This window comes from Methanosarcina sp. DH1 (genome assembly GCF_020804205.1).
In the GTDB taxonomy this organism is placed as follows: Archaea; Halobacteriota; Methanosarcinia; order Methanosarcinales; family Methanosarcinaceae; genus Methanosarcina; species Methanosarcina vacuolata.
This window is the reverse complement of record NZ_WJBJ01000006.1, coordinates 126,380-183,077: the sequence shown is the minus strand read 5'-3', so window position 1 is coordinate 183,077 and position 56,698 is coordinate 126,380. Positions and strand designations below refer to the sequence as shown.

44 protein-coding genes, 2 tRNA genes and 2 pseudogenes are annotated in these 56,698 nt (G+C 40.9%); 12 read left to right on the top strand and 36 right to left on the bottom strand.

The features are described 5' to 3' along the window. Positions 1-143: 143 nt before the first annotated feature. The 3 genes and pseudogenes from FXW07_RS19210 to FXW07_RS19450 form a co-directional block, all read left to right on the top strand. Positions 144-356: pseudogene (locus tag FXW07_RS19210) on the top strand (YncE family protein); the annotation flags it as partial. A gap of 60 nt (positions 357-416) precedes the next feature. After that, positions 417-1,674, top strand: a pseudogene (locus FXW07_RS04405) (PKD domain-containing protein); the annotation flags it as partial. A 1,119-nt stretch (positions 1,675-2,793) separates the two neighbouring features. Further along, positions 2,794-4,647 (top strand): PKD domain-containing protein, encoded by a 1,854-nt coding sequence (locus FXW07_RS19450; RefSeq protein ID WP_346655624.1) that lies wholly within the window; start codon positions 2,794-2,796, stop codon positions 4,645-4,647. 284 nt (positions 4,648-4,931) lie between these two features. On the opposite strand, the gene FXW07_RS04385 is transcribed toward FXW07_RS19450, so the two are convergent. Further along, a complete protein-coding gene (locus FXW07_RS04385) occupies positions 4,932-7,256 on the bottom strand; it encodes an ATP-dependent DNA helicase (protein ID WP_229394235.1) in 2,325 nt (774 codons plus the stop codon). Positions 7,257-7,650: 394 nt separating this feature from the next. Beyond that, positions 7,651-8,019: a helix-turn-helix domain-containing protein gene (locus FXW07_RS04380; protein ID WP_229394233.1), complete on the bottom strand. Its 369-nt coding sequence runs from the start codon at positions 8,017-8,019 to the stop codon at positions 7,651-7,653. Between the two features lie 250 nt (positions 8,020-8,269). On the opposite strand from FXW07_RS04380, the gene FXW07_RS04375 reads away from it, so the two are divergent. The 4 genes from FXW07_RS04375 (at position 8,270) to FXW07_RS04360 (ending at position 10,144) form a co-directional block, all read left to right on the top strand. Continuing rightward, positions 8,270-8,827 (top strand): flavodoxin family protein, encoded by a 558-nt coding sequence (locus FXW07_RS04375; protein ID WP_229394231.1) that lies wholly within the window; start codon positions 8,270-8,272, stop codon positions 8,825-8,827. Between the two features lie 176 nt (positions 8,828-9,003). Continuing rightward, entirely contained in the window at positions 9,004-9,528 is a 525-nt protein-coding gene (locus FXW07_RS04370) for a nitroreductase family protein (RefSeq protein WP_229394229.1), read from the top strand. Between the two features lie 153 nt (positions 9,529-9,681). Further along, entirely contained in the window at positions 9,682-9,828 is a 147-nt protein-coding gene (locus tag FXW07_RS04365) for a hypothetical protein (protein WP_229394226.1), read from the top strand. Positions 9,829-9,853: 25 nt separating this feature from the next. Then, the gene (locus tag FXW07_RS04360; protein WP_048117737.1) at positions 9,854-10,144 is read left to right on the top strand and encodes a putative quinol monooxygenase; all 291 of its coding nucleotides are present in this window, start codon (positions 9,854-9,856) and stop codon (positions 10,142-10,144) included. A 303-nt stretch (positions 10,145-10,447) separates the two neighbouring features. Here FXW07_RS04360 and FXW07_RS04355 read toward each other — a convergent pair whose 3' ends face one another. Next, entirely contained in the window at positions 10,448-10,714 is a 267-nt protein-coding gene (locus tag FXW07_RS04355) for a hypothetical protein (protein ID WP_048117740.1), read from the bottom strand. Positions 10,715-10,731: 17 nt separating this feature from the next. After that, the gene (locus tag FXW07_RS04350) at positions 10,732-11,895 is read right to left on the bottom strand and encodes a chromosome segregation ATPase (protein ID WP_229394224.1); all 1,164 of its coding nucleotides are present in this window, start codon (positions 11,893-11,895) and stop codon (positions 10,732-10,734) included. Positions 11,896-12,230: 335 nt separating this feature from the next. On the opposite strand from FXW07_RS04350, the gene FXW07_RS04345 reads away from it, so the two are divergent. After that, entirely contained in the window at positions 12,231-12,806 is a 576-nt protein-coding gene (locus tag FXW07_RS04345; protein ID WP_229394215.1) for a flavodoxin family protein, read from the top strand. Positions 12,807-12,879: 73 nt separating this feature from the next. Here FXW07_RS04345 and fdhD read toward each other — a convergent pair whose 3' ends face one another. From fdhD to FXW07_RS04325, 4 genes are all read right to left on the bottom strand, one after another. Continuing rightward, on the bottom strand, positions 12,880-13,644 hold the full coding sequence (fdhD, locus tag FXW07_RS04340; protein ID WP_229394213.1) for a formate dehydrogenase accessory sulfurtransferase FdhD: 765 nt from the start codon (positions 13,642-13,644) through the stop codon (positions 12,880-12,882). Positions 13,645-13,712: 68 nt separating this feature from the next. Then, a complete protein-coding gene (locus FXW07_RS04335; protein WP_229394187.1) occupies positions 13,713-15,155 on the bottom strand; it encodes a hypothetical protein in 1,443 nt (480 codons plus the stop codon). A gap of 72 nt (positions 15,156-15,227) precedes the next feature. Then, entirely contained in the window at positions 15,228-16,304 is a 1,077-nt protein-coding gene (locus FXW07_RS04330) for a hypothetical protein (RefSeq protein WP_229394185.1), read from the bottom strand. A 23-nt stretch (positions 16,305-16,327) separates the two neighbouring features. After that, entirely contained in the window at positions 16,328-17,311 is a 984-nt protein-coding gene (locus tag FXW07_RS04325; protein WP_229394183.1) for a type IV pilin N-terminal domain-containing protein, read from the bottom strand. 300 nt (positions 17,312-17,611) lie between these two features. Between FXW07_RS04325 and FXW07_RS04320 the strand changes: the two genes are divergently transcribed. Then, a complete protein-coding gene (locus tag FXW07_RS04320) occupies positions 17,612-18,139 on the top strand; it encodes a type IV pilin (RefSeq protein ID WP_229394181.1) in 528 nt (175 codons plus the stop codon). Positions 18,140-18,344: 205 nt separating this feature from the next. Here the strand turns inward: FXW07_RS04320 and FXW07_RS04315 are convergent. The 5 genes from FXW07_RS04315 to FXW07_RS04295 form a co-directional block, all read right to left on the bottom strand. Beyond that, a tRNA-Thr gene (locus FXW07_RS04315) sits at positions 18,345-18,416 on the bottom strand. Positions 18,417-18,616: 200 nt separating this feature from the next. Continuing rightward, on the bottom strand, positions 18,617-19,627 hold the full coding sequence (locus FXW07_RS04310; RefSeq protein WP_229394179.1) for a class I SAM-dependent methyltransferase family protein: 1,011 nt from the start codon (positions 19,625-19,627) through the stop codon (positions 18,617-18,619). A 63-nt stretch (positions 19,628-19,690) separates the two neighbouring features. Beyond that, positions 19,691-20,347, bottom strand: coding sequence for a LysE family transporter (locus tag FXW07_RS04305; protein WP_229394169.1), 657 nt, complete (start codon positions 20,345-20,347; stop codon positions 19,691-19,693). Positions 20,348-20,663: 316 nt separating this feature from the next. Then, on the bottom strand, positions 20,664-21,677 hold the full coding sequence (locus tag FXW07_RS04300; protein ID WP_011306400.1) for a transcription initiation factor IIB: 1,014 nt from the start codon (positions 21,675-21,677) through the stop codon (positions 20,664-20,666). Between the two features lie 191 nt (positions 21,678-21,868). Further along, positions 21,869-22,129, bottom strand: coding sequence for a Gar1/Naf1 family protein (locus FXW07_RS04295; RefSeq protein ID WP_048153528.1), 261 nt, complete (start codon positions 22,127-22,129; stop codon positions 21,869-21,871). A gap of 328 nt (positions 22,130-22,457) precedes the next feature. Between FXW07_RS04295 and ppdK the strand changes: the two genes are divergently transcribed. Then, positions 22,458-25,103: a pyruvate, phosphate dikinase gene (ppdK, locus tag FXW07_RS04290; RefSeq protein ID WP_229394165.1), complete on the top strand. Its 2,646-nt coding sequence runs from the start codon at positions 22,458-22,460 to the stop codon at positions 25,101-25,103. A gap of 827 nt (positions 25,104-25,930) precedes the next feature. Here the strand turns inward: ppdK and FXW07_RS04285 are convergent. From FXW07_RS04285 to FXW07_RS04220, 14 genes are all read right to left on the bottom strand, one after another. Further along, a complete protein-coding gene (locus tag FXW07_RS04285; RefSeq protein ID WP_156150941.1) occupies positions 25,931-26,095 on the bottom strand; it encodes a hypothetical protein in 165 nt (54 codons plus the stop codon). A 799-nt stretch (positions 26,096-26,894) separates the two neighbouring features. Then, positions 26,895-27,860 carry a polyprenyl synthetase family protein gene (locus FXW07_RS04280; RefSeq protein WP_229394163.1) on the bottom strand — a complete coding sequence of 322 codons (966 nt, stop codon included), beginning with the start codon at positions 27,858-27,860 and terminating at the stop codon, positions 26,895-26,897. A 35-nt stretch (positions 27,861-27,895) separates the two neighbouring features. Continuing rightward, entirely contained in the window at positions 27,896-29,239 is a 1,344-nt protein-coding gene (locus tag FXW07_RS04275; protein ID WP_229394160.1) for an RNase J family beta-CASP ribonuclease, read from the bottom strand. 1,536 nt (positions 29,240-30,775) lie between these two features. Next, positions 30,776-31,873, bottom strand: coding sequence for a type 2 isopentenyl-diphosphate Delta-isomerase (gene fni, locus FXW07_RS04270; protein ID WP_048117797.1), 1,098 nt, complete (start codon positions 31,871-31,873; stop codon positions 30,776-30,778). 3 nt (positions 31,874-31,876) lie between these two features. Then, positions 31,877-32,659 carry an isopentenyl phosphate kinase gene (locus FXW07_RS04265; RefSeq protein WP_229394158.1) on the bottom strand — a complete coding sequence of 261 codons (783 nt, stop codon included), beginning with the start codon at positions 32,657-32,659 and terminating at the stop codon, positions 31,877-31,879. A gap of 96 nt (positions 32,660-32,755) precedes the next feature. Continuing rightward, a complete protein-coding gene (locus FXW07_RS04260) occupies positions 32,756-33,661 on the bottom strand; it encodes a mevalonate kinase (protein ID WP_229394140.1) in 906 nt (301 codons plus the stop codon). A 259-nt stretch (positions 33,662-33,920) separates the two neighbouring features. Next, the gene (locus tag FXW07_RS04255) at positions 33,921-34,718 is read right to left on the bottom strand and encodes an MEMO1 family protein (protein ID WP_229394130.1); all 798 of its coding nucleotides are present in this window, start codon (positions 34,716-34,718) and stop codon (positions 33,921-33,923) included. A 71-nt stretch (positions 34,719-34,789) separates the two neighbouring features. After that, a complete protein-coding gene (gene rpsB / locus FXW07_RS04250) occupies positions 34,790-35,533 on the bottom strand; it encodes a 30S ribosomal protein S2 (protein ID WP_052725315.1) in 744 nt (247 codons plus the stop codon). Positions 35,534-35,604: 71 nt separating this feature from the next. Next, positions 35,605-35,787, bottom strand: a complete 183-nt coding sequence (locus tag FXW07_RS04245; protein WP_048108139.1) for a DNA-directed RNA polymerase subunit K — start codon at positions 35,785-35,787, stop codon at positions 35,605-35,607. Positions 35,788-35,900: 113 nt separating this feature from the next. Beyond that, positions 35,901-35,975: transfer RNA gene (locus FXW07_RS04240), tRNA-Pro, on the bottom strand. Between the two features lies 1 nt (position 35,976). Continuing rightward, the gene (locus tag FXW07_RS04235) at positions 35,977-36,165 is read right to left on the bottom strand and encodes a DNA-directed RNA polymerase subunit N (protein WP_048117805.1); all 189 of its coding nucleotides are present in this window, start codon (positions 36,163-36,165) and stop codon (positions 35,977-35,979) included. A 4-nt stretch (positions 36,166-36,169) separates the two neighbouring features. Then, positions 36,170-36,574: a 30S ribosomal protein S9 gene (locus FXW07_RS04230; protein ID WP_048117809.1), complete on the bottom strand. Its 405-nt coding sequence runs from the start codon at positions 36,572-36,574 to the stop codon at positions 36,170-36,172. A gap of 13 nt (positions 36,575-36,587) precedes the next feature. Continuing rightward, positions 36,588-37,010, bottom strand: coding sequence for a 50S ribosomal protein L13 (locus FXW07_RS04225; RefSeq protein ID WP_229394337.1), 423 nt, complete (start codon positions 37,008-37,010; stop codon positions 36,588-36,590). Between the two features lie 10 nt (positions 37,011-37,020). Continuing rightward, positions 37,021-37,401 (bottom strand): 50S ribosomal protein L18e, encoded by a 381-nt coding sequence (locus FXW07_RS04220; protein ID WP_048123592.1) that lies wholly within the window; start codon positions 37,399-37,401, stop codon positions 37,021-37,023. Between the two features lie 676 nt (positions 37,402-38,077). Between FXW07_RS04220 and FXW07_RS04215 the strand changes: the two genes are divergently transcribed. Next, positions 38,078-39,706: an alpha-keto acid decarboxylase family protein gene (locus tag FXW07_RS04215; RefSeq protein ID WP_229394128.1), complete on the top strand. Its 1,629-nt coding sequence runs from the start codon at positions 38,078-38,080 to the stop codon at positions 39,704-39,706. A 352-nt stretch (positions 39,707-40,058) separates the two neighbouring features. Here FXW07_RS04215 and FXW07_RS04210 read toward each other — a convergent pair whose 3' ends face one another. The 4 genes from FXW07_RS04210 to FXW07_RS04195 form a co-directional block, all read right to left on the bottom strand. After that, a complete protein-coding gene (locus tag FXW07_RS04210) occupies positions 40,059-40,562 on the bottom strand; it encodes a DUF2240 family protein (RefSeq protein ID WP_229394117.1) in 504 nt (167 codons plus the stop codon). A 305-nt stretch (positions 40,563-40,867) separates the two neighbouring features. Next, complete coding sequence (gene serA, locus FXW07_RS04205; protein WP_229394108.1) at positions 40,868-42,439, bottom strand: phosphoglycerate dehydrogenase; 1,572 nt, start codon at positions 42,437-42,439, stop codon at positions 40,868-40,870. Positions 42,440-42,656: 217 nt separating this feature from the next. Further along, entirely contained in the window at positions 42,657-43,526 is an 870-nt protein-coding gene (locus tag FXW07_RS04200) for a DNA-binding protein (protein ID WP_229394106.1), read from the bottom strand. Next, positions 43,519-44,889 (bottom strand): Single-stranded DNA binding protein, encoded by a 1,371-nt coding sequence (locus tag FXW07_RS04195; protein ID WP_048117834.1) that lies wholly within the window; start codon positions 44,887-44,889, stop codon positions 43,519-43,521. The genes FXW07_RS04200 and FXW07_RS04195 overlap by 8 nt, the downstream gene beginning before the upstream one ends. Before the next feature lie 376 nt (positions 44,890-45,265). Between FXW07_RS04195 and FXW07_RS04190 the strand changes: the two genes are divergently transcribed. Beyond that, positions 45,266-46,393: a NosD domain-containing protein gene (locus FXW07_RS04190; RefSeq protein WP_229394104.1), complete on the top strand. Its 1,128-nt coding sequence runs from the start codon at positions 45,266-45,268 to the stop codon at positions 46,391-46,393. Positions 46,394-47,076: 683 nt separating this feature from the next. On the opposite strand, the gene FXW07_RS04185 is transcribed toward FXW07_RS04190, so the two are convergent. The 5 genes from FXW07_RS04185 to FXW07_RS04165 all read right to left on the bottom strand — a co-directional run. Next, positions 47,077-48,084 (bottom strand): YncE family protein, encoded by a 1,008-nt coding sequence (locus tag FXW07_RS04185; RefSeq protein ID WP_229394102.1) that lies wholly within the window; start codon positions 48,082-48,084, stop codon positions 47,077-47,079. A 1,345-nt stretch (positions 48,085-49,429) separates the two neighbouring features. Next, positions 49,430-51,049 (bottom strand): PKD domain-containing protein, encoded by a 1,620-nt coding sequence (locus FXW07_RS04180; protein WP_229394099.1) that lies wholly within the window; start codon positions 51,047-51,049, stop codon positions 49,430-49,432. A 520-nt stretch (positions 51,050-51,569) separates the two neighbouring features. Then, positions 51,570-53,195 (bottom strand): PKD domain-containing protein, encoded by a 1,626-nt coding sequence (locus tag FXW07_RS04175; RefSeq protein ID WP_229394075.1) that lies wholly within the window; start codon positions 53,193-53,195, stop codon positions 51,570-51,572. Between the two features lie 716 nt (positions 53,196-53,911). Next, positions 53,912-55,924: a PKD domain-containing protein gene (locus tag FXW07_RS04170; RefSeq protein ID WP_229394064.1), complete on the bottom strand. Its 2,013-nt coding sequence runs from the start codon at positions 55,922-55,924 to the stop codon at positions 53,912-53,914. Positions 55,925-56,384: 460 nt separating this feature from the next. Beyond that, positions 56,385-56,698 (bottom strand): PKD domain-containing protein (locus FXW07_RS04165; RefSeq protein WP_229394055.1); only part of this gene is annotated, 314 nt, incomplete at its 5' end.

Genomic DNA, 56,698 nt, shown 5'->3' with positions numbered 1-56,698 from the left:
TTGCAGTTAATCCGTCTTGAACAAGTGTATATGTGACGAATGATTACGATGTTTCTGTAATTGACAAATAAAAAAATAAGGTTACAGCAAGAGTAAAAGTAGGAAAGTACCCATGGGGAGTTGCGGTAAACCCGGCTGGAACAAAGGTATATGTGACAAACTATGGAGATGGTACTTTTTCTGTGATCAATACGGCCACAAACAAGGTTACAGCCACAGTGCATGTAGGAAGTTCCCCCTTAGGGATTGCTTTCAGTCCGGATGGGGCTAAGGCATATGTGGCAAAAGAAACAAGCGGAGCTGTCTCCGTAATTAACACAGCCACAAACAGGGTTACAGCTACAGTGAGGGTCAAAAAAGATCCCGTTGCATTCGGGCAGTTTATAGGTTCTGTCGAAGCACAAAACCCAAAGACTCCAGTTGCTGTATTTTATGCATCTCCAAAATTAGGAAAAGCGCCTTTAAGCGTTAAATTTACTGACAAAAGTACCGGCTCCCCAACTAAATGGAAATGGGATTTTGGAGACGGAAAGTCGTCAACAACCAGAAGTCCAACTCATGAGTATTCTAAAGCTGGAAAATATACTGTTAAACTTACAGTAACAAATGCTGCAGGCAGTAACACCGCAACAAAATCAAAATATATCATAGTGATAGTAAAACCGACTGCTGTATTTTATGCATCTCCAAAAGTAGGAAACGCACCTTTAAGCGTTAAATTTACTGACAAAAGTACCGGCTCCCCAACTAAATGGAAATGGGATTTTGGAGACGGAAMGTCGTCAACAACCAGAAGTCCAACTCATGAGTATTCTAAAGCTGGAAAATATACTGTTAAACTTACAGTAACAAATRTCTGCAGGCAGTAACACCGCAACAAAATCAAAATATATCATAGTAAAAGCTACTTCGAAAGCTCCTGTTGCAGATTTCGTGGGGTTGCCACTCTCAGGAAAAGCTCCACTAAAGGTAACATTTACTGACAAAAGTACAGGTTCCCCAACTAAATGGAAATGGGATTTTGGAGATGGTAAATCTTCAACAGAAAAGAGTCCAACACACACATATTCATCTGCAGGAACTTATACTGTTAAACTTACAGCAACAAATGCAGCAGGAAGTAATACAAAAACAAAATCAAAATATATCACAGTAACAGCTACTTCACAAGCTCCTGTTGCAGACTTCTGGGGCTGGCCACTCTCAGGAAATGCTCCACTAAAGGTAACATTTACTGAGACCAGTACGGGCTCCCCAACTTCCTGGAAATGGGATTTTGGTGATGGTACCTCTTCAACAGAACAGAGTCCAACACACACATATTCAGCTGCAGGAACTTATACTGTTAAACTTACAGCAACAAATGCAGCAGGAAGTAGTACAAAAACAAAATGGAATTATGTAAAAGTGTCTGGTGCTTCACAAGCTCCTGTTGCAGAYTTCTGGGGCTGGCCACTCTCAGGARAWGCTCCACTAAAGGTAACATTTACTGAGACCAGTACGGGCTCCCCAACTTCCTGGAAATGGGATTTTGGTGATGGTACCTCTTCAACAGAACAGAGTCCAACACACACATATTCAGCTGCAGGAACTTATACTGTTAAACTTACAGCAACAAATGCAGCAGGAAGTAGTACAAAATCAAAATGGAATTATGTAAAAGTGTCAAGGTGACAAAGGGCTAAAAGTGCTATAAAACTCAATTTTACTGGTTTAATAGCAGGTTCATCCAGCTCTGAAAAGTTAGCCACTTCGAAAAACGAATAAAAAAGGAATATAGAGGACTTACGCAGTTGAAACAAAAATCAACAGCATCAGACCATTAACTGTATAAAACGTGAGTGTAATCCACAGGCTTTGATGTAATTGATTTTGTTTCACAGGTGCGTAAGTCCTGAACTATTCAACCTGAATAAAACACATCAATAGCCATCTTTTATAGGATTACTAAAGATTTCGGCTCTTCATTATTTTGTGTGGCTACCCCATAATATCTTCATAAAAACAAATGCGGTCTTGATTGAAAACACACATGATTGAAAACGCACATGATATTCTTTGAATAACACGCGTAAACAATGAAAATGCTTGCATATGGCATTATTCTCATGCTAAATCATATGATCCATAGGGGATGGCGAAGAGCCCAAATCTCTCAGAATTAGCTTCCATTAGTCACTGACTATTGATTGCTTTTTTATTTTATCGGGTATTATACCGAAAACAGTTACTAAACATTTTATCTCTTTATATTAATTTTTATATCCAGTTTCTTCTCTTTTATTTTTTCCTACTTCCAATTCCAGATGATACCTTGAAATTAATGCTTGTTTTTGAGATTAACTTACTATCCATCCTGGAAATTGATCTGCAATTTCCAGGAAAAAAGTGCATGAATTAAACTAAAATTAAATATTTAATTGTACTATACAGGCTGAAATAGGATCTTAAATGTAAATTAAGGCTAATAAATTTTTTATCCTTAGTAATTCATATAAAAAATAATATATAATGAGAATATTTATATTTATTTATATTCATTTTCTTCAAGCTAAAGTAATTTTATCTAAAAAATTTTGCCCCCAGTAGATCAGTTCTTTGAATAAGAGTATACGCTACAATCATGTATTCAAATGAGCACTTCTACTAAATATCTATGAAGTTATCCTAAAAATCTCGTTCAAAACTGTTTTAACGGACGGAGGAATTGGAATAAAAACATTAAACACTTTGTTAATAACTTTTTTAATTTTATTATTTTTATCTGGTCTTGGAGCTGCGGCTGAGATTATAGTGCAGCCAGGAAGTTCTATTCAAAAAGCTGTGAATAATTCGTCTTCTGGCGATATAATTACTGTAAAGCCCGGAACTTATATTGAAAATATCATAGTAACTAAAAATGATCTTACCATCCGGTCAGAATCAGGAAACCCTGATAACACAGTAATTAAAGCCAAAAGTTCAGGGGCTAATGTGTTCCTCCTTCAGGGAGACAACATAAAGATATCTGGACTTAAGGCTATAGGAGCAACTCGATCCGGCTATTCAGGAATCTGTCTWTCTTCRTGCAGTAACTGCGTAATCGAGAATAACAAACTTTTGAGCAATTGTTATGGAATCTATCTCCTGCGTTCYAAAGGGGAYAARCTGTCAAAGAACACGGCTACAAATAATCTACAATATGGAATTGTACTTGGGACTGCTACAGACAATACCATTTCAGGAAATACGGCCCTTAATAATGGCCGCGGTATTCATATTGGCAACTCCGACGGCAACACACTCTCAGGCAATACCATTCAAGACAATAGTGTTTATGGGCTTTATGTATGTCCCAGAAGCGACACTAATCAGATTTACAACAATTACTTCAATGACACTAATATGACTATTAGAAATGGGATCGGAAATACCTATAATACCAAAAAAACCGCAGGCACTAATATTGTGGGCGGCCCTTACATAGGAGGCAATTTCTGGGGAAAACCTGATGGTACAGGATTTTCCAATACTGCAGTAGATAGCGATGGAGACGGAATTTCCGATTCTGCATATAAGAATATAACAGGCAGCATCTATTCTGACAACCTTCCTCTAGTAACTTCTAAATCCAATACGTTAAAGCCAATTGCTACGTTTTCGGCATCCCCTACATCAGGAAACGCGCCTTTGAGTGTAATATTTACTGACAGCAGTACAGGTTCGCCCACTTCATGGAAGTGGAGTTTCGGGGACGGAGCCACTTCAACCGAACAGAACCCGGCACACACTTATTCTACTCAAGGGAACTATACGGTGGCACTTACAGTAAGCAACTCTGCAGGCAATAATACTGTAACAAAAACTGGCTATATAACGGTAGGAACAACAGCGTCAAAGCCGGTTGTAAGTTTCTGGGGGTCTCCGAGAACAGGGAATGCGCCGCTGAGCGTGACTTTTAAGGATAGTACTTCAGGCTCTCCTACTGCCTGGAACTGGAGTTTCGGAGATGGGACCTTTTCAACAGTACAGAACCCGAAGCATACGTATTCGACAGCAGGAAATTACATAGTAAAGCTGACAGCGACCAATGCTGCAGGAAATTCCACATTATCAAAATGGAATTATATAATAGTAACAGGAACGTCTTCGCAGGCCCCGATTGCTGCGTTTTCGGCATCTCCAACTTCTGGAAGTACACCTCTGAGTGTAACCTTTACTGACAGCAGTACAGGTTCGCCAACAGCATGGAACTGGAATTTTGGAGACGGAACCAGTTCAACAGTCCAGAACCCTGTACATACATATTTGACAGCAGGAAGTTACGGTGTAACGCTTACAGTAAGTAACTCTGCAGGCAGTAATACGACAACGAAATCCAGTTACATAAAAGTGACAGCAAACAGTACAACAAATGCAACAATACCTGTTGTAAGTTTCTGGGGATCACGAACTTCAGGAACAGCTCCTCTTACTGTCACATTTACCGACGCAAGTACAAACACCCCTACTGCCTGGAACTGGAATTTTGGAGATGGAAACTATTCAACATTACAAAAACCAAGGCACACTTATTCAAAAGCAGGAAACTATTCAGTAACACTTAAGGCAAGTAACGCAGCCGGTACTGGTACGAAGACCAGAGTCAATTATATAAAAGTAACATAAGAAAAAGTAACATAAGAAAAAGTGACATAAGAAAAAATATCGTAAGTAAAAGTTTCATGAAAACAGGTTGGACAAAACCTGTTCACTAAGTAATTTAGTGCCTGAAGTTTAAATATAAACTACAGGCAACTCTTTTTTATTATATGGTATGGTTGGGTTCCAAATAGGTTTGACATATTAAACAGTTCAAACAGTTAATAGTTCAAACAGTTAATAGTTCAAACATTTAATAGTTCAAACAGTTACCTCTAACAGTTTAACTTTTATTAATAACTCATCGGATCTCAAAGCTTTTCAGCAAGGCTTCCAAAGTCCACACGATTTGAAGTCTGGGATTCCGACTCATTTTTTGTGAGATTATTTGGCGTGACGTGTGCAAAAAATTCTTCCACACTACTTCCCACATCCCTGGGCGCAATGTCAATAAACTCTCTTTTTTCTTCAGGTGGGAAATAATCAAAAACCGAAAATTTGCCGAGTTTACGTACCTGGGAGCCCTGGTAGCGGGAATCAAGGAGAATCCTTACTCCATAGTCGTCTGGAGAACGTACCACTCTTCCCATTGCCTGTCTAACTTTCCTGATTGTAGGCACCTGGACTGCAAACTCCCAGCCTTCCCCACAGCCGAAAACCGCATCATAAGCAGACTCTACAGCCTTAATTCTGTCGTTTAGGGCCGGATATCCGATTCCCACTATAATCACGGTCCTGCCCCTGGAATCTCTGAAATCAACACCTTCACTCAATGTTCCCCAGAGATAGGTTATAAGTAAGGCTTTTCCTCCCTGCTCTCCTATTTTGAAAAACTCCTTTCGGATTTCCTGGGCTGAAACCCCTGTTTCGTCAAGGAAAATAGGAATAGAAAGTTCAGGCTCAAGGAGTTTGGTATAGCGGAGTGCTTCAGCATAGCTCTGGAAGTAAATAATCACGTTCCCTGGCGATGCAACAGTAGCTGCAAGCAGAGCTTCTTTAATGTTTTCAAGCGTTTCCGGGCTGTCACGGTTCTTTGCAAAAAGCGGAGGGATGGAAACCGCAAGGGTAAGCCTCCTTTCCCTGGGAAATGTCGTGCCATAGGAAATTTCTTCCACTTCTCTTGAGATTCCAAGTGTGGATTTTATCATTTCGAAGGGCCGGAGTGTAGCCGACATGAGTACTGCCGCATAAATGGAATCAAACAGAGGCTGAGTCACATTTTTAGGGATGCATGTGAAAAGCTCAATCCTGCTGGCAATTCTATCGCTTTTGAAATCCCTGCGCACGTTCAGAATTGGATAATAGTTTTGCCTGTCCGAAAGCACGAGGTAAGAGGATAAAAAGTCTGCAACATACCTGATCTGGGAACGTTTTGGAACTGTAAGGAGCCCTTTTTTGTAATTTTCCGCATAGACCTCTTCCAGCCTTCCTCCAAACTCGCCAATCTCCCGCAGACGGGTAAGGACCTTTTCTTCATCCGCAAAACCTTCCTTTACTGCTTCCCGTAAAAAGCGAGCTTTCAGGATGTCAAAGCGTTCATAAGGGTCGCTGATCTGAATGTCCTGCCAGTGCTTTCCAAGCCTGTTCCTTTCCCCGAACTTCAATTTCGCATCATATGTGTCCCTGAGAGCGGCAAGGAGGCAGGTAAACAGCTTTTTCGCATATAGTCGAGCTGCGTAGTCCTGGTCAAGGGGAATGCCGCCCCCCGAACCAGTTTCTTTACCTAACATAAAAGAATTATCAGATTCGGGAGTCTCGCCTACTTCCGAAAGGGCTTTTTCAATAGTCAATTCCGAGAGCATTGTTGAAGAATGGGAACGAGCAGATGCCTCAATATTATGCGCCTCGTCAAAAATCAGGATAATATCTTCAGGGTCGCGTTCAAGCCATTTAAGCAGCATCATGAAAATTTCAGCACTGAGAACGTGATGAAAATTGCAAATTAAAAGTTCGGCGTTTTTGAGTTCTTTTTTCAGCAGTTCATACCCACACATATCCCGGTCTTCGGCATACTCAAGGATCTCTTCCGGGCTTCTTACATCGGAAAAAAGCCAGTTGGAAAATTCGCTACCTTCAAATTTCAGTACTTCATAAAGCTCCGGGCAGGAATTGCTCCTTAAAGCCCGAGTTTTTTTCTTAGTTTCTTCAAGTTCTTTTTCAAGCTCAGTTCTCAGGGAATAAAGAGCAGGGTCTTTTGTCCTTTTGTATTTTTCATAGGCATCCTTTAGCTCTTTTTCTTTTGAAGAAACTTCCCTTTCAAGGTCAAGGAGGTCATAGGTATTTTCCCCTTTGAGCCTGCATTCTTCGTAATCAAGATTTTCAGGGCACATTGAAGTCTTGCCCTTGAAAACGATTGTTTTTATTTCGTTGCCCCGGGAAATCTCTCTTGCCTCATTTATAAATTGAACCATCTGCTGATGGACGTTGGTGACTATAATAACGACTTTATTGAGTTTTTTCCCCACACTCAATGCAGGGGCAAGTGCACTTAAAGTCTTGCCTGTCCCGCATGCCCCTTCAAAGAGTACGATTTTTTCGCTCAGGAGAGACGAGTGGATTTTCTCCATGGCTTCTGCCTGGTTAGGGTAGCAACTCTGTTTCGTAAAATACCGCATATATCCGTTCTTTTGCGTCATACGTTTAACCTGGGATTTCCCGATTTACAATGATTCAGTGACTTTCTGATCTGCCGATGATTAATAAATTAACTTTCAAAAGTTCCAATGTTTCTGAAAATATTATTAAAGAAATATTATTTCCGATTTTAAATTTGCTCAGTGTCAGTCTATTCTAATGTTTTAGGTCTTCCTAATGCTTCAGGTCTTCCCTAATGCTTTAGATTTCCCCTAATACTTTAGATTTCCCCTAATACTTTAAGGTCTTCCTGATGCTTTAGATTTTCCGGATAAAAGCAGAATTCAATACTAACATTTAAAATTCAATACTAACATTAAGATGCAGGAAGAGGATTTACTTTTATTTGTTGCGTGAGCGTTGTTTGTAGACCTTTATCTGAACTTATTCTCTATGTCACGATCTATCACAAAGCGATTGATCATCCAGTAAGCACTCTCTTCCAAGATACTCAATTCCCCATTTGCAGAGAGCGTCTAGGACCGGAAGCACAGTCTTTCCGAATTCGGTCAGTGAATACTCAACTCTAGGTGGGATTTCAGGATAAATTTCCCTGAGAATAAGCCCGTCTTCTTCGAGTTCCCTGAGCTGTTTCGTAAGCATCTTGGGTGAAATACCCTGCATACTTTGCTGGAGCCCTGAAAAACGCAGTTTTTCTGTCCTCAACTGCCAGAGGATAATAGGCTTCCATTTGCCTCCAATTACCTCCAGAGTTGCTTCCACAGGACACTGGCAATGTTTGTTATTCCGGATTTGACTTACCATATACTCACATAGTATCCATTTTGTTAGTTAGTATCCGGATTGCATGTATAGTATATAAGTATAGTTATTGCAAATCAGATATCAATAAATACATTTTCTTAAAGAAAGAAAAATCTGGCATCAATTGAAAAATTAATCCAGTATAAATTCAAAGAAAATGAAACTCAGATTAGACCTAATTCGGGTTAGACCTAATTTCAGGTCATATCTAAGTTAAGCTTAGTTTAAAAAATTAAAAGGCGTGAATAGAATGAAAGTTATAGGTATTGTAGGAAGCCCCCGAAAGAACGGAAATACGAATATTCTTGTCCAGCAGGTCCTGGCAGGCGCAGCAGAAGCAGGTGCCGAAACCCGGACATTTATTCTCAATGAGATGAACTACAAAGGCTGCCAGGGCTGCGACTATTGTAAGGGCCATGACAAGTGCAAACTTGAAGATGACCTTACGGAAGTATTTGAGGAGCTTGCATCAGCAGATGGAGTCGTTTTTGGATCTCCAATTTACTTTGGGCAGTTTACAGGCCAGATGAGGCTTTTCCTTGACCGCTGCTACTCCCTTATAAATGCAGACTTCTCTCCCCGTCTCCCTGCCGGGAAAAAAGCCGTGATTGTAGGAACTCAGGGTGCTCCTGACCCGGCAGCTTTTAAAGGCGTCTACGAGGAGTTCAAAGGACAAGTTTCTGGCGTCATGCAGGCAGAAGTAAAGGATGTCCTCGTAGGAGTTGGCTATCACGCTCCGGGAGAGGTTAAGGATAATATCGAGCTTATGGAAAACGCGAAAAACGCAGGTCTTAACCTGTTCAAGTAAAAAGGTACAACAGAAAACAAAAACGAGAAATAAAGAAATAAGAAATAAGAAATAAGAAATAAAATTAAGCGGGAAGAAAAGTAAGATAAAGTGGGAAGAAAAATAAAATGGGGGGAGAACTCTGGAGTGAGATTTTCTCGCCCAGATCTTTCAGGAATGAATAGGAGGGGTCTCATATGGAAACTCTTGAAGCAATCCACACTCGTCAAAGCATTCGAAAATACACTGACAGGCCCGTTCCGAGGGAACTTGTTACCGAACTGCTAAGGGCCGCAATGAGTGCTCCGTCTGCAGTCAATGCCCAGCCCTGGATCTTTATTGTTATTGATGACCGGAAGCTCCTTGATGAAATTCCCACTTTCAGCCCCTTTGCAGGTATGTGCAGGGAAGCTCCTCTTGCAATTCTTGTCTGTGGGGATATAACGCTTGAAAAGGCTCCAGGATACTGGGTTCAGGACTGCTCGGCAGCTACCCAGAACCTCCTGCTTGCAGCTCACGACGCAGGGCTTGGAGCAGTCTGGACTGGAATCTATCCGATGAAGGATCGGATTGAAGGTTTCCGGAAAAATTTTGACCTGCCTGAAAACGTCATCCCTCTGGCTCTTGTGCCTGTAGGTTATCCTGGCCAGAAACCAGTCTCTCAGGACAGGTTTGATAAAACAAAAATCTACCGCAATAAGTACGGTCAGAGAAGAGAATGAAGCTGCGAGGAAAGCAGAATAAAATTAGACTTTATTAAATGAATAATAGCAAGATAAAGCTATTCAAAGGTTTGAATCTTTGAAAAGACTTTTAAAGAAGCTAAATTTGCCTGTTAATACCTTTTTGAAAAATAAATTGCGTTTCCGGATCTATTGGATGCGGAAAATACAAGATACTTTCCTAAACAAGGCCCCCAACAGAGATACTCAGGAAAGTACGAAAAGTATGGGAAGTACGGAAAGTACGAAATGTATGGGAAGTACGGAAAGTATGAGAAGTTGAAAATTCAGGAAAAATAATTGTTGCTAAGAAGCTGGTGATTTATTGACAATACGAGTGGTTGCAAAAAATTATGTCAAGCCTGAAAAGGTTCAGGAATTTCTGGGTTTGTGCAAAAGCCTTGTCGAAGCGTCATTAAAAGATGAAGGCTGCATAGATTATGGCCTGTATCAGGAACTGGAGAGTTCAGGAGTCCTGACTTTCTTAGAGGAGTGGAAAGATGAAAAAAGCCTTGATCAACATTTAAATTCCAGTCATTTTAAAGAAATATTTCCACTGCTTTCAGAATACCTTGAAAAAGAAACTGAGGTTAATGTCTACAGAAAAACGTTGTAATATCCAGGTATGTTTTTACCGATTTAATTCTTGAAACTCTGTTCTTGGACACGTTTTGGAAAATAAGTATTAAACCTGGTTCAATAGTGACTAAAATTGAAAGGGAGAAATTTTTATGGCAGAGAAAACCAAGATCAATAATTTGGTCTTATATTCCATGCCAGTAACTCCTTTTTGAGCAAACCCTGGGAGATATATCTTGAAAGTGATTTTACCCCCAAAAAATAGTAGATTAATAATATAAATCAATAAAGGATACGTTTGCTACTTTAAAGCAGAATTTTCACTTCTCCCCTTTTCATTTCATAGCTCTTCAATTACTATCTCTTCTTCAAGGCTTGCGTTCGTAAGCAAGTCCTCAAGGTCTTTTATCTCAGAATCAAGCTTCTGGATTTCAGCCTGTGTAGGCCCTATCTCAAGATCTTCAGCTGGCTCGCCATTCTGCACCTCAGCAACTTCTGGATTTGCTTTTGATTCTTTTACTTCAGATGTACTGTCCCCGACACAACCGGATCCTGCAAGACAGGCAATTAAAGCTGACAGTACGAGCAGGTGAACATATTTAACCATCTTCTGCCTCCCAAGTTCTATGATTTTTTAGTAAAGGTTCCAGCGCCATTCCCTGAACTATGACTTTTTCCATTTCCATAGGAAACATTCTTTCCGCTTTCAGGGCTGTCGGTAATAATACTCGAATTATTTGTGCCAGTCATATTTTCGGTATTATTAAGTGCAGTTTTCTGGTTGTCTTCGACTCCAGTTTCTTTACTATTTTCAGTCTCGTATTCTTTAAGCTCGTTGAGAATTTGTCTAATTACATTGTTTGCCGCATTGATATCACTGAGAGATTGACGAAGATAACCGTTTGCCTTCTCCATATCTTTCCTGGTGACATTCTCACCACTATAGATGGCATCTGCAGCTTCTTTATTCTCTTTCGCGGAATTTATATAGAAATTGTAACTGGCGAGTTTAGTATCAAGGTCGGTTGTGTTAACACCTGTTTCATTCAGGTCATCTACTTCTGTTCTAAGTTGTTTAGACAGATTTTCAGATTTTTCAATAAACTCTCCAATTCTCTCACTGACAGTCTGACCTGCACTCTCAATGCTGGTTTTCTCGGCATTATTCCATACTCCACTAACAGACCTGATCACAACAAGAAGCTCTTCCTGGCTTGATGCATTTGCAATTTCAGCCTTCTCAGCTTCGAGCAATTTTATCTTTTCAGCGACAGCGATAGCTTTTTCGTCGGTTCCATTTCCATTTGAGTAAGCCACATTGCTCTTTACGTTTGAAAGGTGAGCTATCATATAGTTAATACTGGAGTTAAGGTAGAGTTTCGTGGCATTCAGAGTCTCTTTGGAATTAGGGTCCAGTTTTCCTGCACGAACAAGATTCCTGATTTTGAGAAACTCTCCTTTTGCTTCTTTGTATTCTTGCTTATTAACCTGGAGCTCTTCTCTTAATTGATTTTTTTCTTGTTTTTGTTCTGAGGTCCTGTTCCTATCTTTTATACTGAAATTGTTCTGAAGCCTTTCTTTGTCCGCCGTAAAATTACCAGTGCCGCCTGTGTCACCAGTTTCATTATTAGATGAATTGCGGGCATCTTCGCGCATATATTTATCTTGATTACCTTTTCCGTCGTTAGAAGAATCTTTGGCAGCGAAAGAAACTTCCGGAATTATGCTAAGTAATATTAACATAATTGTAAGATAAACCAGAAATTGAATATTTTTTGATGTTTTCATCTAACCACCCCCATTAAAAATTTATTATACTGTTTATGGACTAAGGTAAATATAAACATTGTTTTCAAAGAGTTTATTGGTCATGAATCTCTGACGATGAAACCGATGTATCCTGATAAACAGAGGCAATTCTAGCGAATATTCACTAAAAAATATTTTTTATGTTGCAGATTTATTGCTGCATGGAAGATAGGGAAAAGCCCGAAAGGGAATCAATTAGAAAAAGAGAGATGAGAATAGAGATAATGAATAGAAAGTAGAGAGTAAAAAGTAGAGGGTAAAAAGTAGAAAGTAGAGAGTAGAAAGTAGATACAGTTTACTGGAGGCATAAAGAAATGAAAGTTGTCGCTTTTAACGGAAGCCCGAGAAAGGAAGGAAATACGTCTGCTCTTATAAAGCATGTCCTTGCAGAACTTGAAAAGGAAGGAATAGAAACTGAAATTGTGCAGATCGGGGGAAAGAGTATCCACGGCTGCATAGCCTGCGGGAAATGTTATGAAAATGCAGACAGAAAATGCGTAATTGACAAAGATATGGTCAACGAATGTATTGAAAAGATGTTCGAAGCCGACGGTATAATTCTGGCCTCGCCTACATATTTTGCGGACCTTACTCCCGAACTTAAAGCTCTGATTGATAGGGCAGGTTTTGTTGCTAAAGCCAACAACGAAATGTTCAGATATAAAGTAGGAGCAGCAGTTGTTGCAGTGAGAAGAGCAGGCTCGATTCACGTTTTTGACTCAATCAACCATTTCTTCACAATTTCCCAGATGATAATCCCGGGATCAAGTTACTGGAATATGGGAATAGGACTTGCCGAAGGGGATGTTGAAAAAGATGAAGAAGGCATTCAAACCATGCAGACTTTGGGCCAGAACATGGCATGGCTTTTGAAGAAGCTAAATGTGTAAATTATAGCCAGTTATCCTGGTCCTACAAGTCTTTTTTTGAAAAGGCTTGCAGGCAGCAGTTTTTAGACAATGATTAGAGTTTTACCCGCCATTCGCCGGCAAACACGAGCATTGATTCTTTTCTGAGCTGGCCTATGAGGCATACATTTGCTTTTTTTGCAGCTTCAACACCTGAGTCAAAGGGCATGGATTTGGTGGCGATAAGAGGGATCCCTGCCCGAGCTGCTTTTGTGACCATATAAGCGGGCTGCCGGCCTGTCGAGAGCATGTAATGTTGTGAGAGGTCAAGGCCTTTAAGAAAGGCAGCTCCTACGGCTTTATCTACAGCGTTATGCCGGCCGACGTCTACGATTTGTACAGCAAGTTTGCCGCTTCGGTCTATAAGGGCTGCCAGATGGGTTCCCCGGGTAAGTTTGTATGTATCGGATTCCAGGAATTCTGTGCCTGCAAAGATGGCTTGCGGCTCAAAAACTGAGTCCAAATCTACAAAGATTTCTTTGCTGGTCTCTTCTTCTTTTTCGGTTTTTCTTGCTTTTCCGATTTTTTCAGCGTCTTCGGTACTGATTTCCTGTTTTTCCTTTCGGGTAAGGATGTGAACAGCCCTACCGTCCACTTCTACGTTTTCAATTTCCCTGAAACTGATAACACCTTCTGTGATCAGGTGGCCTACCGCAAGCTCTTTGAGTTCGAGCGGGGAGGCAAAAAGTGTTGTAAAGAGTTTTCCGTTGAGAAATAGTTTAACAGGGCATTCCTTTGCGAGCAGCACTTTAACATCTTCGGCTCTGCCGTCGGAATGGATTCTTTTCGCAGGATAAGAAGTGGTGTATTTTTCGGGCATATGGATCGAGTTTCTCGCTATTTCAGTGTATGGCGAAGATATGTACCCATATGCCTTTTTCTTTTCCGTTAGCTCAGGTAGACTGCGAGGTAGTCTATGTCTACTTTTTTTCCGGTTTCCGCGTCAATTCTCAAATAAAAATCTAGATCTGAAGGGTCATTTATTGATGTTGCTGGTATGGTCCTTGTATATAAATACCATTTATTTCCATTGCCTTCAGTTAATGCTGGATTTAGTGAGTTGCCTGCAAAAGACATATATGAAGGATTATTTATATCGGGAAGCCGATAAATTATTAAAATTTTAGCTGAATTTGGCTGGGATTCAAATTCTGTAAAACTATCAAATCCGAATGTCGAGTCGAAAGGGTTATTTTTCAGGTCATGTGTGACGTAGCTACTTTCAGTGTATCCACTCAAAACCTGGTCTGTGATATTTTGTACCGAAAGGTTAACTGGTGAGCCACAGTCGCTTAGACGGTACAGTTCTATTGTAGGATCAGATGCGGTATCAAAAGAATACCATTGATTTAGTTTCATTACATTTCTATATCTAAGTGGTATGATTTCCGCACTTATTATCGATTCACTTACATAGAGCCTTTCCAGAGTTTTACTGCCATTAGGCAGGAAATAGAAGCGTACGGAGTTGGAATCTAATTTAACAGTATAATCTTTCTCGTATTCAAGCCCTTTCTCTTGTGCAGTTTCATTGAAATACACATACCAGGCTTCCGGGTTTTTTGTGGCAATTGTCAGATTAAAAGCGTTGATACTTACGTTGTCATTCATGCTATCGTATATGGGCATAGCTTCCCATCCTGTTACTCGGAGGGGAATAATGGTATTTGACGAAATGGAATTGGGTTCGCCTAAAATCCGGACTGCACGGATAGAAACTGTGCAATTGCCGTTCTTTGTTTCGTTTTCTTCGATAGCTAATACAGGAAACTGTTTCATTGTGGAACTTTTACTATCTGCAAGGATCAGGGCTCCGTTTTCATACCTGAAGACCTGGTCTGGATACTGCCTGTTACCCGAAAAACAGCTTATTCCACCGCATTCACGAAAATAGGAAGTTCCTGTTTGATTAGTAGAATTATACGGCGTTATGGTCAATTTACACCTTTCAGTGTTTAGCTCAAGTTTTCCGTTCGATTTTGAAGGTTCGAAAACTGGAATCTCCCCTCCCCCCGTATTAAAAGGTATGGTTGCTGAAAGACTATTTGTAGAATAATTGCTTGATTCCATCAGCCTGGATAGTATGTCGATCCTTACTTTTAACCCTGCCATGCTGTCCCATATTTCATAGGCCTGATTCTGTTCTGCGTCATTTTTCCACTCTGGGACGTATTCAAGCTTGATTATAGAGATCATCGTGAATACGAGTCCCAATAATAATATTGCGATAATAACTGTTGCAGCAGCGGACTCAGACTTTAAAAAACGGGAAAATAGTCCTGTTTTCTCTTTTTCGGTCTTTTTTCCTGCAGAGGAGGCATCCGGGAGCATTTTCTATATCCTTTATTTGTGACTTTTGATGTTCTGTTTTTTGACTTTTCATCACTTTTCTTTTAATCTGTTTCAATTCAAGCCAATTCCAGGTTCAGCCTTGACAACGGTTTCACTGATATACAGTCCTTTCAAACCCTTTGTACTTGTTTTTTCTTTTGGGAAGGTCAAACGCACGAAAGGCATTTTTTCTTCGCCACTGGAGGTGTGAAGATCCTGTTCCCCCTGTTCAATTTTACAGTCGTTGCTGGGGTTTATGTTTGCGTCTTTGATTGCTTTCAGGAAATATTGTTTCCAGGCGTCGGGATACTTTGTATAAATGGTTAGTTCCAGTCTCGTTAAGTTTTCTCCAGCTGTACTGCTGTCGTACAGAGGTCTATAGTTGATTCCTATAAGGCGAAGAGAACATCCTCTATTTGAGGAAATAACTTCTGCAGGAACATAGGGTTTCTGGAATACCCTCACAGCGTTTATAGAGACATTGTATTTCGCAACATCATATTCGGTATCTAGTGCCTTCGAAAAACGAATTGAAGGATAGAGCATCATTACTGATTGCTCTTCCTGGTCAGAAATTTGATTCTGGTCAAGAATTAAAGCTCCGTTTTGGTAACTGAATTTCTGATCCACATAATATCTGTTTTGAGAATTGTAAGTAATAGTGCCACAGTTGATTAATTGAGAATAATTAGTAGAACCTTCAGGACTCTTTACTACTATTACGCTCATTGTACAGTTTTCTTTGTTTACAGCAAGACTTCCGCTTGATTTTATGGGACCTATAATGGGGAGATCCCCACCTCCCATACGGATAGGTACAGTCATGATTAACTGAGGAACTGAGGAACTCGGGTTAAAAGAATTAATATTGGGGGAATTGGGGTTTGAAGCCAGGATGATTGACATCATATCTATTTTTGACTTAACTTCTGCCATATCCTCACATACATCACCCATATGAGAATATTCGGCATCGCTTTTCCATTCAGGGACATGTTCCACGTATACAAGGGTTAATACCGAAAATATGATTCCCAGCAATAGTACTGCCCCAATAGTAGTTGCTGTTGCAGATTCCGAAAGGGAAAAAAACTTTTTTTCGGACTCATTTTTATCTGGAATATCTTTTTGTATTTTTTCAGCTCCCATGCCTTGGTCTTTGGATTTTTATATTAAAATTCTACATGAATCCCTACGAAGTCAACGCAATAGTACTTATCACTGGCTGCATTTCCCGTGGCTGAAAACCTGACTACCAATTTTTCAAGTTTCTCAGTAGTATTGACATAATACGGCGCGGAACTTATATCAAAGACAGTCAAACCATCGGCTTCGCATTGTGTAAAATCATAATTCTCTTTCATAATGTAATTTATCTGCACCCAGTCAGAACCATTATATACAGACAGTGGGAACCCATCAGGGCTACAATCGTGTGAGCTATATATTATTTTTAATTGAACCAGGTTTAATGGATTGGAAATCCCCATTTCATCCGCATCTATCCCAAATTGGAACTCTTGATACACATATTGGTCTTTTAAAACTGGGGTTTTTGTATAAATACTATCATTGATGGCATCAACCAGCTCGGTGGGCTGCCATCCTCCACCATCTGTGGAATTACTATAAACACTACCATAAGGGTGCGGAGTAATCCACGTCGGTATTTCCCCAGAATATCTCTGTAATACCGCTTTCTGGATCACCTGTTCGGACGGTGTATCGACAAAGAATATGTCTATATCATCCCCTGCCTTAAGGTCCATGCTCGAAGTATCAATTTCTATGCAATCCCCAAGAGTGAAAACACCGTCACTGGAATAAGTTCCATCCGGATTTTTAACATTGAAGTCATCGCTGTCAAACTCACCTTTATTCTCCCCGTCGACACTAACCATTATTTTGATGTCTGACTCATCGATGGCTTCTCCTCCACTGTGGACGATCTGTATAGTTTTAGCACTTCTATTGAAATTTTCTTGCAGGTCAGTATGCGGAATGTGCTCCGGCTTCACAGTATTTTCATCGGAAAATACGGTTACGGCTATCGTAGAAAAAGCTATAACGACTATACCTATCATCAGCAATTGCCCATATACTTCTGAAACACCCCGACAGTCCTGGCAAAATGCCCAACGCTTTTTACCCTCCACGATAGAAACCACCTTCTAAAAATCTGATTATCAACTTTCTAAACTGTTTCTACTAGTTTATTAATTTGACTGTTTAAGAAAATTTATTAAACTAGAACTGCTAATAGATATCTTGCTGAACTAATTGGGTGGGTGGATCCAAATAACTCTTTATTACATTCAGCAAAAGTTTAAATATTTATAAAAAGTAAAATGGCATAAAGTTGAAATAAATTAGTATTGTTAACTCTATATTTCAGGTGTTAAAGGTATCTGGCGGGCTTTCCTGTCCGAATACGTTTAACCAGGAGGGAGAAACATATGGATTTCAAGAAATTGTTTAGAAAAGACGATAAAGCAGTTTCCCCGGTTATCGGTGTCATTTTGATGGTTGCAATAACCGTCATCCTCGCCGCCGCAATCGGATCTTCTGTATTCAGTAAGGGAACTACAGAATCTGCACCGCAGGCGAGCCTCGATATTAAAGGAGCTGGCGTTAGTAGTAGTGTAGCATCTATAAAAATTGAGCACCTTGGTGGAGATCCAATTCATTTTGAAGATGATGCAGTAACAAAAGTCACAGCATCTGTTAATGGTGGTGGATCTGTTGAGATTAATGCTGATGGTCTTGGAACCGATGATATTACTACTGACGACGATGGTCTTGGAAATATGAACGTTGGTGATGTAAAGATACTCAAATTGATAAAAGCTTCTGACGATACAACGGCACTTCAAGATAGCACAGGTGGAACAGATCATGCAATAGTTTCTGGTGATACTGTCAACATCAAAGTCATCGATGTTCAGACAAATCAACTTATCTGCGACAAGGAAGTACGGTTCTAAACACAAACTTAAGCACCTCAAAATGGTGCTTTTCTCTTTTTCTTTATTCAATTTGTTTTTATATTGAATCATTTCTTTCAAATTCTGTGGTATTTCTAGAAAACGATATATCATGGGAAACAGTAACTTTCAAATTAAGGATAAAAAAGTTCGAAAATATATCTGCCACGAATGCAGCAGAGTATTTTGTACCCAAAAAACAAAGAGCCGCCGGGGGGACTTGAACCCTCGACCTGCTGATTACGAATCAGCCGCTATACCGCTAAGCCACGACGGCAGATGCATAGAAAGAATAAGCAGACCTAATATATAGATCAAGAATTTAATTATTTCGCTCGGGCGGAGCTATTTGCTTTTGCAATGCTTTGCAACATCTGAATAATCTTGCCTGATATTATTTAAATAACGCGGACACCTTTTTAAGGTTTTAGCTTACTTTAATAATTCTGTCATCCCTTAAAATAATCCTATCATCCTTTAAACAATCCTGGCTTCTATACAGATATTATACTGGTGAGGGGCATACGATCTGACTACTCTTTTTTCCAGAACCTCTATTTTCCTACCTGCTTTTTCCGCAGCTTCCTTTATGAGTTTTATAGAGCTTTCGAATAGGTCGTCTTCAGGAGTAATTCCGTAATAATGGATAATTCCGCCGGGCTTTGTCAGGAGAACTGCAGAGTCAAGAAACTCAAAAGCACTATGAGGCAAATTCATAATCGCATGGTCGGCAGTGCCTGCAAACTTTTTTGCTTCTTCCCGCGCATCGCCTTCGATTGCTTCGATGTTTTTCGCGGAGTTAAGAATTATATTTTCCCTGAGATAACGCACAGCGTCCGGATTTTTGTCGATTGCCAGGACTTTTGAAGGCTTTTTGCTCTTTGCGATCAGGATGCTATAAGGGCCGACGCCTGCAAACATATCAACAATGGTGTCTCCTTCCTTAACCTGGAAAAGAATTCTTGAGCGCTCTGTCGAAAGTCGGGGAGTAAAATAAGCCCGTGAAAGGTCGACTTTGTAGCGGCAGCCGTATTCCCTGTGAATAGTTTCGGTCCTCGGCTCGCCTGCAACGACCTCAAATTCCCTTACCCGAAATTCCCCAATAACAGGCGTAAGAGGCTTGAGCACCGTTTTTATATTCGAATGAGTCTGAAGGAGGGCGTCGGCAATTCTTGAGGCTTTCTCTTTGTCAAGTTCAGGGTCTTCCAGCAGGGCGATATCTCCTATAACTTCATAAGCAGGGCTGAAACCAAGAAGGTCTTCTGGAACAGGTTTCTTTTCCTGGGGCTTGAAATCGAACTCAAGAAGCTCAATTTCGTTAGAAAAACTTTCCAGCTCGTCAGAAGCAGGTTCTCTGGTCAGGGGAAGATAAAGAAATGCCTCATCTGCGCTTATTTTCACGGAATTATCCAGAATTTCAAGCTCAAGGAGCCTTCTTCTTACAGGTTCTCCTTTCTTTTTAGGAACTTTTATGCACTGCCGTTTCATGGAAAATCGCCTTTTGGAAGCCTAAGGTTATCCTTTTGTTATTAAGCTATCCATAGCCCGTGTTCAGGATAAATGAATCGAATGATTGTAATTCAGCATGAAGTACAACCCAAAAACTACCAGGAATACCCCGCAGGTATAGAGAATATGTCTATGCATTTTTTGGGAAAAAAGAGTTTTACCACGTCCGAATGAGCCGGATATGGCAGTAAACCATCCCAGGTCTGCAGCCCAGTGCCCGAACATATAAGCCATTGCAATTATAATTCTCAGTTCATATTCCTTAAGTACGAGGGCACCGCCAGCGGTCAGCCACCAGATCCAGAAGTACGGGTTCGAAACTGAAGTAACCAGGCCTATCAAGATAGGGTTGGAAACCAGCTTCAAGCCTGAGGAGTCCTGAGAAATCAGAGCCGAAGAATCCGTAGCTTGTGCTTCCTTTAAGGTAAAAAGTCCAAATACCAGAAGTGAAAGCCCCCCTATAAGAAAAATTATGGAAATTATACCACTGTCGACGAACGAAGCAGCCCCTAAGAGGATCAGCACATAGAGCACAGCCTCCACGAGCATATGCCCGAATACTACCTGTGGGCCTGCAAGCCAGCCTTTCTTCAGCGAAATCTCTATAGTTGCAAAAAGCATCGGGCCTGGAACGAGCGCGCCTGTAAGGCCTACAGAGAAACCTAAAAGAAGAGCTTCAAAAACTTCAATTGTTAGCATTATGGATCAAAAATTTTAACGTTTAATAAGATTTCTTTTTGAAAATAAACCTTCGCAAGCGGAAAGATCCGGATAAATGACTTGAGTAAACAAAACCAGTAAAAAATAGGTCGTTTCTCTAAATAAAAGAGAAAAATTGCTGGCAAAAGAAAAATAAGGAAATTTAGAGATAATTTCAGTATCTCAAATCATCAAGCCATAACCGTTACTTCAGTTACGTCATTGCTTGGTTTTTCGGTCAAGCCTTTTTTCAAAAGGGTTGTGATCACGCCGTTTCTTGGGGTTTTCGCTCAAGCCTTTTTTGAAAAGGCTTGGTTTAGAGAATAATCTCTATATCCAGTTCTTCTGCAAGCTCTTTGTATCTGTTTCGGATAGTAACTTCTGTAACCCCGGCTACATCCGCAACTTCCCGCTGAGTTCTCCGCTCCCCACAGAGAATGGACGCAATATAAATTGCAGCTGCAGCAACTCCTGTGGGGCCCCTCCCGCTTGTGAGTTCCTTTTCGGAAGCCTGCCTCAGGATCTCAACGCTCTTGGACTGGACTTCCCCTTTAAGGTTAAGACCTGAACAGAACCTTGGGACATAGTCGATAGGAGATGTGGGCATGAGCTTTAATGCGAGTTCTCTGGAAATAAAGCGGTAGGTTCTTCCGATTTCTTTCCGGCTGACCCTGGACACCTCTTCTATTTCATCAAGAGTCCTTGGGACGCTGCACTGGCGGCAAGCAGCATAAAGAGCGGCTGCGGCAACACCTTCAATGCTTCTTCCACGGATAAGGTTCTTGTCCACAGCTTTTCTGTAGACGACAGCTGCGGTTTCCCGCACAGTTCTCGGAAGACCGAGAGCAGAAGCCATTCTGTCCAGTTCAGATAGTGCAAATGCAAGGTTTCTTTCAGTTGCGTTACTTACACGGATTCTACGCTGCCATTTTCTTAAACGATAGAGCTGAGCACGATTTTTAGAAGAGATTGACTTTCCATAGGAGTCGCGGTTCCTCCAGTCAATCATTGTGGAGAGCCCTTTGTCGTGGATTGTGTATGTCATGGGCGCACCCACACGGGAACGCTTCATACGTTGATCATGATCGAAAGCTCGCCATTCTGGGCCTTCATCCACAAAATCGGCATCAATGACAAGTCCGCAGTCCCCACACACGAGTTCGGCTCGCTCATAGTCGTGGACGAGGTTTCTGCTGCCGCATTCTGGACACACGGCCTTTTCCTTCTCAAAACTTTGCTCCTTTTGCTTCTCTTTGCGAGCTTTGATCATGGCACGTATTTTTTCTCTTTCAAGAGTGTCCGAATAGCGAACTCTTTCGACTTCTACCATATCATATCACCTTACAAACTAAAACAATCATATGTGTATATTTCCGGTATTTTTGGCTGCACCACTGAAATTACAGTAGATATCTAAAAGGCAGGATAAGAAAAATCACGGCTGTAACTAGCAAAAAATATATAATCTAGTTAATGTTTAACCATAATATAGAATTCAAGTGCATATTCATGTAAGAGCTTTCACCGAATATAGACTCTTTCATTAATAAGAGCTCGAAATTCTGAATCCGGAGTTCGTTTAAAACCCTTCACTAAAAAATATGGATGACCTACAGGTCCGAAAACACTTACGATCGTACCAATCCGATTCAGGGCCTTATCTACAACGACCGAATTCAATTTAGGAAAACCATCTGAGACATTCTCGGGTTTTACCTCATCCCCTCTAATTATCAGGTTTTTAACACCTGTTCTGTGCAGCACTTTACCGAGTCGTTTCATATCAGCCACGAATATTTAATAGCTATTTTCTCCAGCTCAGGGCAAAAATCTCCTGGCTTTGAGCATGTTTTTCTGTCAGCCATAAATACGGCTACATATTGTAAACTGAAAAGCATATGTAGTCTATGTTCATTATATATAAAGATATCGCAAGAACTATATTATATGTTGGTTTCAACTAATTTAATATAGTAGAATATAAGAACTAGGAGAGGGAAACCACAACCTTATATATTAAATGGACATTGTTGGCAGCAATCAGACCATAATTATGGTCATTATAGTCAACTAACTCCGATTAATGATCTCATTCTAAGGAGGAGACTCATTGTCCAAGTTCGTATATTTTTTTGGAAAGGATGTAACTGATGGCAAAGCTAGCATGAGAGACTTACTTGGAGGTAAGGGCGCAGGCCTGGCCGAAATGGCAAACCTCGGAATTCCCGTACCACCAGGTTTTACGATAACAACCGAAGTTTGTGTACTTTATCTGAAAGGTAAAAAATATTCTGACGAAGTACTCGAACAGGTTGAAGAAGCGATCGATAAGCTCGAGACCTTAAACAACAAAAAGCTGGGGGACCCAGAAGATCCACTGCTTGTTTCTGTAAGGTCCGGTGCCAGGGTGTCCATGCCGGGGATGATGGATACCGTTCTTAACCTTGGGCTCACGGACAAATCTGTTCTCGGACTCGCAAATAAGGTCAATGACGAAAGGTTCGCTTACGATTGTTACCGCAGATTTATCTCCATGTTTGGAGATGTAGTTCTGGGAATTGACTTCGACAAGTTCGAGTCTCTTATTGAGGACAAGAAAAAAGAACTTAAAGTCGAATCTGACACCGATCTCGATGCAAAAGCACTGAAAGATCTGGCTGAAAGGTTCAAGGGAGTAATTAAACTCGAAAAAGGATTTGATTTCCCCCAGGATCCGAAAGTCCAGCTCCAGATGGCAATTGATGCTGTTTTTGATTCCTGGAACAATCCAAGGGCTATCACTTACAGAAAGCTTAACGAAATCGATGACAGCTGGGGCACAGCGGTCAATGTACAGACCATGGTTTACGGGAACAGAGGCAATACCTCAGGCACAGGAGTTGCTTTTACAAGAAACCCGTCTACAGGAGAAAAGAAGTTCTTCGGAGAGTACCTTATCAACGCACAGGGCGAAGATGTTGTTGCAGGCATCCGAACTCCAGACTTTATTGATACTCTTGGGAATAAGATCCCTGAAGCCTACAATCAGCTTGTTGATATCTGTGGGAAGCTCGAAGACCACTTCAAAGACATGCAGGACATAGAGTTTACTATCCAGGAAGGAAAACTCTACATGCTGCAGACCAGGACTGGGAAACGTACAGCTGCCTCCGCCGTAAAGTTAGCAACTGACATGGTAGCAGAAGGGCTGATTGATAAGGAAACCGCAGTCACAAGGGTTAAAGCCGAACACATTGACCTGCTCCTTCACCCCAGAATTGACCCCAATGCAAAACTGGAAGTAATCGCAAAGGGACTTCCTGCATCACCCGGAGCTGCTGTTGGAAAAGTTGTATTTACTGCCGAAGCAGCCGAGGAAATGGCTGAGAAAGGAGAAAAGACAATTCTCGTCCGGACCGAAACTTCCCCTGAAGATATCGGAGGAATGGCAGCTGCCCAGGGTGTCCTTACAGTGCGCGGTGGAATGACCTCTCATGCCGCAGTCGTTGGAAGAGGCATGGGTAAGCCCTGTGTTGTAGGTTGTGGAGATATCTCTATTGATATAAAGAGCGGCCTCTTCATGGTAAATGGTCACACTATCAAGGAACATGACTATGTTACCATTGATGGAAGTACAGGCAGCGTAATCATCGGGAAAGTCGAGCTGATCGATGCTGAAATTAGTGATGATCTGAAGAAGATTCTTCTCTGGGCTGATGATATCAGGACTCTCGGAGTGAGAACAAACGCAGACAATCCGGCAGATGCAGGCCTTGCCCGTGAACTTGGGGCTGAAGGAATAGGACTTTGCAGAACTGAACATATGTTCTTCGGGGAAGATAGGATTCCTGCAGTAAGGGAAATGATCATGGCCGAAGACGAAAAGTCCAGGAAGAAAGCCCTCAAAAAATTACTTCCTATGCAGAAGGAAGACTTCCTTGGAATCTTCCGCAGCATGGAAGGCCTACCTGTTACTATCAGGCTGCTTGATCCACCTCTCCACGAGTTCCTTCCTGACAAGGAAGAGCTCGATACAAAGCTCAGGGAGCTCGAAGTTTCAGGAGACTGCGGAAAGATCGATGAGGTAAAGAAGGTCATCAAGCGTGTTGTTTCCCTCAAAGAACTCAACCCTATGCTTGGCCACAGGGGATGCAGGCTCGGAATAACCTATCCGGAAATCTATGATATGCAGGTCCGTGCAATCATGGAAGCAGCCTGTGAACTTACAAACGAGGGTATGCAGATCGTTCCTGAAATCATGATTCCGCTCGTGGGCCTTGTAAAAGAGCTTTCCATTACCAGGGAAGAAGTCTGCAAGATGGCAGAGACCGTCATGGCTGAGAAAGGCGTAAAGATCGATTACAAAGTAGGAACAATGATCGAACTGCCCAGAGCCGCAATTGTCGCAGACCAGATTGCCCAGGAAGCCGATTTCTTCTCCTTCGGGACAAACGACCTGACTCAGACAACCTTCGGGTTCAGCCGTGATGATGTGTCCAAATTCGTGCCTATCTACCAGAAAGCAGGAATTCTTGAGCACGATCCGTTTGCAGTCCTGGACCAGGAAGGCGTTGGCGAGATCATGAAAATCGGTATATCAAAAGGCCGCTCAGTCAAACCCGATCTCAAAATGGGTATCTGCGGAGAACATGGCGGAGAGCCAAGATCTATTCACTTCGCCCATGAAATAGGCCTTAACTATGTAAGCTGCTCTCCTTACAGAGTTCCGATTGCAAGACTCGTAGCTGCACAGAGCACAATTGAGTCAAGAAAGTAAAAGTTTTTACTTCAATGTTAATTTAAAAAGAGGCAGGATTCATCCTGTCTATATTACTCTTTTTTGTAAATCCTTTCTTGGAAATTTTAACTGCGTTTTCTATAATGTCTGAAAAATTCTTTACTGGCAATCCTTATTCTTAGAAGCATCTCATTAAAAAATATTACTGTGTAACCTTTTTTTGAGGGTTAATGCTGTCATTTTACGTCGAGCTTCATGTAAATTCCTCATCCAAAAATCATTATTGAATCGAGTCTTGCAGTACCTACTTTTGTCCAATACTTGCAAATACTACAGTACTGGATCTCGCCGTCTGAGCGCAGTTTCAGTTTAGCGTGGCATTTTGGGCATATTTTTAAATGTTTCATGAATAAAACTCCTTATATTTTTATTTTAGTTTTGAGCTCATCACAAAACTCAAAATTGGTTTTCTGAGCCTTGAATTTTGAACGATTGTCAAGTTTTGTGACGAACTCACGCAAGTCTTTAGATATTTTTGCAGATTATTTGTTTGGATTGTTTTTATGGAGGTTTTTTATGGAGGTTTTTATGGAGGTTTTTTATGGAGGGTTTCTATGAAGGTTTTTTATGGAGGTTGTTTTTTGGAGGTTGTCTGATATGTTGGTAGACTATTGAGAGGTAGTTTACTCTTTCGAGTTTATTCTTCTCCCATTTCTTTTCTAAACATGATGTAATCTCTTTCTACTTCTTCGAGTTCGTATTCCATTTTATACCCCATTTTGTGGTTTCGCTATTTTCAGGTTGGCTTTTATCTATACGTAGATGATTTTCTGAAGGCTGTCTAAAGGTTACTCATCCACTAATTTTTAACATGTGCCTCTTTTCCAATTTGTTGTTAAGTTTTGATGAGTATTGTATGAATGGCCCCAACATCTATTGTATATTTCTTCAGAGGTTAAAAGCATCCCATTCCCAAACAAAGATCCTTGTGAAATTTGCTTTGAAAGCTTCTTCTCTGTCATTTTATTCATTAACTGATTCTCCTTTATTCTAAGTTTTATTCCCTTTTTCTTTACAGGAACACGGATTCCTATTTCCTCTTTATAATATAAATAACTTGCGCTTTGAGGGGTGCAAATTGAATAAAAATTCTATCTAGCATAAAAATTAGCTATAAAGATTAACTATCAGGATGCTATCAAGATTTTAAAAAAAGACTATGTAATGGGTCCTGGGCCACTAAGAGATGAATTTTTTGATAAACAAACTCTCCTTTACAACCTTTTTTTAAAGTGTCTTTTGAATATGTAATGCAAGAAGAAGCCCAGGGTGCTGTATCTACTGTATCCCCCAATACAGTCTCTCCGAATTTATGCTCCCCCAAGCACATTGATTCGAAGAAGAATCAGCAACCCCCAGGAAATTCTTTTCTTTTCGATGATACCCCATCTCTATTCCCAAACTCCATCACATAGTAATAGCATAAATTATATTAAATAAATCATATCAAAAATTGAATTCAAGCGAAAAATTGTTTGACGTAAAAGATTTCAAGTCAATCATAGCTCTTTTGTAATCAGGAAAGTTAATTTAAAGTTTCATGCCTATAATAAACTAAAACCAAAATTTAATACTGCTTTTCAGGATACTGTATTTCGAATCACCAATCAAGTTTCAGATCACAGAAAATAGTTCTGAAACTTTACTGGTTTTGAGAGTAAAATTGATTTCGGGATGAACTCGTCAATAAAAAAGTTATGAAAAATATAAGTTATTGCGGCCTCAATTAGCCGCAACCTTCTCTGAAGCCTCCTGTTGTTTGGGTGGCTTTCAGTAGTTCCTTGAGATCATATAATCAGCAATCTGAAGGAGAAGCTCCTTTTCCGGGCAGTCCCGCAGAGCGTCCAGTTTTGCTTTGCCTTCGTTGATATATGAAATTGCAAGGTCCTTTACATAATCAATTGATCCGCATTCGGTTAAAATCTGGACGGCTTCGTCAGTTTCTTCCTGAGTAGCTTCCCCTTTTCCGAAAATGTCCAGTTTCACACCTTTTTCGAAAGCGTCGATTACAATAAGGGTATGTTTTCCTTCCATAAGGTCGCTGCCTCTTACCTTACCGAGAACTTCCTCTGGGGTGACCATATCCAGAACATCGTCATACATCTGGAACCCGATCCCTATAAGGCGCCCATACTCGGATAAGGCTTCAGCAATCTCATCAGAAGCTCCTCCAAGAAGAGCCCCAATCTTGGCTGCAGCTGCATAAAGGACTGAGGTCTTTTTTTCCACCATCTCAATATATTCAGCTTTACTAACCTTTTCCCTTTTTTCGAAATCCATGTCAAGCCACTGGCCTTCACAGATTTCGGTACAGGTTTTTGAAAGAACGTCCATACATGTTAAAATTCTTGAAGGCTCATTTTGGACTTTTGACAAAATCGAAAAGGCTTTGGAATAAAGTGTATCACCTGCAAGAATTGCTCCAGCTTCACCCCATATCATATGGACTGCAGGTCTCCCTCTGCGAATATCATCCTTATCCATTATGTCATCATGGATCAGAGTGAAATTATGTACAAGTTCCACGGCCACCGCTGCAGGTAAGACAGACTTGAGGTCAGAGCCTGTAGCTTCAGCTGCCAGAATAAGAACTGCGGGACGGAGGCGCTTTCCTCCTGAATCTACCAGGTAGCGAGAGGCTTTATACAACTCCTCTGGATGGGCTACCGGAAGCAGTTCATCAATTGCGGCGTCAACATGGACACTTCTTTTTTTGATCTCATCAACTAACGTCATAAATATCACGAGGTACGGAATGATTTCCTATAGAGTTATTCTTCTATATATAACACTTCACCGTTTCTGAGAAGGTGTACTGTATCTCCAAGTACATACCCGGCATCTTCCGCCATCTCGATGTAGTGTCCGTGCATCTCCATATCCCCATGGGCAGGGATCACATGTTCAGGATTTACCATACGCAGGAGTTCCCAATGGTCTTCCCTGTATGCATGTCCTGACACATGCACGTTGTCATAAATCCTGGCGCCCCGCATCTTGAGCTTGGTCTCAAGGGCATAGCGGTTAGCCTGAGTCATTGGGCTCGGGATCACATTTGCAGAGAAAATAACCCTATCTCCTGGCTCAATTGTATACGGAGTTTCCCCATTTGCAATGCGCACAAGTATGGAACCTGGTTCACCCTGGTGCCCGGTGACGATTGGAAGGTACTTATTCTTTCCTTCCTGGATAATACGTTTGAGAGCTCTATCTACATCCTTTCTCTGGCCGTGCATCTCTACATTGGAAGGCAGTTCCAGATAGCCAAGGTCTCTAGCAGCCCCGACATAACGTTCCATTGAACGCCCCAGGAGAACAGGAATCCTGCCCATTTCTCCAGCAGCTTCAATAATTGCTTTTAGTCTGGGAATGTGGGAGGCAAAGGTGGTAATAACCATTCCTACTTCTGACTCTTCTGTTCCAAGCAGTACGTCCCTGACCATATCCTTTGCGATCTGTTCCGACGGAGTTTTCCCCGAACGCCCGGCATTCGTGCTCTCTACAATCATTGCAACAACTCCTTCCCTCCCGAGGGTTTTAAGACGCTCGAAATCAGGAGCTTCACCCATTGTCGGAGTGCGGTCCAGCTTAAAGTCGCAGGCATAAAGGACCGCTCCAATTGGGGTGTGAACTGCTGCAAGCACACAGTCAATTATACTATGCTGGACATTAATGAATTCGATGGAAATATCTTCGGTAACCTGGTAAGTTCCACCTGCATTCAACGGAATAACCCTGTTGCAAACCTCAAACTTGCGTTCGGCCTCGATCTGCTGTTTTATAAGGGCCGTTGTATACGGTGTAGAAATGATTGGAGCATTATACCGGTGGGCAAGTTTCGGAATTGCACCTATATGGTCAAGGTGCCCGTGAGTACAGACAATTGCCCGGACAGTTCCATTGATTTCTTTCATAATAGTATCATCAGGAATTGCTCCCATCTCGATAAGTTCGAGAGAATGCATTTTATCAATTTCGACATCCTCATGGATCTGAACCCTGTCGAGACGAAGCCCCATATCCAGAATGATGATATCTTCGCCTACAATAACTGCAGTCATGTTACGGCCCATCTCATTGTAACCGCCGACTGCAACAATTCCTATTTCAGTCATATTTTTACCTCTTATTTATTTTTTTATCCTTGTGAACCCCAATCCTCAGAAAATGGATCAGGTGATGACCTTAAAATGATAGCTGCGATGTGAATGGTACAGCATAGCATAGAATCTAACGCAGAATCTAACACAGAATTAGCCTTAGAGCAGCCATATCCAGCTCTGTTGCAGGAAGAACTCCACCCCCGATGAGACGAATCAGGCTACATCTCTTGCAGAAGAATTCTATTTTAATATATCTGGTTTATACCAGATACTCAAATGCCTGTTAAGCACGTTCCAGAATTGCCCCGGGAATGCCTTTTAAATTCCCTATTCTTTAGATACACATTTCTTTAAAGGATTCTACCCTTTCAGATCAAACAAAATCTGCTATTATTTAAATTAACAGGAGCTTTTACATGCTCTTCTCTTACTGGTTAGTATTTCTTAAGAACCTGATTTTCTCAATCCTGTAAAGTTAGATTTCCGCCTTTAAAGGCTTTGAAAATATCCGCTTTTCGATTTTAGCAGATTCTTCTAGAGCTTATTCAGCAACCTGTTTTGCTATAACTGGGGCTTTTTTATTCCTGGTTTTAGTATTGGGGCTTTTTATACCTGGTTTTTTGGTTTATTCATGGCTTTATTCTGGTTGATTCTAATTAATTCCTGGCTTGATTCAATCCACTCTAACCTATTCTGAGTTATTATGGCCTATTCTAATTAATTCCTGGCTTGATTCATCTGGCCTATTCTATGCTATTATGGCCTATTCTGAGTTATCATAACTTATTATGGTCTATTCTAAGTTATTAGAATCGATTTTGAGTTATTATGATCGATTTTGAGTCATTACAACCTATTCTGAGTTATCATGACTTATTTTAATTTCTTCTAAATTATTATGACCTATTCTGAGTTATCATGACTTATTCTGATATATTCTAATTTATTCTAATCTATTTTGATTCTATCCCATCTGCTTCTCATCAATCCATTCTCATCTGGATAGTTTCTATCATGATAATCTTTCAGGTGATTCTAACCTCATCAGAAAGTTCCTGATTCTACAATTATCATAATTTTTCTATTTTCTGTAATGAAATCGCTTCATACTAAACAATTTCAGCCTGAATAACTGTGAAATAATTCCTTAATTTAATGAATTTTACAGTAATTCTATGAAACTAATTCCTGAATTTCATTGATTTTACAACAAATAATATATCTTGTAGTTTATGAACCTGAAGCAGATCCAGTGTAAAATTGCTCTAGTTCCAGATCATTCAGGTGAATCCTATGTTTGTCCGTATGATCCTGAGTCAGTTTTCCAGGATTCGGAATACGGACCACTTGTTTATATCAACACCGCTTGTTTATATCAACGATTTATTCCCGAACATTACCTTCATATTATGTATAAATATTGTTGTAGAACGACCCTTCTAATTAACATATCTGCTATTATATCTTACCGCTATTATCCGAATTTTAATAAAGATTAGATCTTAATACAGATTACAGGTACAAGTAAACCGAATTCTGCGGCCGGATTCAGAACGAGTCTCCTGCTATGGCATAGTCTTTTACGTTAAAGCCACGTTGCCCTAAATACTCAAGAGTCCAGCCAGTAACAACCACAGGTGCATTACGCAGGTCCTGTATGTTTGCACAGCCGCAGAGAAACATCGAAATCCTGAGTTCATCCAGCATGCGGGAAAGGACTCTGACAACCGATTCTTTTCCTTCAAGGGCAGGGCCTACAAAAGGCAGGGCTGCACTTGCCGCACTGGCTCCGAGAGCAATGGATTTTGCGATCTCAACCCCTGTCCTGATCCCGCCGGTTGCGATAATTGGAAGGGAGACTCTGGACTCTATAATACTGGCAACAGTGGGAATTCCAAAGTCCCAGAAAAGTTCTCCAAGGTTTTCGGAGGCATAATCTCCACTTTTCCTGGCCCTGTAGACCTCGACGCCTGCCCAGCTTGTGCCTCCCGCGCCACCTACATCAATTGCAGACACGCCTGCTTTCTGGAGGAGAATGGCATCTTCCCTTGAGATCCCGGCTCCTGTTTCTTTAATGATTACTGGCTTGCCCAGCACGGAGCAGATTTCTTTTATCATCTCAAGACAGCCAGTTGCATCCCTATCTCCTTCTGGCTGGATAGCTTCCTGTAAGAAATTAAGGTGAATAGCAAGGGCATCGGCATCGATCATTTCTATGAGTTTTTCAACTCCATCAATCCCATACTGGCGAATCTGAGCAGCGCCCACATTTCCGTATATAAAAGCAGTCGGAGCTTTTTCCCTGACAACCCTGAAAGACTCTTCCTGAGCAGGGTCATCAATTGCAGCTCTCTGGCTTCCAACGCCAATTCCTACCCCTAGCTCTTCAGCCGCAGCTGCAAGTGCAGCATTTACAGGAGTAGTGTCAGGGTGACCTCCAGTAATCGAAGCAATCAGAAAAGGAGCTTGCAGGCGTTTTCCAAGAAGGTCTATAGACAGGTTCAATTTATCCATATCGAGTTCCGGAAGCGCCCTGTGGATCAGGGTCACATCCTCAAAGCCCGCACTGACTTTTCGGGATTCAACCGGGCTTTCAGCACATAATTTCAGATGTTCGATCTTTCGCTTTGAGGTCGTGCTAATCATATTTCATACCCTTTTGTCCGGACTGATTGTGGTTCCCATAGATTCCCCATTTAAGAACCGATATATATTATCCTCTTTCTTGGCATTGAATATATATGATGTAATACAAGACGTTTTGCTAAGTTCCAGAAGTTCCTGCACCTTCCCTAGCATGCCGCCCGTAACATCGGTACTTTCCGACCCCTTTATGTAACGCTTGAAATTCTCAAAAGTTTTGGGGGTTATCTCAGGTACGGTTTTTCCTTCGTTGTCAAGTACTCCATCCTCTGCCGAGCCTAACCCAAGCCGGGTAATCTTGAGTTCTTTTGCAAGATAGGGGACGATCTGGTCTCCTGAGAGCACGCACGCTCTGAGTTCGAGATCCATAACAACATCTCCATGCAGCACCGGGACAAGCCCATTTTCGAGCATGAGCTTTATGTTGTCAAGGTACATACTCTCAATCCGCCCGTTTCTGCAAACCGTACAGCACATAGGATGTACCGCTATAGCCCGTACTCCGTACTCATTTAGAGCATCTACCACACTGGATGCAAGTTTCTTGACAGATTCATGTGTTACAATTGCTCCTTCTGGATCAAAAACCCTGCCAAGCTCATATTTTTTAGCGTAAGTATGCCCAAAAGAACCTGCACCATGTACAATAATCATTTTTCCCCTGTATTCGGAAACTTCTTTTGCAATTCTCAGGAGGGCATCCTCTCTTACAACCCCTTGGTCTGCGGCTTTGTCAGTAATGACACTGCCTCCAAGTTTCAGGATAACAGGTTCGGTTGAGACATTCATGCAATATCACTTAATACCTTTTTAAAATTTCCAGCTTCCTTTATGAATAATGCGAAATTATGAAATAAGACTCCAAGAGCTCAAGGTTTGAGTTATTTATTCTAACCTTAAGCCCTGTTCCGTGGGTTTTGTTATGATTGCTTTGCCCCCTGCACCTGCAATGGCTTCAGCAACCTGTGTACATTTGTCAGGTGCTGTAAGGGCAACCATACATCCCCCACCTCCACCTCCTGTGCTCTTTGCTCCGAAGGCTCCAGCTCCCCGAGAGGAGTATATTAATTTGGAAAGTTCATAAGTATTTACACCAAGTGCGTCCAGAAGGCCCTGGTTCACATTCATAAGTTTGCCAATTGAAGAGTAATCTCCTGTCTGGAAAAAGGGTTCTGCGGTTTTGGAAATTCTTCCAATGACAACCATTAGAGGTTCTATAAGATGTGGATAAGTTTCACGGAGTTTTCTCACATTTGTTACAAGCTCTTTTGTAGAAGCGAAAACTCCTGTATCCCCGATAACTATCCCGCAATCAGGCGTCTTCAGCTTTCTCCTATCCGGGATGGTCACAACCCCCCCGAATGTAGAAACATAAGTGTCAGTAGGACTTGCAGCTCCCTGCACCTGAACTTCGATTTCATGCCCCATTTTAGCGATTTCTTCTAGAGAGAGACCACAACCAAACAGTTTATTGAGTGCCCCTATACTTGCAATCGTAACAGCGGCAGATGAACTGAGTCCCGAGCCCACCGGAATCTCAGAATCAACGTTCAGATAAACACCCTCAATTGGCACTATTTCTCTCATTTTCTCAATGGCTGCGGAGATATAAGGATGTTTTTCAAAATCAATCCCTGTTTGGCCAATTTCCGACTGAATTATTATAGAGTCACATAATTCCACCCGCACACGGGTCCTTAATTCAATTGCACATCCTATTGCGGTTTCTCCGTAGACAACCGCATGTTCTCCGAAAAGATAAATTTTCCCGGGGGCAGAACACGAAATCATATTACTCCTCTGAAATTCATAAATTCGATTTAAGATATAAAGTAATGAATTTACATTCGAAATGAAAGCATATTGTCTTCTAACTCAGTAATAAATTTATTTAATGTATTATTCAATTTATTTGTTATTGTTTTATTATTTACAGATCTGGATCAGGTTAATAAAGTCTGAAATCCGTAAAAAATTTATTTGGAAAAGGTAAGTGTTTCTGTATCTTAAATTAAAAACAGATGTACTCCGTTTTTCTGCGGAATTTCTTTTACTCCACAATAATTGCGGCATATCCTACAACTGCGTTCATATCTCCGGAAACCTCCCCACTGTTTGAATAGTTAAGCAGTTCGGCCCGGGTTGCACCAAGCTTCTTTGAGGCTGTTAGCATCGCAGAAATAGGGCCATATCCGCATACGGATGCATTTCTTCTATAAAGCCTTTCATAGATTCCTGGAACATCCAGATCAAGGATAGCTTCTATAATTTCGTTATCCGTTTCCCTTGCAAGGTTTGCAGGCTGATAATGAGTAAAATCGCTGGATGCGATGAAGGACACTTTCTTCCCACTTTTTGAAACAAGGTTGGCAATAAGGGTTCCCACCTCAATTGCGGTCTCTTCATCCTGCATACCCAGGCAAATAGGAAGAATCCTAAAATCTTGATCAAAGCGGTATTGAAGGAAAGGAAGCTGAACTTCGATCGAATGCTCGTATCGGTGCCCAAGCTCATCTAAATCAATAATACTTCCTGATAGCCCTTCGGCAAGTTCCCGATCAACCTCGAGAGTTCCCAGAGGGGTTTTCCAGGTATCTATGGATACTGATACCGGTGAACCATATCCCGTATGGTTGGGACCAAAAAGAACATATGTGTCGGCTTTGGGAAGAGCTGCATAAACGTGTGCAGCAACTCTCCCTGAATAGACATATCCTGCATGCGGGCAAACTGCTCCCAGGATATTTCTTTCCCGGATCTCCATACCTTCAAAACATTGCTTAAGTTCTTTCTCCAGATTTTCAGGACGCAGGGGATAGAACTGCCCTGCAACTGCTGGCTGTCTCATTTATGATCACCCATATAAGATACGGGCTATTTTTTATATATCCTTGCAGTCTGCAGGGCTGCCTTTCGGAATCAGAGAGGTGTTTCGAAGTCAGTCAACTCGTAATTGAAAGGAGTACTGTTAAGCCGGGAAACTTCCCTTGCAAGCAGCCAGTAAACAAGGGAAAGAGCTTTTCTACCTTTGTTGTTTGTGGGAATTACAAGATCCACATTTGAAATCAGGTTGTTAGTATCACAGAGTGCTACAACAGGCACCCCGATGCTTGAAGCTTCCTTTAGTACCTGGGCATCGCCTGCAGGGTCGGTTACAATCACAACATCAGGTTCAAAGAAACCATGGATCTGAGGGTTTGTAAGTAACCCTGGGATAAACCTTCCGAGCATTGCTCTTGTGCCTAATGATCTGGAAAACATCCTTGCAGGATGCTGCCCGTACTGCCTTGAAGAAACCACAAGGATCCTTGAAGGGTCATAGTGAGACAGCAATTTTGCTGCAACTCTTATTCTTTCATCTGTTGACTGGATGTCAAGCACATATAATCCATCAGTTCTGACCCTGTATACGAAACGCATCATGTCCTGGGTCTTTTGCTGGGTGCCTATGTGAACGCCTGCTGCCAGGTATTCATCAATAGAAACAAGAGATGTAGAACCTTCTTTAGCAGAAGGCTCTTCTTCCTCTGCTTCTACAGGCACAGATCCAGTTTTTGCTGCGGCTTCCTTTTCAGGTGCAGGTTTTACTTCAGCCACGACATCTTCTTCAGGCAAAGGCTGTTCGTTATTTTCTTCCTGCCCTGTCTGCTCATTTTCCTCCATAAAGTCACCTCATAATATAGAATCAACAATAAAACACATTCAGTATCTGAAAATGTTATCCCACTGCGTTTTTAACTGGTTTTACGTTTGACCGTTATAGGAATAACTCCGGCCTTCAACTCTTCAATAGCAAGATTAAGAGGGTCCAGCCGCCCGTCATCTTCAACAAGGACAGGAGCTCCCATTGCAATTTGCAATGCTCTTGCACCTATGATCCGTGCACGCTCGAACCGGGTATACTTTTCCTTGACCAACTGATCACCCTGAAATTTAAAAACGCTCCGATGAATTCCGATAATTAATAATCATGATAAGTTTGATATTTTACAGTACATGCCTTAAAACCAGCACCCTGAAACTAGGGATATGGGACCGCTGAGATTCGAACTCAGGTTCCGGCGTCCCGAACGCCGAAGGATGGACCAAGCTACCCTACGGTCCCTTTACTGGTACGGCGAAAGCACATCAACGAGTTCAACATGGCTTAAAAACATTCTGCGGCAGCAGTAGCGGGTGATTCCAAGATCATCCAATACCACGGCAGCGTTTTCGCCATCATTGACACGCCTTTTGTACTCATCCCAATAGTTTGAGATTACTTTTCCACATGAGAAACATCGGACTGGGATCATAGTCTTACCTGTAAGATTTCTGGTATTTAGCCCTTGCTCCGGGTCCACCAAAGTTCTTTGATTCTTTCTGCCTGGAATCGCTTACAAGTAAATTGCGGTCATAGCTTGCGAAGTTATCTCTGATGATTGTGTCATTTGTCCATTCCACAATACCTCTGGCAACTGCGGTCCTTACCGCATTAGCCTGTCCGATAATTCCGCCGCCCCTGACATCTACATTAATGTCAAGTCCGGAGACCACTTCATCTCCTGCGATTAGCAGGGGTTCTGAGATCTTCATCATTACAAGCTCTGGAGTATATAGCTCGAGAGGAATTTTGTTGATCCTGACCTTTCCGGTTCCTTTTGTGACTGTTGCACGTGCAGTTGCAGTCTTGTGCTTTCCAGATGAATTAACTACTTTGACCATGAGGACTCACCCTTTAATATTTTGAACCCATTTTCTGGCTCACTTCACCAAGTTCAATATATTTACTTGAACTTAGAAGCCTCATATCGGCATCTGCAATTGTGATTGCTTCAGTGTCCTTGAATTCAGAGGGAACACCTACATAGACCTTAAGCCTGGACATTGCGTCCCTGCCTCTTGCTCTCTTATGGGGCAGCATGCCACGGATAGTCCTCTTAAGGATGCGGTCCGGACGCTTCGGGAAGTAAGGTCCGAATTCCGTACTACCTCTCTCCCGGGTTTGCCGGTATTCTCTGAGGGTGGTCGCCCTTGAGCCAGAAATTACAGCTTTTTCAGCGTTTACAATATATATCTCTTCGTCTCCTGAAAGCAACTGTTTTGCAACTGTACTTGCAAGACGTCCTAGAATAAGCCCATTTGCATCGATAACCGTCATCTTCGACACCTCAGCGGAAAATCCGGATACCGGACCCTTTTGGATTTTCATCCATTATCTCTTCGAGACTCAGGCACTTGCCACCGGCTTCAGTGATCTTTTCAACTGCGGAGCCACTGAAGGTTAAAGCCGCAACAGTTACAGGGTGGTCAAGGAGACCTGCGCCCAGCACTTTTCCCGGAATAAGCAGAACATCGTCCTCTGCCGTGTGTCTGTTTATCTTACTTATATTCACAGCCGCATAGTTTCTGGACGGCATCTCAAGACGTCCCGCGATATCCTTCCAGATGGGGGCGGTATTTGTATTTGCCCTCTCCTTCAGGGTAAGAATCAGGGAAACGATTCTTGGATTTGTTTTTCTTGTCAGTTTTACCAGTGATCTTTTACCCAATGTATGTTCCTCCGCAAGATTTGTATAAACCTCACTCACGCGGAAAAAAATTCCCTATCGCGTTCGAACATCGCTATAGCTGCCCCTTTGGAACTTGAATCCAGAAGCAGCAAATTTAAAGAACAAGCGATTAGTCGGAATTGGTATGATGTGAATAACATTTCTAGTACATAAAGATTATGTGCATCATTAGTCCTATTTACAAGAATTCCAAATAATAATCTTCTTTTGTCTCTTATATTTTTTTGTTTATGTTTGCTTATAGTCTCAATCTTCGATTTACTCATTAATTATAATACTTGCTTTTGGAACTAACCTGGAAACTAACCTGTATAGATAGAATGTATTAGAAATAAATTCTATTTTTATAATATTAAACAAATTATACTATCTAGGGAATAATCAGTGTTTAGGGAATATAGGGAATAATCAGTGTTTAGGGAATATAGGGAATAATCAGTTTCAGGAAGGCGAGAAAATCTCGCATACAAATAGTATCTGATCTATAATCAGGCAATATCCGCTCTATAATCAGGCGGCAAACGAAGCTAGACTTCCTTATGAGTGTCACCAATATATTACTGCGCCTGGTACAAAATATGAAATAAGCAGGCAGAAAACCGCAGACAGGAATCCGCAGACAGAAATCCGCAGACAGGAAATAGGTGATATTATCATGCTGACAGTTATTCAATACCTTCTGGATAGATTAAAGCAACTGGGGATAAGGGACATTTTCGGCGTACCAGGGGACTTTGCATTTCCGATCAACAACGCCATCTGTGATGATAAAGAGCTTCGCTGGATAGGCTGCTGCAATGAACTGAACGCTGCTTATGCTGCTGACGGTTATGCTCGTATTAAAGGTATGTCGGCGCTATCTACTACTTTTGGTGTAGGTGAACTTTCCACACTATGCGGTATAGCAGGCTCTTATGCGGAGTACAATCTGGTATTCCATATTGTAGGAATGCCAAAAATACAGTCACAGAAGAGGCATGATATAGTGCATCACTCGCTGGGTGACGGAGAATCAAGTATATTTATGGAGATGGCTGCACCAGTAGTATGTGCAAGTACAATGCTTACTCCGGAAAACTGCGTTCAGGAAGTTGAGCGTGTTATCGAAACGGCTCTGGAGAACCACCGTCCTGTCTACATTGCAATACCTCATGACTATGTGAATGCAAATATTTCATCCTTTACGGCACCTGCAAGAAAACCTGTAAAAAGCGATCCTGTAACGCTTGAAGAGGTGGTCTCGATTATTGCAGGTAAACTCTCGAATGCAAAACAAGCCTGTATTATGCCGGGTTTTCTTGTTGACCGGTTTTGCCTCAAGGACCGGTCTATGGCTGTTATTAATGCTTCGGGCTTGCCTTATGTTACTATGGCTCTGGATAAGTCAGTGCTTGACGAGACTAATCCCTCCTACCTGGGATTATACATGGGACAACTTATCAATCCTGAAATCCGGGAATTTGTGGAATCCTGCGACTGTATCCTTACGATAGGCACTATCCTGTCTGATGTTAACACAGGCAAGTTCACGGCTAAGCTGGATAAGTCCCGAATCATCAATATCATGCCTTCAAGTGTCCATATAGGGTATACTGATTATATCAATGTAAAAATGCTTGATGTACTGGAGGGACTCTCCAGAAGGCTTAACAAGCGTACCGATATCAGTGGCCCTGTTGCAAGCCGTCCCGCCGTTCCCGAGGTAGAGGCTGAAGATCCAATAATGGCTGATTATTTATACGCGAAGTACGCGGAGTTCTTTAAGCTTGATGACATAATCATAGCTGACTCAAGCTCATCCTTCTATGGGTTATTGCCCCTACTTTTACCAGAAGGAACTAAGTTCGAGAACCAGATGCTCTGGGCAGCAATTGGCTGGGCTACTCCAGCTTCCTTTGGCACTTCACTGGCTGCACCTGACAGGCGAGTAATTCTTATTACTGGAGAAGGGTCACACCAGATGACTGTTCAGGAAATCAGCCAGTTTTATCGCCATGGTCTAAAGCCGATTATCTTCGTGCTGAATAATCACGGTTACCTGATAGAAAGAATGCTGTCTGAAAAATTAGATTACTGCTATAATGACCTTGCAGAATGGGAATATTATAAATTACCGGAGGTTCTCGGCTGCAATGATTGGATTACGAAAAAGGTTACTACCTGCGGGGACCTTGATAAGGTAATGAGAGAACTGGATAATGCTAAAACAGGCGCATACATAGAAATAGTTACACCGAAATTATCGGCTCCCTGGCTTATGGAAACGATTCACAAAAACTTGTAAACAATACAATTTACGTTTATTAAAGAGTTAGGGGAAGTTGTTCCCTCATACAACTTTTCTCCATATATTTGAATAATATTTAACTGCCTGATACATCTGCGATTTCCCTTCTTTTTAAGTAGTTTCAGATATCGGTTATCTTTTGTTGAGTAGTTTCAGATATCAGTTATCTTCTGTTGAGTAGTTTCAGATATCGGTTATCTTTTGTTGAGTAGTTTCAGATGTCGGTTATCTTCTGTTGAGTAGTTTCAGATATCGGTTATCTTCTGTTGAGTAGTTTTAGATATCGGTTATCCTCTGTTGAGTGGTTTCAGATATCGGTTATTTTCTGTTGAGTAGTTGCAGAAATCTATTAGTAAGATATGCCAAGTACCGACCTCGAAACCCTGTCATGAATCCCCGAAATGTCACATCCGCACTTTTTTGCTACAATAAGTGCCACGATCCGGATATCCACAAGATAGGAAAGCCTGTCCTGCATGAAATTAATCTCGGAAACCAATTTTTGCCGGCTTATCCCAATGTCTGCAGAGATAAATTCCAGAACCTGCTCAAAGGAAATTTCTTCTTTCACATGCACTTTTTCTTCAGAACTGTCTGGATTTTCAAGAAAATTCTCCGACGGTTTGAAAGCATGTGGAACCCGGATACTTTCCACATCAAAACCGGGTACAAGAACCCCGGCTTTGAGTATGAGGACACCTGTTTCAAGGGCTTTTTCCTTTACTTTTGAGGCAGTTTTCGGGGAAAACCATTTCAGGTCAAAAGCCAGAGAATACTCAAAATCCTTTTCTGAAAGAGAAGTTGCAAGAATTTTTTTAAAAGGAACGGAGACTACGCGTTTAAGTTCTTCCATCAACTGCACCCATAAAAATTGATATGGCACGGAGAGTTTAATTTGATATTGAGAGTATATATTTTAAGTGTATAATATTGTTGAGAGTATAATATTTTAAATGTATAATATTGTTGAGGTATACTGTTATTGAGAGTATAATCTTAGTGAAAAATGAATATTATTACGAATGTAATATAAACGTTTAAGATAAAGAAGTTTAAAACCAAGAAATTTAAGATAAAGACTCAAAAATTTAAAGTCTCCGGCTCAGGATTTTCTACCCTGAACTTCTGCCGGAGTAAAGTCTTCCTGAAAAGGAAAGTTTAGAGTGTCACAAGTTTTGCATCAAGGATTCCGTCGACTTTCCGGACTTCCTCAAGGATTGGGTCAGAAACTTCGGAGTCTATGTTAAGAACCATCATGGTTACGCCTCCGATTTCTGATCTGCCAACCTGCATGCCTGAGATATTGATTTCGTTTTTACCGAGTACCATGCAGCAAGGTCCGATAACGTTGGGCCTGTTGATGTGTTTGGCAAAAATCATACGGCCTGCAGGGAAGATATCTACTCTGTCATCATCGACTGCTACGATCTTTGGATCGTCTCCGACAACAGTGCCTGCGACCAGCTTTGTCTTGCCGTTGCTGCTAAGTTTGATACTGATAGTTGAAGAGTATTCCTCAGAAGATTCGGATTTACTTTCCACGACTGCAATCATTCTGGACTTTGCAAGAGTGGGGGCATTGACATAGTTAACTCCGGAACCGAGAGCCATTTCAAGCAGCCCTTTGAGAGCCGAGACTGTAAGAGGCCTTGTATCCTTTCCGGAAATCTCTCCATTATATCCAATTTCGACTTTTTCGTAGTTTCCATCTACGAGCTGCCCTGCAATCTTACCCATAATTTCCGAGAGCCTGATGTAAGGGGCAAGGACTGCCATAGCTTCCGGCTTTACTGAAGGGATATTGATTGCGTTCTTTGCAGATCCGCCTGTGAGGACAGACGCTACTTCCTTTGCAATATCTACTGCCACATTGACCTGAGCTTCCTGTGTAGAGGCACCAAGGTGAGGGGTTACTACAACGTTGTCAAAGTTCAGGAGAGGGCTGTCAAAAGGAGGCTCCTCAATGAAAACGTCTATTGCTGCACCGGCTATTTTTCCGCTTTCAAGAGCTTTTGCCAGAGCTTCTTCGTTGATAATGCCGCCGCGGGCACAGTTGAGAACCCTGGTTGTAGGCTTCATCAGGGCAAACTGCTCTTCATCAAGAATGTTTCTGGTTTCTTTAATAAGAGGAGTGTGCACTGTGATGTAGTCGGCTTCTTTTGCGATTTCATTAACTGTAGCTAGCTTGACACCAAGCTCAATAGCCCTCTTTTCAGAAACAAAAGGATCATACCCCATCAGGTTCATCTCAAGCCCTGAAGCCCTTTTTGCGACTTCGGAACCGATTCTTCCGAGACCTATGACTCCCAGGGTCTTACCTTTGACCTCGACACCTGTGAATTTGCTACGTTTCCATTCTCTGGCTTTCAGGGAAGCATTTGCCTGGGGAATGTTCCTGGACATTGCCATCATCATAGCAATTGTGTGCTCTGCTGCCGAAATCATATTGCCTTCGGGAGAGTTAGCAACAATAATGCCTTTCTTTGTAGCTGCATCCACATCCACATTGTCAATTCCGACCCCGGCTCTCCCGATAATTTTCAGGTTGTCGGCAGCTTCGATTATCTTCTGAGTAACATGGGTACCACTGCGTATTACAAGAGCATCGTAATCCTTAATTTTTTTCACCAGCTCCTCTTCGGAAAGCCCGGTGGAAACATCAACCGTAAAGTGTTCTTTTAGAATCTCCAAACCTTCATTGGAGAGTGAGTCGCTGACCAATACTTTCATGTCAATTTCTCCAATTAATACAATAAATATGAGATATTAAATTTTAACAGAGAATACCAATTAACCTAATCACACTTAAGCATTATCACACATATATAAGAGCTAATCCCTTCTAATTTTATCTATACCGCAGTTTTTCTTTCCCTGCATGATTCTCCCGCAGACCTTGTAAATCCTCTCTGGGTCCCCTACAGGCTTTGTCAATCCCGGCTCTGGTTTACCCTACAAGCTTTATTATCCCAATCTTAGGTTCGTAACACTGCCCGCCTTCAAGCAGGAAACGGATAACCTCTTCTACAACCTGCTCAGAAATGCCCCGGGATGCTGCAGCGTCTATAAAAGCTGCGTAATCAACTCCTTTGCTTCCATCCATTTCCTTAAGCAATTCAAGCACGAATTCTTTCTGGTCAGCTTTAGCATCTGTATTATTTTCAGAATCCAGATCAAGGGCTTTAAGACCTTCCCTGATGGAAGCCCGAAGTAGTTTTACAAATTCAGCAGGAGAGCGCTCCCTTTCAAGTGCAATTACAATCCCTTCCGTATTCTCGGAAGAAATGCCTTTCTCCAGAAGGTATTCCCGAAGTTTTTCTCCACGATATCCGTTGGTCAGAACGTCCGAAAAGGCTTCAAGTCTCTCAACAGTCTGTTCTGCGGTATCCACGACCCATCTGTTGCGGATTTCTTCATCCACTACATTTACCTCCTCAGCCCGAATAGAAACAAAAACCGATCCGGGTTCGGGTTCATAGGTCCTGGCTTTTCCTGTAAGGGCAATGAAAGCAGGAACCTGTACTGTTGACAAAAAGATCGAAGCCTCAGGCTGGTACTGCCCTGCATATACCGTAAAAGCCCCTGTAGGGTCAACTATTCTCGCTTTCCACATCTCGCTCTGTGTCCCGATGTTGTCAAGTTCTGTGACCACTCCAACCACGAAAACACGATTGAGTATAAGCCCCAGAGGGCTAATAAGCAGGTTTGGAGTTTTTGAATCTGCAGCTTCCGAGTCAGTACGTTCGGTTTTTTCAAGTTCTCTGCAGACTTCGAATTCTCTTGCAAAAACTCTTTTTGCGACCTCTCGTTTAAGCAAGTTCGATTCCTCCCCTGGAAACCTGTGAATTTTTATCCTGTCCGTCCTCCTCATCCGGCCCGAGCCTGCGAAGGAGTTCAACTACTCTCACTGCAAGATCCTCTTCAGGTACCCAGGCATTTTCAGCTACGAAAGAAATCCCAAATTCATTTTTTGAAGAGTTTCCGCGTACTGCAAGATAGCGGCCCGTAAGAAAACGCCTTAAATCTTCATAGACTGCGTCTTTTGAGACATCCGAGAACATTAGCTGTTCGGCTTCCTCAAGAGTTTTCCCATAGATGATTTCCGCAAGTTCCCTTGGAAACATAACTGACACAGAACCGGTTCCATCATCCATTATGGCTTTGATCCGCATGTCCCATACGCCTTCTACCTTCCCGTGCACTCTGCAATTTCCTTTCTGGATTACACGACTGCATTCAGGGCAGCGGGAGATAATTCCTGAACCGGGCCTGACTGAAACCAGGTTGCCTGCTACGGACACGTCAAACATGCTGTCTCTTGAATTTATCTCCTGAATTTTGATAGGCGCAGGATCTTTTGATGCGGATTCGAAGGTAAATGCAAGTTTTCCGACTTCGTCGGGCCCGATAGAAGAAACTTTTGTGCTGTTCAGGATATTTACTGATGGCATTCCTCTGAACATCCGCACCTGAGCTCCTTCGATTCGGATAATACTCCCTATATCTATTCCAGGCAGTTCGATCCAGGCCGTAAAAGGCATCCTGCCTGTCTCGTCCGCAAGCACGCCAGAGACCACTCTGGACTGGCGGCCCTTTACAAGGATTTCTCTGTATGAAAGCTGAAGCACGCAGGCTATTGTATCTACGGAAAAATCCACAGCTCCTATGTCAATTAACTTTTTTTTCTGGCTTGCTGAAAGTTCGGACAAAGGGGGGAGCAAAGAGTCCGAAATTTTCAACACAGGAGATTGTTCCCCTATAGAAAGCCTGATCCGGTTCTGCCAGATCCGGACATAGGCATTTTTGATGTTAATCACATCCCCAATTGAACCTGGCAGTTCCTTCCAGGAAGAAAACAGAACTGCCCCGGTTTCGTCCGCAAGAACTCCGGTATAAAGCCTGGAAGGTTTTTCCTGAGTTCCTGCCTGCGGGTGGATTGATTTTTCCCCGAGGTCCAGAATCCTGCCTGTAAGCTCAAAATTCTTAAGGTTGGCAGACAGATCTTTTACTTTCAAAACTTTCCTTTTTCCTCCAAACTTGCGGAGGATACTCTCTTTTGCGACATCAGGCGGGACACGAAAAGCAATGAGTTTCTCAAACTCTGCCCTGATGCCAGTCTTTTCAAGGTCTCCAAGCGCCCTGGTTAACTCTTGAAGGTGGGGCGCAATCTTCTCATCCATTTTTAGGCCTCCATTCGAGACAATTATAAAACAATAATTTCAGTTTAATATAAAACAATAATTTCAGTGTAATATCAGTGTAATATATAACAATAATTTCCGTGTAATATCAGATTTTACAGTATTTAAGACTTTAATTGAAGATTAATTTCTTTTATCAGAGGATATTGAACTATTATTTAAGGATAGCTGTTTATAATTTTTTATTCCCAAAGGTATATTAATTTAGGGATAAAATTACTTCCTTGACAAAGTATTGAGAGAGCTTTTTCCTAAAAACAATAAAAAACCTGGAAAAGGCAGGCTTTCTTTTTTCTAAAGAGTTAAAGCCTGATTAAAGAAAACGGTAGCTTCAAAATGTAAAGGAAGGACTAGTATGAGAAGAATAAAAAGACAGAATTTCAGAGCTTTTAAGCTGACAGCACTTGCGATTACTCTGGCAGTTCTCTTCACTTGCTCTGCCTCCTCGGCCGCTAATTTAAGGGTAAGTTCGGCAACTGAAGGAGACTATATTTCCATACAAGCCGCAATCGATGAAGCAGAAACCGGAGACACGATTTTTGTAAGCCCTGGAACCTATGTTGAAAATCTCAAAATAAATAAGCAAGTCTATATCTGGTCGGAATCCAGAAAGCCAGAGGAAACTGTGATAAGGGCAGCCGATCCCACGAAAAGCGCTGTTGAAATCAGTGTGGATAGGGCATCTTTTAGCGGGTTTGCCATTGGGGGTTCGGAAAAAGCAGGAATCTTGCTTACAGGAGTTAAAAGTTGTTACATTAACAACAATAGAGTTCAGGGAGCCGAATCTGGCATTCTTCTCAAAGGTTCTGACAGCAATACCATAAGCAATAATCTCATTACCCTTGACGAAAAAGGAATAAGACTCGAAAGCTCAAACTCAAATGATATCATTGATAATACAATTGCCTATAATTACGGTCCTGGAATTTCACTTGAGGCAAGCAGCAAGAATTATATCTATAATAATTACTTCAAAAACGCCGAAAATGTGGAAGAAAAAGCTGCAAACGCAGAAAATCTCTGGCAAAGCCCACTCAAAGCAAAACAGAATATTGTCCGGGGCCCTTACATAGGAGGGAACTTCTGGGCTGACCTTGAAGGTAAAGGTTACAGCGAAACCGGTGTGGACGAAAACAGCAATGGTATTTGCGATACCGCATATAACATCACAGGCGGAGGAACCGATAATTACCCGCTCTTCCCAAAAGTCCCAAATGCCGTTAAAGTCCTTGAAAGCAATCTGAATGCCAGTGCTTATGAGCAGGGCCTGGACGATATGGTAAAAGTAACCAGTTCCGAAACCACTGTAAACAAAACCGATGAAGCTGCAGAATCGGCAGCCAAAAATACTACCAATGAAAACGCTACTGATGAAAATGCTACCAATGAAGAGGGTTCAGGAGAAAAAGAATCGCCTGGTCCTGGGCTTGGAATTTTGGGGCTGACCATGGGAGCGGCTTATTTCCTGAAGCGGAACAGGTGAAGAAAATAGAAAAACTACTCTAAATTGGAAAAGGAATAAACATACTACTATAATATGTTAAGTTGGAACCAGGTTAAGAACAGGCAGAAGAATCCGAGAAAAAGTTGAGAGATAGTTAAGAAAAAGCTCAAGAAAAAGCCGAAAATAAATTAAGAAAACTTGAGAGAAAGTTGAGGGTATAATCGCGAAAAGGATAGCAGGTTTTATGGGGCAGCAACTATAAAATGTAAAAGAATAACCGTCCCAAATTCCTATGGATAAGGAACACAGGTTTATCTTTTCAAGATTTGATCCGTAAAGATGTGATCTGTAAAGATGTGATCTGTAAAGATTTGATCCGTAAAGATTTGCTCTGTAAAGATTTGCTCTGTAAAGATTTGCTCTGTAAAGATTTGATCCGTAAAGATTTGCTCTGTAAAGATTTGATCCGTAATCATATACCCTTTAGCTTTTCTCTTTTTCTCGCTCTCCCTTGTTCTTTATCTGGTGTTTTTGTCAGTAAACTGAACCTTCAGCAGTTTATGCGCTGGATTCTGTTTGTTAAGGAGGTTCAGTATCCAAAACTCCATTTCCATTTAATCGTTTTTCCTGTGCTTTTGTCAGTAAAGACAACATTTAAAGGGTTTTTTCTGAAAGTAGCGAGCCTTTGAAGTTTGCAACAGAAATTAGATGTTAATTAGATGTTATGTTGTGGCAGAACTTATAAACTGCCCGAATGCAGCAGGTTCTTTTCCCACCCTCACTGTAGCTGTAACTTTGTTTGTGGCTGTGTTAATTACAGAGACAGCTCCGCTTGTTTCTTTTGCCACATATGCCTTAGTCCCGTCCGGACTTAAAGCAATCCCTAATGGATAACTTCCTACAGTCGCTGTGGCTGTAACCTTGTTTGTAGCTGTGTTAATCACAGAAACAGTACCATCTCCATAGTTTGTCACATATACCTTTGTTCCGGCCGGGTTTACTGCAATTCCCCACGGGTATTTTCCTACAGTCACCGTGGCAGTAACCTTATTTTTTGTTGTGTCAATTACAGAAACGTCGTACTCGTTCGTCACATATACCTTTGTTCCCGCCGGATTAACTGCAACTCCTGTAGGGAGATTTCCTACCTTTATTGTGGCTGTAACAGTGTTTGTAGTTGTGTCAATTACAGAGACAGTGTTGTCGAGAGTGTTCGTCACATATACTTTTGTTCCTGCCGGGTTAACTGCAACTCCGCAAGGGTAATTTCCGACAGACACTGTAGCTGTAACTTTGTTGCTTGTAGTGTCAATTATAGAGACAGTTTTACTGCCTTCGTTTGCCACATATACCTTTGTTCCCGCCGGGTTAATTGCAACTCCCCAGGGCCTTTTTCCTACCCCCACTGTGGCTGCAACCTTGTTTGTTGCGGTGTTAATTACGGAGACAACACCACTTGCTTCTTTCGATACATATACCTTAGTTCCAGCGGGGTTGACTGCAACTCCATAAGGAGATTTTCCTACGTTTATCGTGGCTGTAACTTTGTTTGTTGTGATATCAATTACAGAGACAGTGGTGCTGCCGCTATTCGTAATGTAGGCGTATTTAGCGGTGCTTGAAGTATTTTGTGCAGTAGCTGTCGATGTAGTAGATAACATTAAAATTAAAAATAAAACAATGGCTGTTGAAGCTAAAGCTACTGAACAGAATTTTTTGTCCATTTTCATTGTCTTACTCCTTATGTTTCGTCCTGCATTCAGCAGGTAAATTCTTTTTCCAAACATTTTCATTGATAGCGTTTTTTTGGGAACTTGCATTCTATCCCACACTATGTTGCTGTAAAAATGACCTGATGTTTTTTTATGATGGCGCATGGGCCATATGTTAACACATGTTAAATACAGGGCAAATTAATAGGGTGTTTGAAAAGCGTTATTCTGATATCCTCTTCATTTCAATATTATAACCAAAAAACCCATAATAATTTTATTACATGTTTTGAAAGTTGAATTAGTGTCTTAATTTATTTTGTAAACTTGAGGAATTTTTTAAACTTCCAGTACATATATGAAACATATTTTTTCCCGTACAGTTTGAAGAGGATACCTATCCTAAAAAATATCCAAATTTAATGTCGATCTGCCGAATACTGGTTTTGTTGTTCTAAAACTCAGTTCCAAAATTTAGTCGTTTTTCTTTTTTGGTTTTGTAGAAAACCTATCTAAATCAGGTTCAATAGGCTCTGAACTAAATATATAAAAGCGTATCAGGTAATTCAATTTTAACAATTGAAAGTTCTTGACTTCAAAGGATTTCTACATAACCACGCTTTTTAATAAACAGATTGAACCGGAGTTTCTAAAATCATGAAAATCGGGATATAGCTATAGATAATCTGCAGGCCTAATAAAAAATTTATTAAGTACCGGAACCATGTAGTTCAATTTTAGCATCATCCCATCTTGAAATGGTCCACAGTCTGTACTTATATCGTTTCCACTTTTTCTTGAAGAATCATTATAGGGATTTTTGTTATATCGATTATTATTAGATTCTTCATGGCGGTAGATTATCTTTTTTGTTCCACGATTACAGATTTATTCTATATTTAGATTTTTTATATTAAAAAGTTTCTAATTCTTGTCTAAAAACTTCGTTTCAAGTTGCCATTTTTGTTTAATGTGTTGTTTGATGCGGTTTTATGCTGAAAGTTGAAGTTTCATCACTCAGAGTTTTATCACTCAGAGTTTTATCACTCAGAGTTTCATCACTCAGAGTTTCATCACTCAGAGTTTCATCACTCAGAGTTTCATCACTCAGAGTTTCATCAYTCAGAGTTTCATCACTCAGAGTTTCATCACTCAGAGTTTCATCACTCAGAGTTTTATCACTCAGAAAAAGATTAAGGTACAGGGAACAAGAAAACCTGGTATTAATTCTAAAACGGAATAAGAGAAAACAGAATTATGGTCTGTTTCAGTCACTCACTATGATTCTTCTGTTGTGACTGAAACAGACCTTTGCGTTTATTACGTTTAACCTTTACTTTTTTAGTGTTTTTTAATTTAAGGTTTATTTACTTTCAGAGTATGTCCCAGGTCGGGTATTTGTTGTCACTGTTATGTAATTTGTCTTCGTTACAGTATTGCCGCCTGCTACATTGCTTACTGTAAGTGTAACCTTATATTTTCCTTCCTGTAGATACTGATGTTCTGGATTCTGTTCTCTTGAAGTTGTCCCGTCTCCAAAACTCCATTTCCATCTGGTCGGTATTCCTGTACTTTTGTCCGTAAATTCGACGGTTAATGGTGCTTTTCCTGAGGTCGGAGATGCAGAGAATGCAGCAACTGGTTTTGTTACCACTTTTACATAATCTGTTTTTGTTAACGTATTACTGCCTTTAGCATTTGTTGCTGTAAGTTTAACAGTATAACTCCCTACTTTGGAATATTTATGYGTTGGATTCTGTTTGGTTGAAGTTGTTCCATCTCCAAAATCCCATTTCCATTTCGTTGGTGTTCCTGTACTTTCGTCAGTAAATTCGACGATTAATGGTGCTTTTCCTTCAGTGGGTTTTGCAGAAAAATTTGCGAAAGGACCTGGTGAGAGAGTGGCTATAAACTGTCCGAAAGCAACCGGACTACTTCCTACATCTACCGTAGCTGTAACAGTATTTGTTGCTGTGTCAATTTCCGAGACAGTGTAGCTGCCAGAGTTCGCAACATATACCTTTGTTCCATCTGGTATGAATGCAATTCCAATTGGAGAACTTCCTACAGGCACCGTGGCTGTAACAGTATTTGTAGCTGTGTCAATGACTGAGACAGTATCACTGCCAAAGTTCGTAACATATACCTTTGTTCCAGACGGGTTGACAGCAACTTCCCAGGGCAAGATTTCTACAGTTACCGTATCTGTAACAGTATTTGTTGCTGTGTCAATAACAGAGACAGTGTCATAGTTCGTCACATATGCCTTTGTTCCATCCGGGGTTATTGCAACTCCACTAGGGTCATCTCCTACAGACACAGTGGCTGTAACTGTATTTGTTGCAGTATCAATTACAGAAACAGTGCTGTCATATTCGTTTACCACATATGCTTTTGTTCCATCCGGGCTGACTGTAACTCCCAGGGGACCGGATCCTACAGACACTGTGGCTGTAATAGTATTTGTTGCTGCGTCAATTACGGAGACAGTGTTACTACCCAGGTTTGTCACATATACCTTTGTTCCTGCCGGATTGACTGCAACTCCTTCAGGGATGATTCCTACAGGCACTGTGGCTGTAACAGTATTTGTAGCTATGTCAATTACGGAGACAGTTCCTTCACCGGTAGCGATATGCTCTTCTGTTTTTGTACTTAATGCCGATTTTGTGGCAATTTGTTCTGAAATGGCACTATCATAATTCTCTTCATATAAGTTCGTCACATATGCTTTTGTTCTTGCCGAGTTGACTGCAACTCCAAATGGGTTGGACCCTACATCCACCGTTGCTTTTACAGTGTTTGTAGCTGTGTCAATTACAGAGACACTGTTGCTGTACCGGTTCGTAATATATGCACATGGAGCCGTTGTCGAAGCACTTTGCACAGTAGCTGCCGATACTGTAGAAGAAATGAGAATTAAAAATAAAATTAGAGCTGCTGATGCTAAAAATACTGAATGCAATTTTTTGTCAGTTTTCATTATTCTACTCCATCATCTCTCACTTATAGGACTTACGCACTTGAAGAACAAAATCAATTACATCAACGACTGTTGATTAAAATCACGTTTTAGACAGTTAGCCGCCTGATGCGCTTGATTTTTCAGTTCAACTGCGTAAGTCCGAACTTATTTTTCAATTATAAAATGTGAGTTACTCCCATAGTCTACATTTTTAAACTTTTTCATTGAATCTAAGCTTTATACAAATATTTGATTTTAGCTGATTTGTTTTGGGAAGAAGTATAGGGTCTCAGTAAATTTGTGCAGATAGCCGAGGTTTTTCTGCATAAAATAGTAAAAGGAAAGCATTTAAGGAAAGCATTAAGCGTTTCAAATGAACTTGTAAAATTATATTGTAATATCCAGTTATTCTAATCACAACTAGGTGGGTGACTCTGAAATATGGTCAAATAAGGCTAAAGGGTTAATTTTGTCAGGTTTGATTAATTATTCGCATTACCCCTTAGCCTTTACTTTTTGTTGTTTTTTAATTTAGGGTTTATTCACTTTCAGAGTATATTCCCGGTCTTGTATTTGTTGTCACTGTTATGTAATTTGTTTTTGTTATAGTATTGCCGCCTGCCACATTGCTTACTGTAAGTGTAACCTTATATTTTCCTTCCTGTAAATACTGATGTTCTGGGTTCTGCTCCCTTGAAATTGTCCCGTCTCCAAAACTCCATTTCCATCTGGTCGGTATTCCTGTACTTTCGTCAGTAAATTTAACGTTTAATGGAGCTTTTCCTGAGGTAGGTGTCGCAGAAAATGCAGCAACTGGTTTTGTTACCACTTTTATATAATCTGCTTTTGTTATTGTGTTGCCACCTTTAGCATTTGTAGCTGTAAGTTTAACAGTATAACTCCCTATTTTGGAATATTTATGCTTCGGATTCTGCTGGGTTGAAGTTGCTCCATCTCCAAAATCCCATTTCCATTTGGTCGGATCTCCTGTACTGGTGTCAGTAAAAGCAACCGTTAATGGTGCTTTCCCTTTGGTGGGTTTTGCAGAAAAGTTTGCGAAAGGAGCTGGTTTCCGCGGACATATAAACTGCCCGAAAGCAGCTGGAGATTCTCCTACGTCAACAGTAGCTATAATATTATTTGTTGCTGCGTCAATTACAGAGACGGTATTACTGCCTTGATTGGCCACATATACCTTTGTTCCATCCAGATTGGTCGCAACTCCGTAAGGGCCACCCCCTACAAAAACGGTGGCTGTAACAGTATTTGTGGCAGTGTCAATTACAGAAAGAGTGCCGTCATTGTAGTTCGTCACATATGCTTTTGTTCCCGCCGGGTTGACCGCAGTTCCCAAGGTCCAGCCTCCTACAGGCACAGTGGCTGTCACCGTGTTTGTTGCAGTGTCAATTACAGAAACAGTGCTGCTGCCGGCGTTCGATACATATACCTTAGCTCCATCCGGTGTGATTGCAACTCCAAAAGGATAGTCTCCTACAGGCACAGTGGCTGTAACAGTATTTGTGGCAGTGTCAATTATAGAGACGTCACTACCGTATAAATTTGTCACATATGCCTTTTTTCCATCCGGTGTGACTACAACTCCTGTGGGCCCGCTTCCTACGTTCACCATGGCTGTAACAGTATTTGTTGCGGTGTCAATTACAGAGACAATATCACTGCCACGATTCGCTACATATGCCTTTGTTCCATCCGGGGTTATTGCAACTCCAACTGGGGAGCTTTCAACAGGCACCGTGGCTATAAGAGTATTTGTAGCTGCGTCGATTACGGAGACAGTCCCTTCACCGGTCTCCACATGTTCGTCTGTTCCTTTTACTAACATTAATTTTGGATTAATTAAGGTTGAGAGAGTATTTTCATAGTTATCCAGATAAAAGTTCGCCACATATACCCTTGTCCCCTCCGGGTTGACCGCAACTCCAGCAGGGTGGTTTCCTGCAGGTACGGTAGCTGTGACAGTGTTTGTGTCTGTGTCAATTATGGAAACACTACTACCGAATTCGTTTGTAATATACGCGTACGTCCCTGTAGACGAAGCACTTTGCTCACCATCGGCCGATGCTGCAGATGAAACGAGAACTAAAAACAAAGTTAAAGCTAACGATATTAAGGTTATTGAATGTAATTTTTTGTTAAGTTTCATTTATCCTACTCCTTTATCTTTCGTCACCTTTACGTTTTTAATGTGCCGTTTGTCCTTACATGTATGGGGTCATTTTGCTAATGGCTGGTTGCAAAAATATGTTTGCTGAAAAGTAAAAAATTTGCCTAATTTACCCAAAATAGTAATATTTTGTCCTTATATAAAGCACTTTCCAAAATTATTATATTACTATTATTATTAATTATTTGATCTGTAAAAACTACTTCAATACCAACGTTTCCTCAATGTTTTTCATTAAAACAGTTCATGTTTTAGTATTATTGGTTTTATTCCTACATCAAAAAGAGTTTCTAAATTATTTTTTAGAGTCAAAAGTCCTATTGAGAATCCAGAATATGATATTCTGAGACTAAATATTGAGTTTTGGGATCAGCTCATTATGTAAGGAAGAGACTGGTTGAAGCCGATCAGCATAGAAATACCTGGTATTTCAGCACAAAAACATGATACGAAAACATTGAGAATTTCAAATTAGCTAAAAAAGTTAAGAAATTAGATCTTGGGAGCCAGTTATTGAAAAACTGCAAGTATGAAGATGGCTCTCAAATATTGTAAAACAAGGTCAAAGGGCGTGTTTATCATATATTATCAATGATACCATCACTGCCCTTTCTCCTTGATCTTTTTCTTTTTCCAATTCAGTTTTTATTTACTTTAAGAGTATAACTGGTTTTGTTATAACTTTTATCTAATTTTTATATAATTTTTATATATCTTGTTTTTGTTATCACGCTACGTCCTGCAGCATTCTTTACTGTTAAGCTAACAGTATAGACCCCTGCCTTCGAATACTTATGAACTGGATTCTGAAGGTATGACTTTGATCCATCTCCAAAGTTCCAGTACCATGACACAGGTATTCCTGTGCTTTTGTCAGTAAATTTAACGTTTAATGGTGCTTTTCCGGAAGTGGGAGATGCAGAGAATGAAGCAACGGGTTTTGATATCACTTTTATATATCCGGTTTTTGTTACCGTGCCACGTCCTGCAGAATTCTTTACTATTAAGCTAACAGTATAGGTCCCTGCCTTCGAATACTTATGAACCGGATTCTGAAGGTATGACTTTGATCCATCTCCAAAGTTCCAGTACCATGAAGCAGGTATTCCTGTGCTTGTGTCAGTAAATTTAACGTTTAATGGTGCTTTTCCTGAGGTAGGAGATGCAGAGAATGCAGCAACAGGTTTTGTTATAACCTTTATATATCCAGTTTTTGTTACCGTGCTACGTCCCGCAGCATTCTTTACTATTAAACTAACATTATAGACTCCTGCTTTCGAATACTTATGAACCGGATTCTGAAGATATGACTTTGATCCATCTCCAAAGTTCCAGAACCAGGAAGTTGGGGAGCCAGTGCTTGTATCAGTAAATTTAACATTTAATGGTGTTTTTCCGGATGTGGGAGATCCAGAGAATGCAGCAACTGGTTTTGTTACAACTTTTATATAATCTTCTTTTGTTAACGTATTACTGCCTTTAGCATTTGTTGCTGTAAGTTTAACAGTATAACTCCCTACTTTGGAATATTTATGTGTTGGATTCTGTTTGGTTGAAGTTGTTCCATCTCCAAAATCCCATTTCCATTTCGTTGGTGTTCCTGTACTTTCGTCAGTAAATTCGACGATTAATGGTGCTTTTCCTGAGGTTGGAGATGCAGAGAAGGAAGCAGTTGGCAGGTTTGAACTGGTGAGAGTACCCATGTAGACATTGGGTTTTTCATTTTCCCAATCCGACCACACTATCTTATCACCATAGAAATCAAATCCTAGACTAATTGATGTGCGATTAGTATGAGTTTCCTCCTGAGTTGAGAGGTTATACATGTAAATACTATCATAATCCAACCACACTATCCTGTCCTTGGAGATTGTAGGACTATAATAAAATGCTGAATCGCTGGTGGCGATTTGAGTTTCCTTCTTAGTGGAAAGATCATACATGTAGATGGAGGAGTAATATTCATCTTCATGGTGCTCATCTGCCCACACTATAATGTTATTGTCAATATCAGGACTGAATGCTGAATCGCTGCTGGAAATCCGAGTTACCTTCTGAGTGGAGATATCGTACATTATGATATTACTCGGGCGTCCCTCCAGATCAGATGTACACACTATTATGTTACCGAAAAAAGCAGGATTGTTTATTGGCATATCGTCGATATGAGTTTCCTTCTGAGTGGAGATGTCATAAATGCAATAATCATATGTGCGACCATACAGTATCCTGTTGCCGGAGATACACGGTCCGAAGCCAAAAAAGGAATCAAAAAATATTGTTCTATTGGTTATCCGAATCTCCTTGTGAGTTGAGAGATCGTACATGTATACATCAGATTCTTCCTCTAAAGAGTCACGGTACCCATTACGCCAGTCCCTCCATACTATCCTGTCACCATATATAGAAGGACCCCCTGCTGATCCACTGGTAGTAATTTGAGTTTCCTTCTGAGTGGATATATTGTACATGTAAATATTGAAGGGTCCATCATCTCGGTTACCATTACGCCAGTCCCTCCATACTATCCTGTCACCATATATAGAAGGACTCTCTGCTGATCCACTGGTGGTTATCTGAGTTTCATTGATAGTGAGCGAAGCGCCTTGCTCAGTAACCGCCGATGCAGTAGATGGAAACAGAATTAAAAATAAAATCAGAAATGCTGATGCGAAGGTCACTGAATACGATTTTTTGTTAACTTTCAATTATCCTCCTCCTTAATCTTTAATTTAATTTTCATATAAAAAATGTTAATAATTTAGAGATATCTACATTTTTAAACTTTGTTATTTAAATAAAAAATTTAAGAAAATGTGTAATTTTAAAAAATTTGTTTTGAGAAGAAGAATAAGTTTACAGTAAATCCGTATATAAATAGCAAAATTTTTCGGTATAAAAAAGGTAAAAGAAAAAATTTTGAAAATTTCAAATTAGCTTTAAAAGTTAAGAAATTATATCTTGGAACTCAGTTATTGAAAACTGCGAGTATGAGGATGGCTCTCAAATATTATTAAACAAGATCAAAGGGAGTGTTTATCATATATTATATATCCCTATATTATATATCCCATCACTACCCTTTCTCCTTGATCTTTTTCTTTTTCCAATTCAGTTTTTATTTACTTTCGGAGTATAACTGGTTTTGTTATAATTTTTATATAATTTTTATATAATTTTTATATATCTGGTGTTTGTTATCACGCTACGTCCTGCAGCATTCTTTACTGTTAAGCTAACAGTATAGACCCCTGCCTTCGAATACTTATGAACCGGATTCTGAAGGTATGACTTTGATCCATCTCCAAAGTTCCAGTACCATGAAGCAGGTATTCCTGTGCTTTTGTCAGTAAATTTAACGTTTAATGGTGCTTTTCCGGAGGTAGGAGATGCAGAGAATGAAGCAACTGGTTTTGATATCACTTTTATATATCCTGTTTTTGTTACCGTGCCACGTCCTGCAGAATTCTTTACTATTAAGC

Coding starts and splice junctions, on each gene's coding strand:
- FXW07_RS04385 (WP_229394235.1), bottom strand. CDS start 7,256: ATGACGCAAAAGAACGGATATATGCGGTATTTTACGAAACAGAGTTGC.
- FXW07_RS04380 (WP_229394233.1), bottom strand. CDS start 8,019: ATGGTAAGTCAAATCCGGAATAACAAACATTGCCAGTGTCCTGTGGAA.
- FXW07_RS04375 (WP_229394231.1), top strand. CDS start 8,270: ATGAAAGTTATAGGTATTGTAGGAAGCCCCCGAAAGAACGGAAATACG.
- FXW07_RS04370 (WP_229394229.1), top strand. CDS start 9,004: ATGGAAACTCTTGAAGCAATCCACACTCGTCAAAGCATTCGAAAATAC.
- FXW07_RS04355 (WP_048117740.1), bottom strand. CDS start 10,714: ATGGTTAAATATGTTCACCTGCTCGTACTGTCAGCTTTAATTGCCTGT.
- FXW07_RS04350 (WP_229394224.1), bottom strand. CDS start 11,895: ATGAAAACATCAAAAAATATTCAATTTCTGGTTTATCTTACAATTATG.
- FXW07_RS04345 (WP_229394215.1), top strand. CDS start 12,231: ATGAAAGTTGTCGCTTTTAACGGAAGCCCGAGAAAGGAAGGAAATACG.
- fdhD (WP_229394213.1), bottom strand. CDS start 13,644: ATGCCCGAAAAATACACCACTTCTTATCCTGCGAAAAGAATCCATTCC.
- FXW07_RS04335 (WP_229394187.1), bottom strand. CDS start 15,155: ATGCTCCCGGATGCCTCCTCTGCAGGAAAAAAGACCGAAAAAGAGAAA.
- FXW07_RS04330 (WP_229394185.1), bottom strand. CDS start 16,304: ATGGGAGCTGAAAAAATACAAAAAGATATTCCAGATAAAAATGAGTCC.
- FXW07_RS04320 (WP_229394181.1), top strand. CDS start 17,612: ATGGATTTCAAGAAATTGTTTAGAAAAGACGATAAAGCAGTTTCCCCG.
- FXW07_RS04310 (WP_229394179.1), bottom strand. CDS start 19,627: ATGAAACGGCAGTGCATAAAAGTTCCTAAAAAGAAAGGAGAACCTGTA.
- FXW07_RS04305 (WP_229394169.1), bottom strand. CDS start 20,347: ATGCTAACAATTGAAGTTTTTGAAGCTCTTCTTTTAGGTTTCTCTGTA.
- FXW07_RS04300 (WP_011306400.1), bottom strand. CDS start 21,677: ATGGTAGAAGTCGAAAGAGTTCGCTATTCGGACACTCTTGAAAGAGAA.
- FXW07_RS04295 (WP_048153528.1), bottom strand. CDS start 22,129: ATGAAACGACTCGGTAAAGTGCTGCACAGAACAGGTGTTAAAAACCTG.
- FXW07_RS04285 (WP_156150941.1), bottom strand. CDS start 26,095: ATGAATAAAATGACAGAGAAGAAGCTTTCAAAGCAAATTTCACAAGGA.
- FXW07_RS04280 (WP_229394163.1), bottom strand. CDS start 27,860: ATGACGTTAGTTGATGAGATCAAAAAAAGAAGTGTCCATGTTGACGCC.
- FXW07_RS04275 (WP_229394160.1), bottom strand. CDS start 29,239: ATGACTGAAATAGGAATTGTTGCAGTCGGCGGTTACAATGAGATGGGC.
- fni (WP_048117797.1), bottom strand. CDS start 31,873: ATGATTAGCACGACCTCAAAGCGAAAGATCGAACATCTGAAATTATGT.
- FXW07_RS04265 (WP_229394158.1), bottom strand. CDS start 32,659: ATGAATGTCTCAACCGAACCTGTTATCCTGAAACTTGGAGGCAGTGTC.
- FXW07_RS04260 (WP_229394140.1), bottom strand. CDS start 33,661: ATGATTTCGTGTTCTGCCCCCGGGAAAATTTATCTTTTCGGAGAACAT.
- FXW07_RS04255 (WP_229394130.1), bottom strand. CDS start 34,718: ATGAGACAGCCAGCAGTTGCAGGGCAGTTCTATCCCCTGCGTCCTGAA.
- rpsB (WP_052725315.1), bottom strand. CDS start 35,533: ATGGAGGAAAATGAGCAGACAGGGCAGGAAGAAAATAACGAACAGCCT.
- FXW07_RS04235 (WP_048117805.1), bottom strand. CDS start 36,165: ATGATCCCAGTCCGATGTTTCTCATGTGGAAAAGTAATCTCAAACTAT.
- FXW07_RS04230 (WP_048117809.1), bottom strand. CDS start 36,574: ATGGTCAAAGTAGTTAATTCATCTGGAAAGCACAAGACTGCAACTGCA.
- FXW07_RS04225 (WP_229394337.1), bottom strand. CDS start 37,010: ATGACGGTTATCGATGCAAATGGGCTTATTCTAGGACGTCTTGCAAGT.
- FXW07_RS04215 (WP_229394128.1), top strand. CDS start 38,078: ATGCTGACAGTTATTCAATACCTTCTGGATAGATTAAAGCAACTGGGG.
- FXW07_RS04210 (WP_229394117.1), bottom strand. CDS start 40,562: ATGGAAGAACTTAAACGCGTAGTCTCCGTTCCTTTTAAAAAAATTCTT.
- serA (WP_229394108.1), bottom strand. CDS start 42,439: ATGAAAGTATTGGTCAGCGACTCACTCTCCAATGAAGGTTTGGAGATT.
- FXW07_RS04195 (WP_048117834.1), bottom strand. CDS start 44,889: ATGGATGAGAAGATTGCGCCCCACCTTCAAGAGTTAACCAGGGCGCTT.
- FXW07_RS04190 (WP_229394104.1), top strand. CDS start 45,266: ATGAGAAGAATAAAAAGACAGAATTTCAGAGCTTTTAAGCTGACAGCA.
- FXW07_RS04185 (WP_229394102.1), bottom strand. CDS start 48,084: ATGAAAATGGACAAAAAATTCTGTTCAGTAGCTTTAGCTTCAACAGCC.
- FXW07_RS04175 (WP_229394075.1), bottom strand. CDS start 53,195: ATGAAACTTAACAAAAAATTACATTCAATAACCTTAATATCGTTAGCT.